At 51.9% G+C, this 57671-nt stretch carries 57 protein-coding genes, 1 other RNA gene and 1 pseudogene; 27 read left to right on the plus strand and 32 right to left on the minus strand.

Translation table 11 applies throughout. From position 1 onward, the window contains the following. Window positions 1-151 precede the first annotated feature (151 nt). Both Q9291_RS06090 and Q9291_RS06095 read left to right on the plus strand, forming a co-directional pair. Window positions 152-1108 (plus strand): hypothetical protein, encoded by a 957-nt coding sequence (locus Q9291_RS06090; protein WP_306389141.1) that lies wholly within the window; start codon window positions 152-154, stop codon window positions 1106-1108. A 439-nt stretch (window positions 1109-1547) separates the two neighbouring features. Next, window positions 1548-2762: an NnrS family protein gene (locus Q9291_RS06095; protein WP_306389142.1), complete on the plus strand. Its 1215-nt coding sequence runs from the start codon at window positions 1548-1550 to the stop codon at window positions 2760-2762. A gap of 45 nt (window positions 2763-2807) precedes the next feature. Here Q9291_RS06095 and Q9291_RS06100 read toward each other — a convergent pair whose 3' ends face one another. Continuing rightward, window positions 2808-3359 (minus strand): thioredoxin family protein, encoded by a 552-nt coding sequence (locus tag Q9291_RS06100; protein ID WP_306389143.1) that lies wholly within the window; start codon window positions 3357-3359, stop codon window positions 2808-2810. Window positions 3360-3474: 115 nt separating this feature from the next. On the opposite strand from Q9291_RS06100, the gene Q9291_RS06105 reads away from it, so the two are divergent. The 11 genes from Q9291_RS06105 to Q9291_RS06155 all read left to right on the plus strand — a co-directional run bounded on the left by Q9291_RS06105 (window position 3475) and on the right by Q9291_RS06155 (window position 13227). Continuing rightward, window positions 3475-4209, plus strand: coding sequence for a 16S rRNA (uracil(1498)-N(3))-methyltransferase (locus tag Q9291_RS06105; RefSeq protein ID WP_306389144.1), 735 nt, complete (start codon window positions 3475-3477; stop codon window positions 4207-4209). A 62-nt stretch (window positions 4210-4271) separates the two neighbouring features. Beyond that, entirely contained in the window at window positions 4272-5201 is a 930-nt protein-coding gene (locus tag Q9291_RS06110) for an AEC family transporter (RefSeq protein WP_306389145.1), read from the plus strand. A gap of 150 nt (window positions 5202-5351) precedes the next feature. Then, entirely contained in the window at window positions 5352-6515 is a 1164-nt protein-coding gene (gene cfa / locus Q9291_RS06115; protein WP_306389146.1) for a cyclopropane fatty acyl phospholipid synthase, read from the plus strand. A 137-nt stretch (window positions 6516-6652) separates the two neighbouring features. Then, window positions 6653-8218 carry an amino-acid N-acetyltransferase gene (argA, locus tag Q9291_RS06120; RefSeq protein ID WP_306389147.1) on the plus strand — a complete coding sequence of 522 codons (1566 nt, stop codon included), beginning with the start codon at window positions 6653-6655 and terminating at the stop codon, window positions 8216-8218. Window positions 8219-8290: 72 nt separating this feature from the next. Further along, entirely contained in the window at window positions 8291-9172 is an 882-nt protein-coding gene (gene argB, locus Q9291_RS06125) for an acetylglutamate kinase (RefSeq protein WP_306389148.1), read from the plus strand. Beyond that, window positions 9173-9814, plus strand: coding sequence for a glutathione S-transferase family protein (locus tag Q9291_RS06130; RefSeq protein ID WP_306389149.1), 642 nt, complete (start codon window positions 9173-9175; stop codon window positions 9812-9814). A gap of 16 nt (window positions 9815-9830) precedes the next feature. Beyond that, the gene (locus Q9291_RS06135; protein ID WP_306389150.1) at window positions 9831-10472 is read left to right on the plus strand and encodes a pyrimidine 5'-nucleotidase; all 642 of its coding nucleotides are present in this window, start codon (window positions 9831-9833) and stop codon (window positions 10470-10472) included. Window positions 10473-10553: 81 nt separating this feature from the next. Further along, window positions 10554-11147: a nucleoid occlusion factor SlmA gene (gene slmA / locus Q9291_RS06140; protein ID WP_306389151.1), complete on the plus strand. Its 594-nt coding sequence runs from the start codon at window positions 10554-10556 to the stop codon at window positions 11145-11147. Between the two features lie 31 nt (window positions 11148-11178). Then, window positions 11179-11403 carry a DUF2788 domain-containing protein gene (locus Q9291_RS06145; protein ID WP_306389152.1) on the plus strand — a complete coding sequence of 75 codons (225 nt, stop codon included), beginning with the start codon at window positions 11179-11181 and terminating at the stop codon, window positions 11401-11403. 64 nt (window positions 11404-11467) lie between these two features. After that, the gene (locus tag Q9291_RS06150) at window positions 11468-12112 is read left to right on the plus strand and encodes an SGNH/GDSL hydrolase family protein (protein ID WP_306389153.1); all 645 of its coding nucleotides are present in this window, start codon (window positions 11468-11470) and stop codon (window positions 12110-12112) included. A 167-nt stretch (window positions 12113-12279) separates the two neighbouring features. Further along, complete coding sequence (locus Q9291_RS06155; protein WP_306389224.1) at window positions 12280-13227, plus strand: GGDEF domain-containing protein; 948 nt, start codon at window positions 12280-12282, stop codon at window positions 13225-13227. Between the two features lie 21 nt (window positions 13228-13248). Here Q9291_RS06155 and Q9291_RS06160 read toward each other — a convergent pair whose 3' ends face one another. The 22 genes from Q9291_RS06160 to mraZ all read right to left on the minus strand — a co-directional run bounded on the left by Q9291_RS06160 (window position 13249) and on the right by mraZ (window position 36369). Then, window positions 13249-14463: a multifunctional CCA addition/repair protein gene (locus tag Q9291_RS06160; protein WP_306389154.1), complete on the minus strand. Its 1215-nt coding sequence runs from the start codon at window positions 14461-14463 to the stop codon at window positions 13249-13251. An 11-nt stretch (window positions 14464-14474) separates the two neighbouring features. Beyond that, complete coding sequence (locus Q9291_RS06165) at window positions 14475-15434, minus strand: complex I NDUFA9 subunit family protein (RefSeq protein ID WP_306389155.1); 960 nt, start codon at window positions 15432-15434, stop codon at window positions 14475-14477. A gap of 63 nt (window positions 15435-15497) precedes the next feature. Continuing rightward, entirely contained in the window at window positions 15498-17498 is a 2001-nt protein-coding gene (locus Q9291_RS06170) for a lytic transglycosylase domain-containing protein (protein WP_306389156.1), read from the minus strand. A 45-nt stretch (window positions 17499-17543) separates the two neighbouring features. Beyond that, entirely contained in the window at window positions 17544-17726 is a 183-nt protein-coding gene (locus Q9291_RS06175) for a hypothetical protein (protein WP_306389157.1), read from the minus strand. Window positions 17727-17738: 12 nt separating this feature from the next. Continuing rightward, window positions 17739-18674: a UDP-3-O-acyl-N-acetylglucosamine deacetylase gene (gene lpxC / locus Q9291_RS06180; RefSeq protein WP_306389158.1), complete on the minus strand. Its 936-nt coding sequence runs from the start codon at window positions 18672-18674 to the stop codon at window positions 17739-17741. 55 nt (window positions 18675-18729) lie between these two features. After that, window positions 18730-19893, minus strand: coding sequence for a cell division protein FtsZ (ftsZ, locus tag Q9291_RS06185; RefSeq protein WP_306389159.1), 1164 nt, complete (start codon window positions 19891-19893; stop codon window positions 18730-18732). A gap of 74 nt (window positions 19894-19967) precedes the next feature. Continuing rightward, on the minus strand, window positions 19968-21206 hold the full coding sequence (gene ftsA / locus Q9291_RS06190) for a cell division protein FtsA (protein ID WP_306389160.1): 1239 nt from the start codon (window positions 21204-21206) through the stop codon (window positions 19968-19970). A gap of 39 nt (window positions 21207-21245) precedes the next feature. Further along, on the minus strand, window positions 21246-21944 hold the full coding sequence (locus Q9291_RS06195) for a cell division protein FtsQ/DivIB (protein WP_306389161.1): 699 nt from the start codon (window positions 21942-21944) through the stop codon (window positions 21246-21248). A gap of 15 nt (window positions 21945-21959) precedes the next feature. Further along, window positions 21960-22883, minus strand: coding sequence for a D-alanine--D-alanine ligase (locus Q9291_RS06200; protein WP_306389162.1), 924 nt, complete (start codon window positions 22881-22883; stop codon window positions 21960-21962). Between the two features lie 6 nt (window positions 22884-22889). Then, window positions 22890-23768, minus strand: coding sequence for a UDP-N-acetylmuramate dehydrogenase (gene murB / locus Q9291_RS06205; RefSeq protein ID WP_306389163.1), 879 nt, complete (start codon window positions 23766-23768; stop codon window positions 22890-22892). Continuing rightward, window positions 23765-25159, minus strand: a complete 1395-nt coding sequence (murC, locus tag Q9291_RS06210; protein WP_306389164.1) for a UDP-N-acetylmuramate--L-alanine ligase — start codon at window positions 25157-25159, stop codon at window positions 23765-23767. Before murC ends, murB begins: the two co-directional genes overlap by 4 nt. Next, window positions 25156-26241, minus strand: coding sequence for an undecaprenyldiphospho-muramoylpentapeptide beta-N-acetylglucosaminyltransferase (gene murG / locus Q9291_RS06215; protein ID WP_306389165.1), 1086 nt, complete (start codon window positions 26239-26241; stop codon window positions 25156-25158). Before murG ends, murC begins: the two co-directional genes overlap by 4 nt. Beyond that, the gene (ftsW, locus tag Q9291_RS06220; RefSeq protein ID WP_306389166.1) at window positions 26238-27404 is read right to left on the minus strand and encodes a putative lipid II flippase FtsW; all 1167 of its coding nucleotides are present in this window, start codon (window positions 27402-27404) and stop codon (window positions 26238-26240) included. Before ftsW ends, murG begins: the two co-directional genes overlap by 4 nt. After that, on the minus strand, window positions 27389-28759 hold the full coding sequence (murD, locus tag Q9291_RS06225; RefSeq protein WP_306389167.1) for a UDP-N-acetylmuramoyl-L-alanine--D-glutamate ligase: 1371 nt from the start codon (window positions 28757-28759) through the stop codon (window positions 27389-27391). Before murD ends, ftsW begins: the two co-directional genes overlap by 16 nt. An 18-nt stretch (window positions 28760-28777) precedes the next feature. Further along, window positions 28778-28900, minus strand: a complete 123-nt coding sequence (locus Q9291_RS06230; protein WP_306389168.1) for a hypothetical protein — start codon at window positions 28898-28900, stop codon at window positions 28778-28780. A gap of 43 nt (window positions 28901-28943) precedes the next feature. Beyond that, window positions 28944-30047 (minus strand): phospho-N-acetylmuramoyl-pentapeptide-transferase, encoded by a 1104-nt coding sequence (mraY, locus tag Q9291_RS06235; RefSeq protein ID WP_306389169.1) that lies wholly within the window; start codon window positions 30045-30047, stop codon window positions 28944-28946. Window positions 30048-30125: 78 nt separating this feature from the next. After that, complete coding sequence (locus tag Q9291_RS06240) at window positions 30126-31478, minus strand: UDP-N-acetylmuramoyl-tripeptide--D-alanyl-D-alanine ligase (protein ID WP_306389170.1); 1353 nt, start codon at window positions 31476-31478, stop codon at window positions 30126-30128. Then, window positions 31475-32902: a UDP-N-acetylmuramoyl-L-alanyl-D-glutamate--2,6-diaminopimelate ligase gene (locus tag Q9291_RS06245; protein ID WP_306389171.1), complete on the minus strand. Its 1428-nt coding sequence runs from the start codon at window positions 32900-32902 to the stop codon at window positions 31475-31477. Before Q9291_RS06245 ends, Q9291_RS06240 begins: the two co-directional genes overlap by 4 nt. Continuing rightward, window positions 32899-34626 (minus strand): peptidoglycan D,D-transpeptidase FtsI family protein, encoded by a 1728-nt coding sequence (locus Q9291_RS06250; RefSeq protein ID WP_306389172.1) that lies wholly within the window; start codon window positions 34624-34626, stop codon window positions 32899-32901. Before Q9291_RS06250 ends, Q9291_RS06245 begins: the two co-directional genes overlap by 4 nt. 10 nt (window positions 34627-34636) lie before the next feature. Then, window positions 34637-34915, minus strand: coding sequence for a cell division protein FtsL (ftsL, locus tag Q9291_RS06255; RefSeq protein ID WP_306389173.1), 279 nt, complete (start codon window positions 34913-34915; stop codon window positions 34637-34639). A 21-nt stretch (window positions 34916-34936) separates the two neighbouring features. Beyond that, window positions 34937-35926, minus strand: a complete 990-nt coding sequence (rsmH, locus tag Q9291_RS06260; RefSeq protein ID WP_306389174.1) for a 16S rRNA (cytosine(1402)-N(4))-methyltransferase RsmH — start codon at window positions 35924-35926, stop codon at window positions 34937-34939. Then, on the minus strand, window positions 35923-36369 hold the full coding sequence (gene mraZ, locus Q9291_RS06265) for a division/cell wall cluster transcriptional repressor MraZ (RefSeq protein WP_306389175.1): 447 nt from the start codon (window positions 36367-36369) through the stop codon (window positions 35923-35925). Before mraZ ends, rsmH begins: the two co-directional genes overlap by 4 nt. A 433-nt stretch (window positions 36370-36802) precedes the next feature. On the opposite strand from mraZ, the pseudogene Q9291_RS06270 reads away from it, so the two are divergent. Beyond that, window positions 36803-37039, plus strand: a pseudogene (locus tag Q9291_RS06270) (glutaredoxin family protein); the annotation flags it as partial. A gap of 83 nt (window positions 37040-37122) precedes the next feature. On the opposite strand, the gene rnpB reads toward Q9291_RS06270, so the two are convergent. Next, an RNA gene (gene rnpB, locus Q9291_RS06275) (RNase P RNA component class A) lies at window positions 37123-37457 on the minus strand. Window positions 37458-37524: 67 nt separating this feature from the next. On the opposite strand from rnpB, the gene ung reads away from it, so the two are divergent. After that, window positions 37525-38211: a uracil-DNA glycosylase gene (gene ung, locus Q9291_RS06280; RefSeq protein WP_306389176.1), complete on the plus strand. Its 687-nt coding sequence runs from the start codon at window positions 37525-37527 to the stop codon at window positions 38209-38211. Here the strand turns inward: ung and pyrC are convergent. Together pyrC and rsmI are read right to left on the minus strand one after the other, a co-directional pair. Next, window positions 38208-39242 carry a dihydroorotase gene (gene pyrC, locus Q9291_RS06285; RefSeq protein ID WP_306389177.1) on the minus strand — a complete coding sequence of 345 codons (1035 nt, stop codon included), beginning with the start codon at window positions 39240-39242 and terminating at the stop codon, window positions 38208-38210. The genes ung and pyrC overlap by 4 nt on opposite strands. Before the next feature lie 18 nt (window positions 39243-39260). Further along, the gene (gene rsmI / locus Q9291_RS06290; protein WP_306389178.1) at window positions 39261-40124 is read right to left on the minus strand and encodes a 16S rRNA (cytidine(1402)-2'-O)-methyltransferase; all 864 of its coding nucleotides are present in this window, start codon (window positions 40122-40124) and stop codon (window positions 39261-39263) included. An 85-nt stretch (window positions 40125-40209) separates the two neighbouring features. Between rsmI and Q9291_RS06295 the strand changes: the two genes are divergently transcribed. The 3 genes from Q9291_RS06295 (at window position 40210) to Q9291_RS06305 (ending at window position 41553) form a co-directional block, all read left to right on the plus strand. Further along, complete coding sequence (locus tag Q9291_RS06295) at window positions 40210-40566, plus strand: YraN family protein (protein WP_306389179.1); 357 nt, start codon at window positions 40210-40212, stop codon at window positions 40564-40566. A 106-nt stretch (window positions 40567-40672) separates the two neighbouring features. After that, window positions 40673-41242 carry a BON domain-containing protein gene (locus Q9291_RS06300; RefSeq protein ID WP_306389180.1) on the plus strand — a complete coding sequence of 190 codons (570 nt, stop codon included), beginning with the start codon at window positions 40673-40675 and terminating at the stop codon, window positions 41240-41242. A 23-nt stretch (window positions 41243-41265) separates the two neighbouring features. Further along, complete coding sequence (locus Q9291_RS06305) at window positions 41266-41553, plus strand: DUF3579 domain-containing protein (RefSeq protein WP_306389181.1); 288 nt, start codon at window positions 41266-41268, stop codon at window positions 41551-41553. Window positions 41554-41596: 43 nt separating this feature from the next. Here the strand turns inward: Q9291_RS06305 and Q9291_RS06310 are convergent, their stop codons facing one another. Continuing rightward, window positions 41597-42139: a TlpA disulfide reductase family protein gene (locus Q9291_RS06310; protein ID WP_306389182.1), complete on the minus strand. Its 543-nt coding sequence runs from the start codon at window positions 42137-42139 to the stop codon at window positions 41597-41599. Between the two features lie 164 nt (window positions 42140-42303). Between Q9291_RS06310 and trxA the strand changes: the two genes are divergently transcribed. The 4 genes from trxA to Q9291_RS06330 all read left to right on the plus strand — a co-directional run bounded on the left by trxA (window position 42304) and on the right by Q9291_RS06330 (window position 46075). Then, window positions 42304-42630, plus strand: coding sequence for a thioredoxin TrxA (gene trxA, locus Q9291_RS06315; RefSeq protein WP_018987391.1), 327 nt, complete (start codon window positions 42304-42306; stop codon window positions 42628-42630). Window positions 42631-42712: 82 nt separating this feature from the next. Continuing rightward, window positions 42713-43972: a transcription termination factor Rho gene (gene rho / locus Q9291_RS06320; protein WP_306389183.1), complete on the plus strand. Its 1260-nt coding sequence runs from the start codon at window positions 42713-42715 to the stop codon at window positions 43970-43972. 103 nt (window positions 43973-44075) lie between these two features. Beyond that, window positions 44076-44276, plus strand: coding sequence for a 50S ribosomal protein L31 (gene rpmE / locus Q9291_RS06325; protein ID WP_306389184.1), 201 nt, complete (start codon window positions 44076-44078; stop codon window positions 44274-44276). Between the two features lie 119 nt (window positions 44277-44395). Further along, a complete protein-coding gene (locus Q9291_RS06330; protein ID WP_306389185.1) occupies window positions 44396-46075 on the plus strand; it encodes an ArnT family glycosyltransferase in 1680 nt (559 codons plus the stop codon). A 72-nt stretch (window positions 46076-46147) separates the two neighbouring features. Here Q9291_RS06330 and Q9291_RS06335 read toward each other — a convergent pair whose 3' ends face one another. The 5 genes from Q9291_RS06335 to Q9291_RS06355 are packed head-to-tail and all read right to left on the minus strand — an operon-like array spanning window position 46148 to window position 52263. Then, a complete protein-coding gene (locus Q9291_RS06335) occupies window positions 46148-46366 on the minus strand; it encodes a formate dehydrogenase subunit delta (protein ID WP_306389186.1) in 219 nt (72 codons plus the stop codon). Window positions 46367-46411: 45 nt separating this feature from the next. Beyond that, complete coding sequence (fdhD, locus tag Q9291_RS06340; RefSeq protein WP_306389187.1) at window positions 46412-47314, minus strand: formate dehydrogenase accessory sulfurtransferase FdhD; 903 nt, start codon at window positions 47312-47314, stop codon at window positions 46412-46414. Beyond that, window positions 47314-50205: a formate dehydrogenase subunit alpha gene (gene fdhF / locus Q9291_RS06345; RefSeq protein WP_306389188.1), complete on the minus strand. Its 2892-nt coding sequence runs from the start codon at window positions 50203-50205 to the stop codon at window positions 47314-47316. The genes fdhD and fdhF overlap by 1 nt, the downstream gene beginning before the upstream one ends. A gap of 20 nt (window positions 50206-50225) precedes the next feature. Continuing rightward, window positions 50226-51791 (minus strand): formate dehydrogenase beta subunit, encoded by a 1566-nt coding sequence (locus Q9291_RS06350; RefSeq protein ID WP_306389189.1) that lies wholly within the window; start codon window positions 51789-51791, stop codon window positions 50226-50228. Continuing rightward, window positions 51784-52263 carry a formate dehydrogenase subunit gamma gene (locus Q9291_RS06355; protein ID WP_306389190.1) on the minus strand — a complete coding sequence of 160 codons (480 nt, stop codon included), beginning with the start codon at window positions 52261-52263 and terminating at the stop codon, window positions 51784-51786. The genes Q9291_RS06350 and Q9291_RS06355 overlap by 8 nt, the downstream gene beginning before the upstream one ends. A 130-nt stretch (window positions 52264-52393) precedes the next feature. On the opposite strand from Q9291_RS06355, the gene moaA reads away from it, so the two are divergent. The 5 genes from moaA (at window position 52394) to Q9291_RS06380 (ending at window position 57605) form a co-directional block, all read left to right on the plus strand. Continuing rightward, the gene (gene moaA, locus Q9291_RS06360) at window positions 52394-53404 is read left to right on the plus strand and encodes a GTP 3',8-cyclase MoaA (RefSeq protein ID WP_306389191.1); all 1011 of its coding nucleotides are present in this window, start codon (window positions 52394-52396) and stop codon (window positions 53402-53404) included. Window positions 53405-53406: 2 nt separating this feature from the next. After that, window positions 53407-53997 (plus strand): molybdenum cofactor guanylyltransferase MobA, encoded by a 591-nt coding sequence (mobA, locus tag Q9291_RS06365; RefSeq protein ID WP_306389192.1) that lies wholly within the window; start codon window positions 53407-53409, stop codon window positions 53995-53997. Further along, window positions 53994-55256, plus strand: coding sequence for a molybdopterin molybdotransferase MoeA (gene moeA, locus Q9291_RS06370; RefSeq protein ID WP_306389193.1), 1263 nt, complete (start codon window positions 53994-53996; stop codon window positions 55254-55256). Before mobA ends, moeA begins: the two co-directional genes overlap by 4 nt. Window positions 55257-55346: 90 nt before the next feature. Further along, a complete protein-coding gene (locus Q9291_RS06375) occupies window positions 55347-56117 on the plus strand; it encodes an energy transducer TonB (RefSeq protein WP_306389194.1) in 771 nt (256 codons plus the stop codon). 3 nt (window positions 56118-56120) lie between these two features. Beyond that, window positions 56121-57605 carry a sensor histidine kinase gene (locus tag Q9291_RS06380; protein ID WP_306389195.1) on the plus strand — a complete coding sequence of 495 codons (1485 nt, stop codon included), beginning with the start codon at window positions 56121-56123 and terminating at the stop codon, window positions 57603-57605. Window positions 57606-57671: the final 66 nt, after the last annotated feature.

Here is a 57671-nt window from a genome sequence, read left to right on the forward strand (position 1 = left end):
AGGCTTTGATATTATTGGCCTAAAGTCTAGCCGATGTCACTCGACTCAGCTGACTCAATCACAGGCAATAGTGTAAGGCTTGTCGGAGATTTTTGTTCAGCAATGACATGATACGAGTATTAACAGTGGTGCACTGTATTTATATGGCAACTTGCAAATCAATGCCACCTTTACGGCAAAAACCACCGCGCACTATATTAACGATGCGCTTTTCGCCACCACAGGCGCAGGCAGTGGCGTGGCGGCCGCCCGCTGGGCAGCGGCAGCGGCAGATGTGCAACTGGTTCGCAATGGCAGCTATACAGACATCGCTGTCAGCAGCCCTCTGCAAGCCAGCAAAACGCCTGAACTGGAAGCCGCACAACGCCTGTTGACGGCGGCGCGTGACAGTGCCACCCTATTGACGAACGGGGCCACAGACACCAGTTACAACTCACGCTTTGCACTGACGCGTCAGCTTTGGGACATGGCGGCCACCGTCGACCCCTCGCTGGGCAAATCATTAGCGGGTTACCCAAGCGACGCGCTGACCAGCACGGACCTCGCGGCAGAAGTGGCCGTGCTCAAAATGGTGTTGAACGGAGTGCAGGATAACGACTTCACCACACAACTGGACAGTCTGCTCGCACAACCGATGGTCACCGGTTCCACGGCCCTGCTCACCCTCGATGGTGCACTGCTGGGCTTGAATAATGCTCTGCTTTCAGTTTACTACCTGGGAAACGCAAGCAGCGGCACCGTCGACATCGACTTGCTGGCTGCTGATCGTTATGCGTTTTTTCGCAATGGCTTTGACAGGGCAAGTTTGCTTGAAGGATCAGCAAATGGCCTGACCGTGATTGGCAATGACAACTATGCTGGCACGCAACTCACGCTGGATAGCGGTGAAACATACATCGGCGAGGTTTTTAACGGCCTGTTACAGCTCAGTGGTGATCAAACAGCTAGCAAACTGCAACTCAACAACTTTTACACCAATCAGCTATTCGTCGTTGCCAGTTTTGGCGTTTTGCCATCGCCCGTGCCTGAGCCAAATGCAGCCTTGTTACTCTCGGGTGGATGGCTCTTACTCAGCAGAATGCGCAAACGTTTTCAACAAAGCCGCTAAGAATCAATCACCCGTCATTCGCGCGTAATGATTTTAGCGGGCACTGCTGATGGCACGTTTGGCGACTCAACAGGCAATGACCACTTTTTCAGCATACAGTTTGCCGGTGGCATCCAGTGCATCACCATCGGCACAGGAGGCATTGCTGGGTCTAGGCTTGACAGGCCTGGCCAGATTGAGAAGAAAAAACTCTTTTTCAATGTAGCCTCATGAACACAGAGGGGCAAATACTGCCCTTCTGTTCTCAAAAACACGCCAACCATTAGGCATGCTTAATCAAAACAACAAGTAAGCCCTCGCTATCCCCCCGCCACCTTCCTGCATGGCTAGTTTTAGATTACGCACATTTGGCGCATCATATGCGTTCGATATGCGTTAGCGCAATACTGCAAGATACTGCCCACGTTATATTCAGCTCAAACCAATCGGAGGGGCCGTTATGCAATCACCTGTTCACATCTCACCACCCGGCAAAAAACTGCCAGACAATCAGTACGCCCTGTTTAACCTCGGCTTCAGGCCATTTTTTCTGCTGGCGGCAGCATTTGCGGTCATTGCAATTGCCTTGTGGAGCTGGAAGTATACGCAGCTCTCGTCACTCAGTCTCAGTACAGTCACGGCGTCACAGTGGCATGCCCATGAAATGCTGTATGGCTTTGCGTTTGCCGTGATTGCCGGATTTTTGCTGACTGCAGTGAAGAACTGGACCGGCATACAAACGCTGCATGGCCGCCCGCTCATGGCACTGGTTGCATGCTGGGCGATGGCACGTTGCGTCATGTTGATCGCACCAGATCAGGTATTGATTGCGGCAGGGTTCGATCTTTGCTTTAACCTGTGGCTGATCGCAGCGGTGGCGCAACCGGTGATCAAGGTTAAACAATGGCGGCAACTCGGCGTGCTCTCAAAAGTGATTCTGCTAACCATCGGCAATGCCGCTTTTTATGCGCAAGCAACAGGTCTGGCAAACAACGGCGCCCATGCCGCCTTATGGATGGGTTTACTGTTGAATGTCAGCCTGATCATGGTCATCAGCCGCCGCATATTGCCGATGTTTATTGAACGCGGTGTGAAAGAAGAAGTCTCCCTCAAAAACGCACACTGGATTGACCGTCTGCTGATGGTCGCCCTCGTCGCCCTGTTGATCAATATATTGACGCTGGATGCCGAAAAGGCAAATGTAGTGTTAGGACTCACTATCGCCTTACTCAGCAGCTTCAGGCTATGGCGCTGGCACACCCCGGGCATTTGGAGAGTCCCTTTACTGTGGAGTTTTTATTGCGGCCTATGGCTGATGAATGCCGGCTTCTTCATCTACGCCCTGAGCTTTCTGAACCCTGGCATGTCACAGATACTCGCCATCCACTGCTGGGCCATTGGCGGTATTGGCGTCATCACACTGGCAATGATGGCACGCGTGTCCCTGGGGCATACTGGCCGAAATATTCATACCCCACCGCGCAGCGTTCACTGGATTTTCGGCCTGATCATGCTCTCTGCATTGTGCAGGGTATTGTTACCACTGATACACCCGGAGATCTACCGACTGTCCGTCATGCTGGCGGCTACCTGCTGGATTGCAGCCTTCGCGCTGTTTTGTGTTACCTATTGGCCTATCCTTAGCCAGCCGCGGACAGACGGCATGGCTGGCTAATTAAAGCCATAGAATACGGTTGGATCCCAAACGCTGCAGGCGGGGCTACTCTTTCCATTTAATCGAGCAGCCAATACTGGCGATCTGTTCTTTCGGCCCCTGACTGGTGGCCGCAACCAGTTTCATTGCATGATACAAATCGCGCGTGCTGTCAGGTGCGGTTTCTTTGCGGCTTTCGTCAAAGCGACCACGGTATTGCAGTTCGAAATGCTGATTAAACCCAAAAAAGTCTGGCGTACACACCGCATCATACGCTTTGGCAACTTGCTGGGTCTCATCCAGCAAATAAGGGAATGGGAATCCCAGTACATCCGCGAGTTTTTTCATATTGGCTGGGCTGTCTTCCGGGTATTCGGTAGGATCATTCGACATGATCGCCACGGTATGCACACCCAGCAACTTCAGCGCCTTCACGTCATCCAGCAAGCGCGGCAGAATGGCCTTGACGTAGGGACAATGGTTGCAGATAAACATCACCAGCAAACCATTCGGCCCCATGCTCTCTTTGAGACTAACTAATTTTCCATTGACATCCGGCAGATTAAATTCAGGGGCTTTCCAGCCAAAGTCACACACGGGGGGGCTAATGCTTGCCATCAAAGTTGCTCCTGCAGATAAAATGTAAACCACTATGGTACGTGATTAATTTGCCAAGGTGAATCTTGGCTAGAGGCCATGCTGACAACGGGGCATTTTGGTTACAATGTCAACCATGAGCAATTTACGATTTCATAGCCCGGCGCCGCTGACTATAGGCGAGCAAGTGCCACTGAGTGATAACGCCATGGCACATGCCGTCAAAGTCATGCGACTGAAAGCAGGGGATACACTCACCCTGTTTTGCGGTGATGGTTTTGACTACCAGTGTGCACTGACCAACATCGAGAAAAAATCTGCATGGGTGACCGTACTTGGCCGTACCCTCGTCAGCAACGAATCCGCACTCAAAATTCGCCTGTTACAAGGCATTTCCAGTGGTGACCGTATGGATTTCACCATCCAGAAAGCCGTGGAGCTAGGAGTGACGGACATTTACCCCATCCATACCGAACGCAGTGTCACCAAGCTCAGTGGTGACCGCGTAGAGAAAAGGGTTGAGCACTGGCAAGGCGTGGCGATTGCCGCGTGCGAGCAAAGTGGGCGCGCACTAGTGCCTGTCGTTCACCCCCCATTGACACTCGTGCAGTGGCTCGTCCAGCATGACACGCAAACCAGCCTGAATATTTTACTCAATCCGGTAGGCGCAAAAAAACTGGCGGAACTGCCTCCGCCAACCGGGCACATACAGTTATTGATTGGCCCGGAGGGTGGCTTGAGTGCAAACGAAATTGCAGCCGCAAGCCAGCATCACTTTCAGTCTATTGTGCTTGGGCCGCGCATCCTGCGTACAGAAACGGCCGCACTGACCGCCCTTGCCAGCATGCAAACCGTATGGGGAGACTTTTAGTCTGTTAATGCGATGTCTGCCACGCGTGCGAGAATGTTTTCCTGAAATGAGAGCCGAGACAAATGTTTAATGTGATGCTGCAAATGGCATTGCTGATTGCTGCGGGCATTGCCTGGCAACGGTTTGCACCTGCCCATATGCCATCACTTTCGCATCGTCGCGCCCTGACCGATCTGGTCTTTTATATCTTGCTGCCGGCGCTGGTGCTTGATGTGCTGTGGCATGCACCCCTGGATGCCGATACCTTCAGTATCCAGCTGACAGCCATTTCACGACTCGGCATTGCAGCTTTCTTGATGTGGGCTTGTTTGCAACTCTTTAAGCGCTATTTGCCCGTCTCTCGCGCACAGCAAGGGGCATTGATGCTGGCGGCGACCTTTCCCAATGCCACCTATCTCGGCTTACCAGTGACCAGCGAGGTGCTCGGTGACTGGTCGCAGGAAGTGGTATTGAAATTTGATTTGTTTGCCTGCACGCCCATTCTGCTGTCTGTCGGCATGCTGATGGCGCAGGCCTACGGCCCTGTGGAAAACCGCTCGAACCCTTTGCGCGCACTGCTACGCGTGCCGCCCCTGTGGGCACTGCTGATTGCTTGCATACTAAACCTGTCACATACACCGCAACCTGAAATGCTGGCGCATGCCCTGCACACACTGGCGGGGGGCGTGGTGCCGCTGATGTTGATTGCATTGGGCATGAGCATCCGTTGGGATACGTTCAATATGGCTTTACTGCCCAAACTATTACCGGTTGCACTGATCGGCCTGCTGATTGCGCCACTGAGTGCGATGATGATTGCAGAATATTGGGGACTGGGCGGCCATACGCTGACGGCAGTGACCTTATTAAGCGCCATGCCGACCATGGTGTTTGGGGTCATTATTTGCGAACGCTATCAGCTGGATGGGGCCCTATACGCAGCCGCCGTGTTTTCTACCACACTGCTCAGCCTGTTCACGCTGACAGCCTGGTTTCACTTTCTTTCGCACTAGCAGCAAGTCACACGCATATCGAACAAATCGCCCCGTGCCTGGTCACACATATCGCATACGTTATATGACGAGTGTTCAGTATGAATGGCGCTCTTTAAGATACTGATGATGCATATTTGATCTACATGCTTTTGGAGGAGTCTGACCACGATGCCAAAAACCAGCCTCAATCATTACATGGAGCGGCACGCAACGCCGCCAGAAACCCTAGTCAATTTACTGGCTAAAGCCGACATCACCATCAACGGCGACGCCCCCTGGGACGTACAGGTGCATGACGAAACGGTGTATCGGGATGTCCTCACGCGCGGCTCACTCGGCTTAGGGCAAGCGTATATTGAAGGCCGCTGGGAGTGCGCCCGCCTGGACGAGTTTTTTCACCGTGTCATGCGCGCCAATCTGGATGAAGCGCTTGGTGGCTGGGGCAAACTGCAACTGCTGGGTGATGTACTGCGTCATGTCCTGTTCAACCTGCAAACACCCCAACGCGCCTATCAGGTCGCCCAGCAACATTACGATATCGGCAATGATGTGTTTGAAGCGATGCTGGATTCCAGCATGAGTTACTCCTGCGGCTACTGGGCGCACGCAGAATCACTCGAACAGGCGCAGCAGCACAAGCTGGATATGATTTGCCGCAAGCTGGATCTGCAACCGGGCGAACGGGTGCTGGAAATTGGCTGTGGCTGGGGTGGGCTGGTCAGGCACATGGCCATGCATTATGGCGTGGAAGTGCTGGGCATTACAGTATCTAAAGAGCAGCAAAAACTGGCGCGCGAACGCTGTGCAGGCTTACCTGTGCGAATTGAGTTGATGGATTATCGCCGCCTGGATGGTCAATTCGACAAAATCGTATCCGTAGGCATGTTTGAACATGTAGGCCCCAAAAACTATGGTATTTATTTTGACACGGCGCACCATCTGCTCAAAGACAATGGTCTGTTCTTGTTGCACACCATAGGTAACCATAAAACCGCACTGCAAACGGATGCATGGATAGACCGTTATATTTTCCCCAATGGCAAGCTGCCGTCTGCCAGTGAAATCACCACGGCCATTGAGAAGAAATTTCTGATTGAAGACTGGCACAACTTTGGCCAGGACTATGACCGCACACTGATGGCGTGGTGGGAGAAATTCAACCGTGCCTGGCCAGAACTGCAATTTCAATATGATGAAAGTTTTTACCGCATGTGGAAATATTACCTGATGTGTTGTGCTGGCTATTTCCGTTCGCGGCAGGGTCAGCTCTGGCAACTCGTGCTCAGCAAACGCGAAAGTACCCGCATGTACCGCTCGATGCGCCCGCTTTAATGATTTCGTAGTCTCTCTCTGCAGTGCATTTCATGACGGCTGATGCCGTCATTTTTTTACGCCTCGCACCTAACATAATTTGCAAATAAAACCAATTTTAAGTATTATTTTGTATAAATAACCGGATAAATAATAAAATGTTGGGATCAAATATCAGAAGTTTGCGTAAATCGCAAAATTTAACCCTGCAACAACTGGCTGCGCGTATGGGCACGGATGCCAGCAATTTATCGCGCATCGAGCGCGGTGAACTCGGCATTTCCGAGGCGCTCCTCAGGGCAGCCGCACAGGCACTCAACACCACACCTGGCCGGTTATACGACGCACATCTGCCCGCCAGCGCGACCCTCACGCCGACCACAGTGCTGTCTGCGACCAACAGCAAAGACTTTGTCCACTGGTTTCGCTCGGCCGCACCGTATATTCACTCCTTTGGTGGCAGCACTTTTGTCATCGCCTTTGGCGGCGAAGTGGTCAGCGAACAACAGTTTATTGCGCTTTCGCATGATCTCAATCTATTGGCCAGTCTGGAAGTCAGACTGGTACTGGTGCACGGCGTCAGACCGCAAATTGAGCAACGACTGAAACGTGACAGTCTGATACCAAAAATGCACAACGGCTTACGGATTACTGATGACGCCGCCATGGAGGCCGTGAAGGAGGCTAACGGAGCCGTACGTGTTGAGATTGAGTCTCTGCTTTCGATGGGCATTGCCAACTCACCGATGGCTGGCAGTGATATCCGGGTGGCCAGTGGCAACTTTGTCACCGCCAAACCGCTGGGCGTACGGGATGGCGTCGATTTACAACACACCGGGGAAGTGCGCAAAATTGATGCGATTGGCATCCAGAAGCGCCTGGATGATGGCGAACTGGTATTGCTCTCCCCTATGGGTTATTCGCCCACTGGCGAGACTTTTAACCTGTCACTGGAAGATGTGGCGGTGAGCGCCGCAATTGCGCTGGATGCCGAAAAACTGATTTTCATGATGGACTCGGCTGGCGTTCAAAACCTGCGCGGCGAATTGTTGCGCGAGATGACCTCGGCCAAAGCTAAAAATCTGTTGCGCAATGTGCAGGAAAGCGACGAGCCCATTCATTATTCCGAAGACGTCAATTACTACCTACCAGCCGCCGTGCGCGCTTGCGAGCATGGCGTGACGCGCACACACCTCATTTCGCGGCATATAGACGGCGCCATTATCCAGGAACTGTTTACACGTCAGGGCATAGGCACCATGGTGACCGAACTGCCGCTGGAAACCATGCGCCAGGCCAGCATTGATGATGTAGGCGCGATTTTATTGCTGATAGAACCACTGGAAAATGAAGGCATCCTGGTGCGGCGTGGGCGCGAACGCATCGAGATGGAAATCAATTATTTTTATGTAATGGAGCACGACAACCGCATCATCGGTTGCGCGGCCCTATACCCTTTTGCCCAGGAAAAAATGGTGGAATTTGCCTGCTTGGCCATAGACCCGGCTTACCGCGGCGGCGGACGTGGCGACAAGCTGTTTAATTACTGCCAGGAACAAGCCAAGGCAAAAGGCCATACCAGACTATTTTGCCTGACCACGCGTACCGAACACTGGTTTATTGAACGCGGATTTATGGCGCAGTCGATTGACGCTTTACCGCATGAAAAACAAAAACTCTACAATTTTCAACGAAAATCGAAAGTTTTCATCAAACCGTTATGATTTTTTCGCTAAAATTCAGGCTGTTGAATGGACTTCATTTTAATCGCCTGAATTCTGACTGAAAGCACCTCTATGCAAACCTCCACAGCCGCCCAAAAGGCGCAAACGCTCTCCGAAGCCCTGCCCTATATCAAGCGTTTTTTTGATAAAACCATTGTGATCAAATACGGCGGTAACGCGATGACTGATGAACATCTGAAACAGTGTTTTGCGCAAGATGTGGTATTGCTCAAACTGGTTGGCATGAACCCGGTGGTGGTGCATGGTGGCGGCCCGCAAATCAACGAAATGCTGGACAGGCTGGGTAAAAAGGGCGAGTTTATTCAGGGCATGCGCGTCACCGATGCAGAAACCATGGACGTGGTAGAAATGGTGCTGGGCGGCCAGGTCAACAAAGAAATCGTCAACCTGATTAACCGCCATGGCGGCAAAGCGGTGGGCCTGACCGGACAGGATGGCAACTTTATTCATGCCCACAAACTGCTGATGGAAGACCTCAAAGACCCGACCAAGACCATTGATGTCGGCCAGGTGGGCGAGATTTCCGGCATTGATCCCAGCATCATCACCTTTCTCGACAGCGGCGATTTTATTCCGGTAGTGGCACCGATTGGCGTAGGCAAAGACGGCGAGACCTATAACATCAATGCAGATGTGGTGGCGGGCAAACTGGCCGAAATTCTCAATGCTGAAAAATTGATTTTACTGACCAATACACCCGGCGTACTGGATAAAAGTGGACAATTGCTGACCGGGCTCACCCCCAAGCAAATTGACGACCTGGTGGAAGACGGCACCCTCAGTGGCGGCATGCTACCCAAAATCAGCTCAGCGCTGGATGCTGCACGTAGCGGCGTCAAGTCGGTGCATATTATTGATGGCCGTGTGGAACATGCCCTGCTGCTGGAAGTGCTGACCGATGAAGGCGTGGGGACGCTGATCAAAGCCAAATAAATGGGCAACTCACACACACCTATCATGGCCGATATCATTCTCTACAGCAACAAACTTTCCCGTGGCCGCATGGTGCACTGGCTGCTGGAGGAGTTGGAGGTGCCTTACCAGGTACATTGGCTGGATTTTGGCCCGGCGATGAAAACTGAAGACTTTTTGGCCATCAACCCCATGGGCAAAGTCCCGGCCTTACAACATGGCCAGGCCATAGTCACCGAAACCGCCGCGATTCTGACTTACCTGGCTGACAGGTTTGCCGACAAAGGCCTGATCCCGGCGGCAGGCAGCCCCGCACGTGCTGCGTTTTATCGCTGGATGTTTTTTATTGCCGGCCCGCTGGAAGCTGCGACCTGCGCTGAATTTCTTGGCTGGAAAGTGCCGGCCACCACGCCAAGAGAAACGCCCGGCCCGGCCTTTTCTGGCTTTGGCAGTTTGTCACTGACGCTGGACACAGTGGAGAGCCATTTACGCCAACAGCCTTATGTGTGCGGGGAACAGTTTTCCGCTGCGGACATCTACATGGCTTCCCATTTGGGCTTCGGCATGTTTTACACCAAAGCGTATGCCCCAAGAGCGGTGTTCAGCGAGTATGTAACGCGTATGCTGCAACGCCCAGCCAGACAACGCGCTGACGTGTTGTAACAAGCGAACGTTTACCATGTCGCAAGCTGTGTGGATTTTTGACCTGGACGACACGCTGCACAATGCTTCGGCACACATTTTCCCGGTGATGAACCGGGCCATGACGCAATACATACAAACCCATTTGCAACTCGAAGAATCTGCCGCCTGTGCCTTGCGTCAACATTACTGGCGCATCTACGGTGCCACGCTGAAAGGGTTGATGCGCCATCACGGCATCAATCCGCAGCATTTTTTATCTGAAACACATGCCTTTTTGACCGACGATATGGTGCAGACCACTAGACGGCTGCGACAACTCCTGCATGACTTGCCGGGCCGGAAATGCGTGTTTACCAACGCACCGCGCCAATATGCCATGCGCGTATTGCAAGTGTTGGGCATCGCCGACTGCTTTGAGCTGGTATTTAGCGTTGAATCGTCGCGTTTTCATGCAAAACCCAGCCTGCGCGGCTTTCGCATGCTGTTGCGGGCACTGCGTTGCAAAGCTGGCGACTGCATCATGTTTGAAGACAGTTTGCCCGCATTGATGACAGCCAGGCGACTTGGCATGCGTACCGTGTGGATTACGCGAAGATTGCACAAACCGGTCTATGTAAATTACCGGCTGCCCCATGTGTTGGCACTTACTCACAGCCCACTCAAAAAAGGGATTTAACGCATTCCAGCCGCCAGCGAATACGGTTAAAATGTGACCTTAAAACAATTATCAGCAATCGACGGGATCACGGATATTTTCATGGCAACCACCAATAAAGAAGTTAGAGCAAACCGAAAGCAGCAAATTCTTGAAACGCTGGCAGCCATGCTGCAAAATCCACGCGGCGAGAAAATAACAACGGCTGCTCTAGCTGCCAAACTGGAAGTTTCAGAAGCCGCGCTTTACCGTCATTTTGCCAACAAGGCCAAAATGTTCGAAGGCCTGATTGAATTTATTGAAAGTGCCCTGTTTGGCGTCATGAATAAAATCACCAGTGACGAAACCGATGGCCTGAAGCAAGTGCAACTGATGCTGAATACTATGCTTAAATTTGCCGAGCGTAATCCTGGCATGTCCAGGGTGTTGATTGGGGATGCGCTGGTGAATGAAGACGACGCCTTGCAAGCGCGCATCAATCAGCTGATTGACCGCCTGGAGGCCAGTATCAAGCAATCCTTACGGATTGCCGAGGCGCAAGGCCACAAAGTGAGTGATGCAGGCGTGGCTGCCAACACCATGATGAGCTTTGTTGTGGGGCGTTGGCACAGTTTTGCCAAGAGCGGGTTTAAACGTAAACCCAGCGACAATCTGGACCAACATTTAACGCAGCTCATTACCGGCTGCCTGCAATAATGCTGGCCGCCTGATCAGAAAGATAAAACCCATGGAAATCACCATTTTTGGCATGAACGAAGCCCAGCTCACCGAGTTTGGGATGACTTGGGGCCTGGCCGGGCTCATGCTGTTCATCGTATTTATTGTTGGCAATCTGGCCTGGAAATCCAAAGCTGGTAAAATCGGTACATTTGCCCTGTTTCTGGCACTCACCCTTGGGCTGGTCGGCTTTTGCGCCAAGTTTGTGATTCAGCATTATCTGAATATTCAGTAAACCGTATTCATTGACCGTACTTCGACGCCGTACCTGCACCTCACATCAGCGCAGAAGCATAAAGATGCAACAGATTCTGGTTTATTCCGACTCACTCAGCTGGGGCATTATTCCCGATACTCGTCAAAGGTTGCCGTTTGCGCAACGCTGGCCAGGCGTGCTGGAAATTGCACTCACTCAATCCGGGCAAGATGCCAGAGTGATTGAGGACTGTCTGAATGGTCGTCGTACCGTATTTGAAGACCCGTTCAAACCTGGCCGTAATGGACTGCACGGGCTCGCGCAATGTATTGAAAGCCACTCCCCGCTAGCCCTGGTCATCTTAATGCTCGGGACGAATGACTTTCAGTCTATGCATCCACACACAGCCTGGCATGCGACACAAGGGATGGCAACCCTCATCCAGACGGTGCGCTGCGCTCCGATTGAGCCGGGTATGCCAGTACCTCCAATTCTCGTGATTGCACCACCGGCAGTGACCACCCCTCGAGGCAGTATTGCCCCAAAATTTGCAGGTGCCGAAGAAAAGTGTAAAGGGCTGGCAGATGCTTATCAACAGGTCTGCGAACAACTGCGTTGCGCATTTTTTGATGCTGGCAGCATCGTAACCAGTAGCCGGATTGATGGCATCCATCTGGACGCCGATCAGCACCTCAGGTTAGGCATTGCGCTCGCGCCTGTTTGTCACGCGCTCCTGCATCAAGCCTGAAAACCACACACTCGCACCAGCGGACTACAGTATCTTTTGTGAATACTGCCAATTCATCAACCTCTTTTGTCTGTAAACTTCATTAAACTCCGGCCAAAAGCGACATTCTGACCATACACAGCCCTATAATAATGTCATTACTGATTTATGATGCAGAACAGGACTTTATGCAAGCCTCCTCCGTCGATGAATTCGACAGTACTACCTACAAAACACTGCTGGAGTCGACTAAAGCCATTCCATGGAAAATTGACTGGGCGTCCAAGCAGTTTAGCTATATCGGGCCCCAAATAGAGCGCTTGCTGGGATGGCCGCAGGCGAGTTGGAAGAGTGTTGAGGACTGGGCTATGCGCATGCATCCCGATGACCGTGAAAACATCGTGAACTTTTGTGTGGAACGCTCATTGCTGGGTGAAGACCATGAAGCTGACTATCGTGCCATGACGGCTACAGGCGATTATGTATGGATCCGGGATGTCGTGCACGTGATCCGCTTGCCAGATGGGAGCCCGGAGGCCCTGGTTGGTTTTATGTTTGATATCAGCGAACGCAAGCGTACCGAACAGCAACTGCTTGAGATGCAGAAAAAGCTCGAAGTACTGTCTTATCAGGATGGGCTGACTGGCGTTGCTAACCGGCGCATGTTTGACAGCATGCTGGAAGCGGAATGGATGGAAGCAAAGCGCAGCCAACAACCCTTGTCACTGATCATGATTGATATTGATTATTTCAAGCAGTACAACGATTACTACGGCCATTTGCAGGGTGATGAAATACTCAAATGCGTGGCTCGGCTCCTGAATAATGCATGCCTGCGCGCAAAAGACTTTTTTGCACGTTTTGGCGGGGAAGAGTTCGCCTTGATTCTGCCAGAAACCAATGAAAGCTCTGCCAAGAAAATTGCTGAACGCTGCCGCAACCTGATATTCAAGGAACAAATCCCGCATGCCCAGTCCGGAGTCAGCCAGATATTAACCATCAGCATGGGGATAGGCACCATCGTGCCCACCATGCATGATGAGCGCAATACTTTTTTGGAAATGGTCGACACCTTGATGTATCAGGCAAAAAATGAGGGTAGAAACCGTATTGTGCAAGCCCAAACCCGGACCTAGCACCGCCCTGATATACAATATTTAGCGCAATAAAGCTGCTTCGATTGCCTGTATCCGTGCCTCGGCAACCGCCTGTTTGATGTGGGCCGGTGTTGCACAGCGCTGGGCAATTGCACCGGCATCTACCCCTTGCGCCGCCCGTAAAGCGGTCAGCAGATGCTCGGCATCTTCCAGCGGACAGTTTTCCAAGCCCAACCTTCCACGACTGTCGCATTCGCAAGCCTTGAGGAAATACTCAAATCGGGCGCCCTGACGGAACGCATCCAGCTCCTCCAGAAAGTGCAGTAAGGTGGTCGCTTTCATTTGTCGCGCTGCATGCAGTTTGCCATGAAACTTGGCAACGACCAGCGCGAGATCTTTACAATCATTGGGCACTCTCAGGCGCGCTACCACAGCCCTGATCAAGTCGACACTACGCATTTCATGCCCGATATGGCGTGGCAACATGTCCGCCGGGGTCGTCCCTTTGCCAAGATCATGCGTCAATGCAGCAAAACGCACGGGCAGGCTAAAGCCTTGTTTAGCCGCATAGTCAATCACCATCATGACGTGAATGCCGGTATCCACCTCCGGATGATAAGTTGCAGTTTGCGGCACGCCCCATAACTTGTCGAGTTCAGGCAAAATCGCCTTGAGTGCGCCGCAGGCGCGCAGCATTTCAAACATGCGACTGGGCTGGGCCTCCATCAGGCCCTTGGCAATTTCCTGCCAGACACGCTCCGGCACCAGTGCATCCACCTCACCTGCGGCAACCATGGTTTGCATCAGCGCCAGCGTTTCAGGGGCCAGCGTAAAATCAGTGAAGCGTGCCAGAAAGCGCCCTGCGCGTAAAATACGCACCGGGTCCTCACTAAAAGCGTCCGTCACATGACGCAGTACTTTCGCGGTGACATCCTGCTGTCCATGGTACGGGTCTATCAGGCTACCATCTTCGGCCTGTGCAATGGCATTGATGGTAAAGTCCCGCCTGGCAAGGTCTTGTTCCAGGGTCACTTCGGCAGAGGCATGCACATCAAAGCCTTTATAGCCTTTGGCAGTTTTGCGCTCGGTGCGTGCCAGCGCATATTCCTGATGGGTGTCGGGATGCAAAAACACGGGAAAATCCTTGCCCACTGGACGATAACCCAAAGTGACCATCTGTTCAGGCGTTGCACCAACCACTACGTAGTCGCGGTCTTTGACGGGCAAGCCAAGCAGGCTGTCTCTGACTGCGCCACCTACCTGATAAATCTGCATTTTCTCAAGGCTTAGCGTCTGGCATTAATTGCACGCCCAGCCGCTGCGCGGAAATGATCATAAGCGCCGCGCGGGTTATTTTGAACCAGATACCCTGAAATTACCGCACCCATGTCAGTGGGCAGCACACACAGTTCATTAGCCAAGGGTTGTTGGCACACATTGTCGACCATCATGGATTTGATATTGTCACGCGACAACAGCTTGATTGGCATATATTGCATGAAGGTGCCCTGCAACAAGGATAAATTGCGGCTGAGGCCCATAATGGGACGGTGAATGCCCATGGTGGCCATGACCAGTTCAATGATGTGCTGTAAGGTCATAATCGCGGGGCCGCCCAACTCATAGACCTTGCCGAATGTTGAAGATGAGGGCAGTGCATTTACAAAAGCGGCGGCCACATCTTCTACCCAGATCGGCTGGAATTTCGCCTGCGGCATGGCCAGCGCCAATACCGGAATAAAACGAATCAGCTTGGCAAACAGGTTCACAAATTGGTCATGCGTGCCAAAAATGACCGATGGCCTGAAAATGCTGACCTGCAACTTTTTACTGTACTCCATCACCGCCTGCTCACCTGCGGCTTTACTGCGCAAGTATTCGCTGGGGGCGCTGGCTGAGGCCTGCAAGGCGCTCATATGCAACAAACGCGGAATACCCAGTTCTACGCATAATTGCGCCAAACGGCGGGGAAGCTGATGATGCATTTTTTCAAAACCATTGTCGCGCGTCTGGTGCAAAATACCAATCAGGTTAATCACGGCATCACTGCCAGCAAGCGCCGCTTTCAATGCAGCCTGGTCGTTGATGTCACACTCGACCACATTGACATGCGGCAACAGAATCAAGTGTTTGGCCTTTTCCCTGCGACGCGTCAGCACTTTGACGCAATAGCGCGCCTGATCGAGCCTGGCGACCATACTGCTACCCACAAAACCACTCCCACCCAATACTGTAATCGTCTTCATAGTTGATTCCTGATGTAATACTCATTAAACCATTTAATACCTGACAGACCGGAACGAAAAACCTTATTCATCTTCCGCTGTATTTGCTGAAACCGTTAACGCAACATCGGCCATGGCGCGGGCAGGCACAGTGCCCAAGCGCTTTTTAAGGGTCACCACAGGCAAACCCAACCTGGGCGCATACATGTGTGCGTTGGCCAACACCTTTTTCACATAACCACGGGTTTCACCAAAAGGAATGGTTTCTGCATAAATTGCGCCTTCCAGCGGTGTCGTTGCCGCCCATTTTCTGGCGCGACTGGGTCCTGCATTATACGCTGCTGTCGCCATCGCCTCCTGACCATTAAAGGTGTCTAGCGTATAGCGCATGTAATAAGTGCCGAGATTTACGTTGGACTCAATATCGTGTAGCAAACCATCATGGTAACTACTCCAACCCAGTTTCTTAGCAATCCATTTAGCGGTCGCAGGCATCACCTGCATGAGACCACCTGCACCGACCATCGATTTTGCATAATGCATAAACCGGCTTTCCTGGCGAATGATGCCATAGACCCACGCCTCGTCAATATCACGGGCACGCGAGGCTTTTTGCAAATACTCGCGATACGGTGTTGGATAACGCAATTCAAAATTATGCGTACGGCTGGTTTTATCAGCGGCGAGCACGGCAAGATCAAACCACCCCTTGCGCATGGCATATTGGGCAGCCACCAGACGTGACGAATCATCCAGCCCCTCGATCAGATATTGCCACTCAAGTCTGGCCTCATAGCGCGCTTCGGCTTCAAACAAGGCTTCGATACGTTTGATGGTCATTTGCCGTGAAAATTGCTTGACCTCTTCATCCAGCGGTTGATAGGTCGCCATCGGCTCACCGGCTACCGGCCCTAAATCCTCGGCCGCCAGCCAGCCATAGAAATGACGCTCTTGCGAAAGCTTGGCTAATATGGCGTTGGCTTCAGGCTCTTGTCCCTTTACTTTCAGCGCACGTGCCTTCCAATAACGCCAAGTCGCATCTTCTGCCAACTGCGCAGGCATGGTATTAATGACCTTGAGCAGCAAGGTCCAGTCTTCCTGACGCAAAGCGCTACGCGCGTACCATTCCCATTGTTCATTGTTCAGGATACCGGCATCCACTTTGGCAAACCACTTATTTGCATCAGCCTCATGTTTACGCGCAGCTTCAAATGCCAGCGCAGCCAGTGCAAGTTGCTTTTCTTCCGGATTTAGCAAAGGGCTCACTTTTTGATAACTGGTTTGTGCCAGCTGTGTATCGGCCCGGGCCTGGCGCTGCAAGGCATACAACAACACTCCCTTGCCATAAACGCTTCTGTCTATTTGATTGCTTTTTTTCAAGGTCAGCGCCGGGCTCTGCGCGGCCTCATCGATTTGCTTGATCAACGCAATGTCTGCATTGACACTGCGTTTTGCCAGACTTTTGGCCAGACTCACTTTATTATTGAATAATGCATCGCGATACAACCGCACAAGCAGGCGTTCATCCAATATACCCACCTGTTGCAAGGCTTCCAGCATGCCTTGACAATCCGCTGGCAACTCCTTGCCCGAAGCTAGCAACACTTTGCCATCATCATAGGCGGCAGGCTCATCCAGCGCAATTTCGGCTTGCACCTGATAGCATTGGTTCACAGGATCAGACATGGTGTAGTAAACTGGCATTTGCGCACGCATTTCTGCAAACTGATCCCAGGTTTGGGTTTTACCCAACCGCTTGAGCCACAACTCACGCACCCGTTGCGCCAGCAAGGTTTCATTGTTCTCCTGCAAATAGCCTTGTACTTGTGAAAGTGTGACCTGATCCATGGTCAGTATCATTTGCCAGTATTGCAGATAAGGCAGTAAAGGGGAGCGATGTTGCTTCAGAGTTTCACTGGCATCGGACAGCGCAAGCAGATTTTTAGTTTGATAGGCTTGCTTGGCTTGCAGATACAACTCGGCATCCCCGGCGTGTGCAGCCGATGCAGGGAGCACCCACAGGATGCATAGGCCAAGTTTCAACAAATAATCAAACGTGTACTTCATGGTTGTAAGTGTGGCCATCTGCCAGACGTGTTTAATCCCGGACAGTGATAAGTTCAAACAAAACTAGATTCTGACCAGCCTGCTCAGAAAGAAAAATAACAACAGCAACAGCAAGACTACAAACCCTGCGCGCCAGACCTGTTTCAACCACTGCCAGTAACGCGGGTTGCCACTTTGCCAGCCGAGCAGCGCCAGTATCAACGTACTCAAGACCAGTACTGTAAATAAAATGCGTATCCACCACATAATGCCTGATCCTTAGGCTGGCAAATAAGGCGCGGGTGAAAAATAGTCGCGCTGCCTGAGAAAGCCAACCGGTGCCTGCGCATCATTATCAAACGTGCAGTATTCCCATGCACTGTGATCGGCGAGCAAGGCGCGTAATAACTGATTGTTAAGGGCATGACCAGATTTGAATGCAGTAAACTGACCGATGATCGGATAGCCCAGAATATACAGGTCGCCAATCGCATCCAGCACTTTATGCTTGGCGAACTCGTCATCGTAACGCAAGCCACCGCCATTCAGCACTTTATACTCGTCCAGTACAATCGCGTTATCGAGGCTGCCGCCCTTGGCCAAGCCATTGGCACGCAAATATTCAACCTCATGCATAAAACCGAAGGTACGGGCACGGCTGATCTCATCGACATAACTCTGACTGTCGTAATCGATGGTCACTGTTTTGCCAGAAAATTCAAATACAGGATGGGCAAAGTCTATGGTGAACTCTGCCTTGAATCCATGATGCGGCGTAAATTTTGCCCATTTATCACCATCGTTGACCTCTACCGGCTTGAGAATGCGCACAAATTTCTTCGGCACTTCCAGTTCTTCCAAGCCAGCCGTTTGCAACAGATAGATAAACGGCCCCGAACTGCCATCCATGATGGGGACTTCAGCAGCCGTTAACTCTATCAATACATTGTCTACCCCAAGCCCGGCAAGGGCAGACATTAAATGTTCCACGGTCGCAACGCGCGCACCTGAAAACTCTAGGGCGGAGCTCAGGCGGGTGTCGTTGACTGCCATAGGATTGACCTTTAAGGCAGGCGTATCGGGCAAATCGATACGCTTGAACACAACACCATGATCAGCAGGCGCCGGATTGAGTGTCAGGGTGACCTTTTCACCGCTGTGCAGCCCAACGCCGGTGGCACTGATACGTTGTTTAAGCGTGCGTTGCTTTAACATGGAACTCTCTTTATTCACTGATGACTTCTATTATAAGCCAATCAGTGTTCGACCACTAATCAGCCTGTTTACGCAAAAACGCCGGAATATCATATTCTTCAATCCCGGAATTTTTCATGGCTTCGACCTGCGCACGGCGGCTATTGCTGGTAAAGACTGCCGGTTCATCCTCTTCAGCCACTTGACTAAAAATTGGCTGGTTGGTTGTACCATCACGCAGCGTGGTCATCACTTTCAGCTCAGGTTTGGCCTGGCGCTTGCCCAGTGAACCGTTCAAACCAGTCGCGACCATGGTCACACGCAGATTGTCGCCCATGCTTTCATCCATGACGTTACCAACAATAACAGTCGCATCTTCAGCGGTGAATTCCTTGATGGTATTCATCACGTCATAGTATTCACGCATTTTGAAGCTGCTGCTGGCGCTGATGTTAACCAGTACGCCGCGCGCATTGGCCAGATTCACATCTTCCAACAATGGGCTGGCGACGGCCTGTTCGGCGGCAATGCGTGCACGGTCTTGTCCACTGGCTTCGGCGGAACCCATCATTGCCATGCCCATTTCCGACATCACGGTGCGCACATCAGCAAAGTCGACGTTGACCAAACCAGGGCAGTTGATGATTTCGGCAATGCCGGAAACTGCGTTGTGCAACACATCGTTGGCTGCACGGTAAGCGTCTACCACGGTCACGTCTTCACCCAGTACTTCCATCAACTTTTCATTGGGAATGACAATCAGAGAGTCTACATACTGGGAAAGTTCTTCCAGGCCTTCCTGTGCCACTTTGGTACGCTTGCCTTCAAACGCAAATGGCTTGGTCACCACCGCCACGGTCAGGATACCCATTTCACGTGCCACTTCGGCAATAATCGGTGCCGCACCAGTACCGGTACCGCCGCCCATGCCTGCCGTAATGAAGAGCATATCTGCGCCATCAATGGTTTCAGCGATGCTGTCACGGTCTTCAAGGGCTGATTCGCGGCCAATTTGTGGTTTGGCACCCGCGCCCAGACCTTTGGTAATATCCGCACCAATTTGCAGGACGACCTTGGCATTACTCTTTTTCAAGGCCTGCATGTCCGTGTTGGCACAAATAAACTCTACACCAGTCACATGCTTGGTCATCATGTGTTCAACGGCGTTTCCACCGCAACCACCGACACCAATCACTTTAATGACCGCACCGTCATTGTCTTTATCAAATATTTCAATCATATAGCCTCCATTTGCCTTATCTCTGAGCACTCGGCTTGCGCCTCATACTCGCCCTAAACTACTTAATCACAACACTAAAAATTACCTGTAAACCAGCTCTTCATTCTTTCCAGCAGCCGGCCCAGCGAGCCGGACTGCAGGTTATTCACCATTTGTTTTTCCACTTGCTGCTTGGCCATCAATAACAAGCCTATGCCGGTGGCATACCGCGGATTGCCCACCACTTCGGACAAGCCTTCCACCCCCCTCGGCACGCCCAGGCGTACGGGGGTATGAAAAATCTCTTCGCCCAACTCGACCATGCCGCGCATCTGTGCCGCACCGCCGGTAATCACAATGCCGGATGCGATCATGGATTCCATGCCACTGCGGCGCAGTTCTTGCTGCACAAACTCATAAATTTCCTCGACGCGGTCTTCAATCACCTCGGTCAAAGCCTGGCACGAAAGCTGGCGTGGCTCGCGCCCATCGACGGCAGGCACTTCCACCACTTCCCGCGGATCGGCCAGCTGCCGCAAGGCACAGCCATGCTTCACCTTGATTTCCTCAGCCGACTGGGTCGGCGTACGCAGGGCCACTGCAATGTCATTGGTGATCTGGTCACCCGCAATCGGGATCACCGCGGTATGGCGGATAGCGCCGCTCTTGAACACTGCAATATCGGTGGTACCGCCGCCGATATCCACCAGGCACACGCCCAGCTCTTTTTCGTCGTCAGTCAGCACTGACTCACTGGAGGCCAGTGGCTGCAAAATCAGATCACTGACTTCCAGCCCGCAGCGCTTGATGCACTTGACAATATTTTGTGCGGCCGCTACGGCGCCGGTGACGATATGCACGCGCACCTCGAGACGGATCCCGCTCATGCCCATGGGTTCACGTACATCCTCCTGGCCATCAATAATGAATTCCTGGGTCAAGATATGCAGAATCTGCTGGTCGGCTGGCAGCGCAATCGCACGCGCCGTTTCCACTACCCGGTCAATATCCATTTGCGAGACTTCGCTTTCCTTGATCTTGACCATGCCGTGCGAATTCAGGCTTTTGATATGGCTGCCGGCGATGCCGGAATACACAGTATTGATCTTGCAGTCTGCCATCAGCTCGACCTCTTCAATCGCGCGCTGGATGGCCTGCATGGTGGAGTCAATATTCACCACCACGCCTTTTTTCAGGCCACGCGAGGCATGCTGGCCAACACCAATCACCTTCAAGGTGCCTTCCGGCAGGATCTCGGCGGCTATCGCCACGATTTTCGAAGTGCCGATATCCAGCCCCACGATTAAATTTTTATCTTCTCTTACTCTGCTCATTGTGTTTCCTTGCGAATTCGCTGTTCACCGGTGTCGTCGTCAAATACGAACGCCACGCAGTGCAAAACCATTGGGATAGCGCAAATCGGCGTCATGCCAGTCACTGTCCGCAATCTGACTATTTTGCTGATAGGCCAGCACAAACTGCTGTAAACGCTGTTTGGCCGACTCCCTTCCCAACATCATCTGCTTGCCATCTCTGGTTTTAATTTCCCATGCCCGACGCGAGGACAAACTCAGTTGCTGTATCTGCATTGGCGTACCCTGCAACAACTGCGCAAAAGTGCTATAGCCTTGCGCCACTTCTTTAATCGCATCCCCCGGACCATAAAACGTCGGGAGCTGTGCATCGGAAGCCGCCTGAAACAGCTCGCCATGGCGATTCACCAGTGCAATCCCGCCCCAGCGCCCCAGCGCCTGATGCTCTTCAATTTGTACTACTATCGTGTCTGGCCACTGGCGCCGCACGCTGACCTTGCGTGCCCACGGCAGCTTTTCAAAAGCACTGCGGGTGCGCCGCAAATCCAGCGTGTAAAAATTGCCTTTTAAGTACTTGCTCACAATCAGCTGTATCTGTTCATGATTCACATGGTCCAGATTGCCTTCCACCTGCACATGCTTGACCGGAAACAGCGGCAAATGCAGGATCACAAACAAGACCGCATACATCAGCAATACCACTGCCAGTGAAAACAGCAGGTTGGCAATCCAGTTCAGCAATGTCGGTCTATCCCACATGGCTATGTCCCGTCCCTAGCCTTGCACCGGTAAGGTTTGTTGCAAAATGCGTATAACCAGCGCATCAAAATCCAGCCCGGCGGCCTTGGCGGCCATCGGCACCAGGCTATGGTCTGTCATGCCCGGACTGGTGTTCACTTCCAGAAAGTAATGCTTGCCCGCTTCATCCATCAAAAAGTCCACGCGTCCCCAGCCGTGACACCCCACCACCTTGAATGCCTGCAGCGCTTCGGCCTGAATCTGTTTTTCCTGCGCGGCAGACAAGCCACTCGGGCAGCGATATTCGGTGTCATCGCGCAGGTATTTTGCCTCGTAATCGTAATATTCGTTTTTAGGCACAATGCGCACCACCGGCAATGCGGTTTCACCCAAAATGCCCACTGTATATTCGCCTCCACCGACAAACTGTTCTGCGATCACCAGCGGGTCTGACTGCTTGGCCAGTGCATAAGCCGCCGCCAGTGCGGCCTGCGTTTTAACCTTGCTTACCCCAATGCTGGAGCCCTCATTGGCAGGTTTCACAAACAGTGGCAGACCTAATGCAGCGACTACATCCTCAGCAGATGTCTGGTCATCCATCAATACAAAATTAGGGGTCACCACCCCGGCAGCAGTCCATAGCAATTTGGTGCGCCATTTATCCATGCCTATCGCCGAGGCCATCACGCCGCTACCGGTGTAGGGAATGCCCATGAGTTCGAGTACACCCTGGATGGTGCCGTCTTCGCCATAGCGTCCATGCAAGGCAATCACTGCACGGTCAAACTGCGCCAGTTCTGATAAATCACGGTCTGCCGGGTCAAAGGCATGCGCATCTACGCCTTGCCGCAGCAAGGCAGCCAATACCGCCGAGCCACTTTTCAGCGAGACTTCGCGTTCACCAGAGCGTCCGCCGAATAACACGGCGACCTTGCCAAATTGTGTCTGTGTTGCTTGCATACTTAACTATCTCTCACCAATGACTTTGACTTCTTGTACCAGCGTCACACCTTGCTGCTGCTTGACAGTGGTTTTAATATGTTCGATCAGGGCCTCAATTTCTGCCGCGGAGGCATGCCCGGTATTCACAATAAAGTTGGCATGCTTTTCTGATACCTGCGCGCCCCCTATGCTGTACCCTTTGAGACCGCTCACTTCTATCAGCCTTGCAGCAAAATCGCCCTCCGGATTACGGAAGGTTGATCCTGCGCTGGGCATATTCAGTGGCTGGCTGGCCAAACGTTTGGAAAGCAGCGTTTTAATATTTTCGGCAGCCTGCTTGCCGTCGCCTGACGGCACCTGAAACCAACCACCCAGAAACCACTCATCTTCCACCGGATGGGTCACATGACGATATGCAGGCTCGTACTCTATCTTGTTACGTATCTGTATCGTGCCGGTGCGATGGATGGTTTTCACCTGATCGACCCACTGCCAGGTTTCGCCGCCATAACATCCTGCATTCATGGCCAGTGCACCGCCTACCGTACCGGGAATACCGGCCATAAATTCGGCCCCCTCACGGTCATGGCTGGCAGAAAAACGGGCCAGTTTGGCGCAGGTCACACCAGCCTCGGCATAAATACGTTCACCTTGCATTTCCAGTTGCTGCAAGGCCTGATGCATCACGACGACCGTGCCACGCACGCCACCATCTCGCACCAGCAAATTGCTGCCCAGACCGATAAAAGTAATCGGCTCATCCGCTGGCAGCTGTTGCAGGCACTGCTGCAAACTTTCTACACTGTCAGCCAGCACCAGGCGATCCGCCTGACCGCCTACACGCCAGCTGGTATAGCGTGCCAGCGGCTCGTTCAGCAACACCTGTTTTGACTGCTTTTTCATGGCGCGGCCTGCTCCCGTGTTTTAGCCGCCACATGTCCAATGCTGCCTGCGCCCATCACCACCACCACATCATTCGGCTGCACACTCTCGAGAATGGCCTGCGGCAACGCATCTGTGGTTTCCACAAACCGTGGCTCGACTTTGCCATTGACGCGAATGGCACGAATCAGGCTGCGCGTATCGGCAGCAACGAGCGGCGCTTCACCTGCTGCATAGACTTCGGTGAGCAGCAGGGCATCGACTGTTGAGAGCACGTTGACAAAGTCTTCAAAGCAATCGCGGGTCCGCGTGTAACGATGCGGCTGGAAAGCCAGCACCAGACGACGCCCGGGAAATGCGCCGCGCGCCGCTGCAATCACCGCCTGCATTTCTACCGGGTGGTGTCCGTAATCATCAATCAGCGTAAAATGCCCGCCCTGGGTTGCGACTTCGCCATAGCGTTCAAAGCGACGCCCTACGCCGCGGAACTCTGCCAGCGCTTTGAGAATGGCGGCATCCGGCACGTTGAGTTCGGTGGCAATCGCAATCGCCGCCAGTGCATTCAGCACATAGTGATGGCCTGGCAGATTCAAGGTCACTGCATTACGCAAGGTCACCCCATTTTTACGCACCAGGGTGAAATGCATTTTGCCGCCATCAGCCACAATATTTTCTGCACGGATGCTGGCGTCCGCATGGGTGCCATAGGTGGTGACCGGACGCGTCACGCGCGGCAGAATTTCACGCACATTGGCATCGTCGATACACATGACCGCCATGCCCCAAAACGGAATCTGCTGCAAAAACTCGACAAACGCTGTTTTTAACTTGTCGAAACTGTGCTCGTAGGTATCCATGTGGTCCTGATCGATATTGGTCACGACGGCCAGTACCGGGGTCAGGTGCAGAAACGATGCATCTGACTCATCAGCTTCCACCACAATCCATTCGCCAGTGCCCAAGCGCGCATTCGCACTGGCGGCTTCCAGCTTGCCCCCAATCACAAAGGTTGGATCCATGTCAGCTTCTGCCAGGATGCTGGCAATCAGGCTGGTCGTGGTGGTTTTGCCATGGGTGCCCGCGATGGCAATCCCCTGTTTAAAACGCATCAGCTCAGCCAGCATCACTGCACGCGGAATCACCGGCACCTTGCGCGCACGTGCTTCGATAATTTCAGGGTTAGCTTCGTTAATCGCACTGGACACCACCACAACATCGGCAGCCCGCAGATGTTCGCTGGCATGGCCCTGATAGACCGTTGCACCAAAACCCTGCAAACGCTGGGTGGTCGCATTGCTGGCCAGGTCAGAACCGCTGACCTCAAAACCGAGATTCAGCAGCACTTCGGCGATGCCACTCATGCCTGAGCCGCCAATGCCGATAAAGTGAATATTCTTGACCTTATGTTTCATGCTGTACTTTCTTTGATTGCCAACTGCCGGCAGATATCTGCCACTTGCTGTGTGGCTTGCGGACGGGCCAGCGTGCGGGCTTTATTCGCCATGTCATGACAGGTGGCGCGGGTCAGCGACTGCAGCATCTGCGCAAACGCCTTCACCTCAAGGTCACGTTGCTGTACCAGCACTGCTGCGCCCGCCTGCTGTAAATACGCCGCATTGGTTGTCTGGTGGTCATCCACAGCAAACGGGAACGGCACCAGAATGCTGGCCGCGCCAACATTCGCCAGTTCGGCCACCGTCAGTGCGCCTGCGCGACAAATCACCAGATCCGCCCAGGTATAGACCTCTGCCATATCGTGAATAAAGGCGCGACAATCGGCGGCCACGCCGGCATCGGCATAGGCTGTTTTCAACACTTCATATTGCTTTTCACCCGCCTGGTGAATAATTTGCGGACGCGCACTCAGTGGCAGTTGGGCAAAAGCTTTGGGTAACAGGGTATTCAAGGCGACCGCGCCCAGACTGCCGCCCACCACCAGCACGCGCAATACGCCATGATGTTCAGCAAAGCGCTGATCCGGTGTGGGCAATAAGGTAATCTCTTCACGCACAGGATTACCCACCATTTCGCCCTGTGCACCTAACGCATTCGGGAAGCCGGTCAAGACACGATTGGCTATGTTGGCCAGTACTTTATTGGTCAAGCCGGCAATCGAATTCTGCTCGTGAATCACCAGCGGTACACCCGCAAACTTGGCCATCACCCCGCCTGGGAACGCTGCAAATCCGCCCATACCGAGCACGACATCAGGCTGATGTTGCTTGATTGCATGGCGCGCCTGGGTAAAGGCACGCAGCAGTTTCAATGGCAAAGTCAGCCAGCCTAGCAGGCCTTTGCCACGCACACCCTGCATGGTCATCATGGCTTTCTCATAGGGCTTGTTGGCAATCAGGCGGTTTTCCATGCCCCCTTCAGTCGCTAGCCACACAATACGCCAGCCTTGTGCATGCAGCGCATCGGCCACTGCCATGGCTGGATAGACATGCCCGCCAGTGCCACCGGCCATCACCATTAATGTGCTTGGCCGACTCATGAGTTCAAGCCTTTCTGCAAGCGCCTGTTTTCAAAGTCAATCCGCAGCAACACCGACAACGCAATACAATTGGCAAGGATGCCGCTGCCACCGTAAGACAGCAATGGCAATGTCAGGCCTTTTGTCGGCAACAGGCCCATGTTCACGCCCATATTGATAAAGCCCTGCACGCCCATCCATACCCCGATGCCTTGCGCCAGCAGAGCGCCATAATAGCGCTCGTTGGCCACAGCTTCTTTGGCGATGCTGAATGCGCGGATCACCAGCCAGGCAAACAGCAGCACAACCACCAGCACACCGACAAACCCTAGCTCTTCAGCCACCACCGCCAGTAAAAAGTCAGTATGGGCCTCTGGCAAATACAGTAATTTTTCTACGCTGCCGCCCAGGCCCACCCCCCAGAACTCACCCCGACCGAAGGCAATCAATGCGTGTGACAGTTGGTAACCGGTATCAAATGGATCATCAAACGGATTCAGGAAGCCTTTCATGCGCTCAAGGCGATAGGGCTCCATCACCACCAGGCCAACCACTGCCAATGGAAGAGCGGCCAGCATGCCCAGGAATATTTTGATGTGCACGCCACCCAGCCACATAATGGAAAAAGCGATAGAAGCTGTCACGGCAAAGGCGCCAAAGTCTGGTTCACGCAACAGCAACACGCCGACAAACACCATCACGCCTAGCATCGGTAAAAAACCCTTGGTAAAACTATGCATATTCGTGGCTTTTCGCACCGCATAATCTGAAGCGTACATGGCAATAAACAGCTTCATGAGCTCTGAGGGTTGCAGGTTCATCACCAGCAGTGAAATCCAGCGACGACTGCCGTTTACCACCTTGCCGATACCAGGGATCAGCACCAGAATCAGCAAGACAATGCCGCCAATAAACAAGTAAGGAGACATTTTTTGCCACCAGGCCATCGGCACCTGAAATACGATGGTCGCAGCCACCAGGCCAACGACGATATACAGGGCCTGACGCATCAGGAAATAGGTGCTGTTATGTCCAAACATCTTGCTGGCATCTGCATAGGCAATCGATGCCGAATACACCATGACCATGCCGAAAGCGAGCAGACTCAATACCACCCAGATCAGCGAGATGTCGTAACTCGGCGAGTTGTAACGCTCACGCGTCATCATTAGAGGACCAAGCATGCGGCCTCCAATGCCTTGACGGCTTCCACAAATACCTGTGCGCGATGCTCATAATTTCTGAACATGTCAAAACTGGCACAAGCCGGAGACAACAACACAGCATCACCCGGTTCGGCAAGGGTTTTAGCGACGCTCACGGCGGCAGTCAGATCCACCGCATCGACAACCGGCAATTGGCAATCTTGCAAAATGTGCTGAATTTTCGGGCCATCACGACCAATCAGCACCACGGCTCTCGCATTTTGCAAAATCGCGGTACGCAGCGGTGCAAAATCCTGTCCTTTGCCGTCACCGCCTGCAATCAGCACCACTTTTTGTGGTTTTCCCTGTTTAAGCATCCCTTGTATGGCAGCGCAGGTTGCCCCGACATTGGTGCCTTTGGAGTCATCATAGAAATCAATGCCATCGATACAGGCCACCCATTCCACGCGGTGTGGCAAGCCCTTGAAGGACTGCACAGTATGCAAGATGGACACCTTGTCCACACCGATGGCCTGACACAAAGCGATGGCAGCCAGGGTGTTGGCAATATTGTGCTTGCCGCGGATATGTAAAGTGTCGCCGTCTATATATTGCCTGCGTCCTGCGCATAACCAGCCAGCCTCATCCAAACCATAATCATTGATGGTCGGTGCTGGATTTGCGCCAAATGATATCTGCGGCAGTTGCGCGGCCAAGGCTGCACTGTCAGGATCATCACGATTTACCACAGCGATTCTTGTCTGTTTGTAAATACGGGCCTTGGCACGGGCATAATCCTGCATGTTCCGATAACGATCCAGATGGTCTTCAGACAAATTCAGGACAGTTGCAGCATCCGACTGCAGGCTGTGTGTGGTTTCCAGTTGAAAACTGGACAATTCAAGCACATACACATCCGGTGCAGTCATTTGCAGTGTATCTAACACCGGCAGCCCGATATTGCCTGCTACGATAGTGTTCAAGCCCGCCTGCTTGCAGATTTCCCCCACCAGGCTAGTCACTGTGGTTTTGCCATTAGAGCCAGTAATTGCGATCAATTTGGCATACGGGGCACGATATTGCGCAAACAACTCAACATCGCCTACAACACTCACACCACGTGCAATAGCCTGTTGCACAGCTGGCTCCTGCAATGGCACACCGGGACTAATGACGATCATATCCACCGCACAAAGCAATTCGGCATCAAAAGGCCCTGTATGACATTCCATATCAACGTCATATTCGTGTAGTTTATCCATGCCCGCCGGATGTAACCTGGAATCGAACATCACAACTTCTGCACCCTGGCTCCGCAACCAGCGCATGGCAGAAAAGCCGGTGTCACCCAACCCCAGTACTGCAATACGTTGTTGTTCAAAGTGCTTTTTCATATTGTTGCCTGTGTGCCTTTACTTGTTTCTTATCTCAACTGCAGGGTGGATAATCCCACCAGTACCAGCATCATGGTGATGATCCAGAATCGCTTGTTTGCGTTTGGTGTCGGCATAACATGCGCGAAGACCCATGCGCATGTGTCCCTCCCCCAACGCAACCATGATGCGATTCATACGCCGCTTACCTCAACTTCAGGGTAGATAATCCCACCAGTACCAGCATCATGGTGATGATCCAGAATCGCACCACCACCTGCGTTTCTTTCCAGCCTTTTTGTTCGTAGTGATGGTGCAAAGGCGCCATCAGGAAAATGCGTTTGCCGGTGCCGGTCATTTTTTTGGTGTATTTGAAATACAACACCTGTGCGGCCACAGAGAAAGTCTCGATCACAAACACGCCGCCCATGATGAACAACGCGATTTCCTGACGCACAATCACGGCCACGACACCCAATGCAGCCCCTAATGCCAGCGCGCCCACATCGCCCATAAACACTTCCGCCGGATAAGCGTTAAACCACAAAAAGCCGAGGCCAGCACCGGCCATGGCGGCACAAAACACCATCAGTTCACTGGCACCCGCGACGTAAGGAATGCCAAGATACTTGGAAAACACAGCATGACCAGCCACATAGGAAAATACTGCCAGCGCACTGCCGACCATCACGGTAGGCAGAATCGCCAAACCATCCAGGCCATCGGTCAGGTTGACAGCATTACTGCTGCCTACCACCACCAGATAGGTCAGTACAATAAAACCGGCCGCGCCCAGCGGAAAAGCAAGGTGTTTGAAAAACGGCACAATCAGCGTTGTTTCAACCGGGGTTGTGGAAGTCGCGTACAAGAAGCCGGCCACACCAAAACCAATTAGGCTCTGCCAGAAGTATTTCTCCTTGGCAGACAAGCCTTTTGGATTTTTGTAGACGACCTTGCGATAGTCATCGACCCAGCCGACGGCGCCAAAACCCAATGTTGTCATCAGCACGACCCAGATAAAGCGGTTATGCAGATTGCCCCACAGCAAGGTCGAAATGGCGATGGCTACCAGAATCAGGGCCCCGCCCATCGTCGGGGTGCCTGCTTTGACCAAATGTGTTTGCGGGCCATCATCACGCACTGCCTGGCCGACTTTGTACTCGGTCAGCTTACGTATCATAGCGGGCCCCACCATAAAGGAAATCGTCAGCGCGGTGAGCGTTGCCAGCACAGCACGTAAAGTGATGTAATCAAATACATGAAATCCACGTATATCCATCGCCAACCATTGAGCAAGTTCAAGTAACATTTTGCTTTTCCTATTTTCCCAAGTTGCTTGTGCGTTTATCTTTTCAAAGTCGCTTGCGCGACAAACTTCAACAGCCGCTTATGCGGCTACCAATCGATTGACCACACGTTCCATTTGCATAAAGCGTGAACCCTTAACCAGCACGACTGCATTGACTGGTAGCGTTGTTTGCAATGCCGCCACCAACGCATCCAGCTCTTCAAAGTGTTGAGCACCTGCACCGAATGCCTGCACTGCACTGCGGGTAAGTTTTCCAAAACCATACAAGTGCCGGACGCCTTGTGCGCGAGCGTACTCACCTACCATGGCGTGCATGGCCTCAGCCTCTGGCCCCAGCTCGCCCATGTCTCCCATCACAAACCAGACAGACGATGGGTAACCATGTAACACATCCAGCGCAGCTTTCATGGAGTCAGGATTAGCGTTGTAAGTGTCATCAATCAGCGTTGCCCCATTGCTGGCAGTTTTAACTTGCAATCGGCCTTTAACCCCAGAAAACTGTGTCAGCCCCAGTGCGACTTCTTGCAAGCTGGCACCCGCTGCCAAACTACTCGCAGCTGCGGCGAGTGCATTCATACCATTGTGCACACCTGGAACCAATAACCTTACATTGACGGTCTGCCCCTGATAATGAATCGCTAACACTACCTGCCCGGCAAGTTCTGTCACTTCACCTCTGACATCTGCACCATGTTCGACACCGAAGGTCAGCACGTGCCGTTCGCCATTTAAGGAACGCCAATACTCAACAAACGGACTATCAGCATTAATCACCGCCACGCCGCTGGCTGGCAATCCGGCAAAGATTTCGCCTTTAGCCTTGGCAATATTTTCACGTGAACCCAGTTCGCCTATATGCGCAGTACCGGCGTTGTTAATCACTGCCACATCTGGGACGGCCAAGCGGGTCAGATAGTCAATTTCGCCCAAGTGGTTCATGCCCATTTCAATCACTGCACAACGGTGCTCTGGTTGCAAACGCAGCAAGGTCAGCGGCATGCCAATGTCATTATTAAAATTTCCAGCCGTCGCGAGCACGTGCTCCATGCCGCCGACGTGCACTTGCATGATGGCAGCAATCATTTCTTTGGTTGTGGTTTTACCATTGCTGCCAGTCACAGCAATCATCGGTGTCGCCATTTTTTGCCGCCAGTAGGCTGCCAGCTGCCCCATTGCCAAGCGTGTATCTGCCACTTGTACGCTAGCAAGGTCCGTGACAACCGGGCGGGACACCAAGGCGGCAACAGCCCCTTGGGCAGCCACTTGCGACAAGAAATCATGCCCATCAAATTTTTCGCCTGGTAATGCCACGAACAATTGTCCTGGCTGCACACGGCGGCTATCGGTATCCACCGAAGTCACCACCACCTCTGCATTGCCTTGCAACTTACCATGCAATACCAGTGCGATTTCATGCAGCTGCATCCTCATGATTGACTGGCTTTCTTCAGCGCACTCAGTACCCACTCTGCGTCACTGAATGGGTAACGCACGCCTTGTACTTCCTGATAGTCCTCGTGGCCTTTCCCTGCAACCAGTACTACGTCACCTTTATCCGCCTGCGTAATCGCCAGCGCAATCGCTTTGGCTCTATCCGTTTCAACCACGTAGCCACCAACGATGCCTTCAGTGACAGTGGCAATAATGACGTAGGGATTTTCATTGCGCGGATTATCATTCGTGACCACCACCGTATCGGCCAGCTGACTGGCAATCCGACCCATTTCCGGACGCTTGCCTGCATCGCGGTCGCCGCCACAGCCAAAGACACAAGTCAGTTTGCCATGCGTTTGTGTTCGCAAAGTGTGCAATGCTTTTTCCAGGGCATCCGGGGTGTGCGCATAATCGACCACCACTAGCGGCAAATCGCCACCGCCAAACATTTGCATACGCCCGGCTACAGGTACCATGCCTGAAACCGCTTGCAGAGCCGCAGGCAATGCCACCTCGTCGGCCAGCAAGCATGCCAGTACCGCCAGTGCGTTATAGACATTAAACAGGCCTAATGCATGCACCTGCATTTTCCCCTCGCCTTGCCATGTTTTCACCGTGACCTCAAACCCGGTTGCATGCATATCAATAGCGCTTGCAAACACATCACCTTGCTGCATTCCATACGCAATCACACGCTGATTTTTTTCACGCAGCTGCGCAATCAGCGCAGCGCCAAATGTGTCGTCCGCATTAATCACCGAGGCTTTCAGCGTTTCCCAGGCAAACAATTGCGCTTTGGCCGACTGGTACGCTTCCATTGTCAGATGGTAATCAAGATGATCACGCGTGACATTGGTCAGCACCGCGATATCAAATGCCACACCATTGACGCGGCCTTGGTCCAGGCCATGCGAAGAAACCTCCATGGCAGCCACCTTCACATCCCCTGCCACAAACTGCGCCAGCAGTTTATGCAGATCCACCGGACCAGGGGTCGTGTTATTGGTCGCCTGCAAATCATCCAGTGTGCCGTTACCCAACGTGCCAATCACTGCCGATTTGCACTGTAAAAAGCGATAAGCCTGTGCCAGCCAATGGGCCACCGTGGTTTTACCATTGGTGCCAGTCACGCCAATGCACCATAGTTGCTCTGACGGATTTTTGTAGAACTGGCCGGCAATATGCCCTACCTGATGCTGCAAATTGGGAATTGCAATCTGATTAACCGTCCACTCAGGGTTCCAGTCAAAATCCACACTGTCCCAAATGACCGTGTTGGCGCCTCTGGCAATCGCATCTGCGATATACATGCGGCCATCGCTATGCTGGCCTGGATAGGCCAGGAACAAGCCATGCTTTTCCACCTGGCGGCTGTCAGTCGTAATGCCATGCACCGGCGCCGGAATCACATATTTGCTCACATAGCCTCCTTCACTTCCGGCATTTCTGCCGGATTGACTGTTGGCATGGCATTGCCGTCTTGCGGGATCACCAGCATGCGCAATACATCGTTCATCACCGCGCTGAATACCGGTGCAGCAATAGTGCCACCGTAATATTCACCGTTATTGGGTTCATCAATCATCACCGCCATAATCAGACGCGGATTGGAAGCTGGTACCATGCCGACAAACGAGCCGACATATTTATCATGCTCGTAGCCTTGCGGGCCGAGCTTGTGCGCTGTACCGGTTTTACCTGCAACCCGGTAACCGGTGACTTGTGCTTTCAAGGCGGTGCCGCCTGGCTGTACTACCAGTTCCAGCATACCTTTAACCGCATTCGCCACTTTGGCCGAAAACACCTGGCGCCCAACCGGCGGTTCAGAGAGCTTGTTCAGGGTGACAGGCAGCAATTCGCCCTCGTTGGCAAACACGGTGTAAGCGCGCGCCAGTTGTAGCAAGGTCACGCTGATACCATGACCATAGGACATGGTGGCCTGCTCAATGGGCCGCCAGGTTTTGTAATTCCGCACCTTGCCAGCCGCCTCACCTGGAAAGCCAATTTTGGTTTGTGCACCAAAGCCCAATTGCAAATAGGTGTTCCATAACTGCTCACGGTCCAGATCGAGGGCCATCTTGGCCGAACCCACATTGGAAGACTTTTGAATGACCTGCGACACAGTCAACACCTGATTCGGATGCGCATCATGAATCGTCGCCGTGCCTATGCGCAAATAGCCTGGCGCAGTCTGGATTTTGGTTTCAGGGGTATAGTTGCCGAACTCCATGGCCGCCGCCGCCGTGACCGGCTTCATGGTTGACCCTGGCTCAAAAATATTCACAATTGCCGAATTTCGGGTTTTACCAGCGATATTGACCGGATTATTCGGGTTATAGGTGGGAATATTCACCATTGCAAGCACTTCGCCGGTTTTAGCATCCAGCACCACTGCAGCAGCAGCCTTGGCCTGGTGCTTATCCACCGCCTTGAGCAACTCACGGTGCACAATGTACTGTACGGTGCGGTCTATGCTCAACACCAGATCTTGTCCATCGTGCGGCAATTTCACTGCAACCAGATCTTCCACCACATGGCCTTTGCGATCGCGCACAAAATCACGCTTGCCGGTGGTACCGGAAAGCACACCATTGCGAAACAGTTCGATACCCTCGACCCCCGTGTCATCCACACCGGTAAAGCCCACCACATGGGCGGCCACATCCGCCGCCGGGTAAAAGCGTTTGTATTCTTTTTGACTGAATACGCCGGGAATCTTCATTGCCATCACCTGCTTTGCCACATCGGGCGCCACTCTCCGCTTGATAAATACAAATTCTTTTTTCTTTTGCTGCAGTTTTTGCTGCAACTCTTTGGGCCGCATTTCCAGCAATGTAGCCACCTGCTTTAACTGGGGCACCGACATACGCACATCTGTCGGGTTCATCCACAGTGACTCCACCGGCAAGCTGATCGCCAATGGCTTAAAGTTACGGTCATAAATCTTGCCGCGATGTGGCATCAGCACCACTTTGCGCCGGGAAAAGGCCTCACCTTTTTTAATCAAATATTCTTTATGCAAGGTCTGCAGGTAAAACCCGCGCCCCAACAGCAACATAAAGCTCAGCAACAGCAACACCAGCAGTGTTCTGCGACGCCAGGCCGGTAACTTGACCAGCTTATGTTGACTTTCCTTGAGCAGCATAAAGTCCTACTCAGGGCGCGCCCGGCGTATCCACGTAAATCACCTGCGTTTGCTGCATGGTCGGACTATGCATATGCAACCGTACTGTCGCAAACTCTTCCAGCCTCGAATGCATTGCCCAGGTGCTTTGCTCAATCTGCAACTGGTCATACTCGGTCATGTACTGCTTGGTCAGTTGTGACTGCTGATCCAGCTCAAAATACAATTTTCGCGCCTTGTACTGCGCAGTCACCACACCGAGTGCCAAGGCCACTGTCAGTGCAAACAAAATCAGATTCAGTCGTATCATGGCCTGGCTACCCCTACGCTACTACTGCACAGCCGTTCGTGCAGCCACGCGCAACACTGCGCTGCGCGAGCGTACGTTCGCAGCCACTTCGGCAGCACTTGGCTTGACCGCCTTGCCAACTGCCATCAACCGTGGTTGCGGCAATTCACTGGCGCGGATCGGCAATCCGGCAGGCAAGTTATCCCGGTCCTGCTCGGAGTGAATAAAGCGTTTCACTATGCGATCTTCCAGCGAATGAAAACTGATGATGGCAAGACGCCCGTCCTGCCGCAACAGACGCAAGCAGTCAGGCAGCACTAGCGACAATTCCTCAAGCTCTTGATTGACGAAAATCCGTAAAGCCTGAAATGTGCGCGTTGCAGGGTTCTGGCCCGGCTCAATCTTTGGGATGGCGCCTGCCACGATCTTGGCAAGTTGCCCTGTAGTGGTGATGGCATGCCCATCTTCGCGCTCTTTAACAATCGCCCTTGCAACCTGCTTAGCAAACCGTTCTTCACCATAATCTTTGATCACCTCAACCAATTGTTTTTCTGAAATCACCGCCAGCCACTCGGCAGCCGTCTTGCCCCGGCTCTGATCCATACGCATATCCAGCGGACCATCAAACCTGAAACTAAACCCGCGGTCGCCCTGATCAATTTGCGGGGATGAAATCCCCAAGTCCAGCAGCACACCATCCACCGCATGCACGCCAATGTCTGCCAACACCTCTGCCATTTCAGAAAAATGGGCGTGCACCATAGTAAAACGCGCATCCGCAATAGTTTGCGCATGCGCGACTGCCGTCAGATCGCGGTCCAGCGCAATCAAACGACCCTGAGTACCCAGTTTAGAAAGAATGAGACGGCTGTGCCCGCCACGTCCAAATGTGCCATCCACATAGACGCCATCTTCGCGCACATTCAGCGCGCCTACAGCCTCATGCAATAACACCGTGACATGACTGGCAGCGGCTGGCGAAACAGACACTTCCGTCAAAGACGCGGGCGCTGACTTCGCGCCCGCCATCATAATGAGAATCCCTCGAGCTCTTGTGGAATCTGCAACTGATCTGCAGCCATCAAACTTTCCAGCTGCTGATCCCAGCTTGCCATATCCCACAATTCAAAATGACTGCCTTGCCCAACCATCATGACTTCCTTATCGAGCCGGGCAAATTTTCGCAACACTGCATTTACCAGTAAACGACCGGCAGAATCCAGGTGCATGACGTCGGCCTGGCCCACAATCATGCGCTGAATACCACTGGTTTGCGGATTAAAACTGGACAAACTGGTGAGCTTGGTTTCAATGGGCTCCCAAGCGGCTTTAGGATACAGAATAAGGCAACGGTGCGGATGCGCGGTTAATACCACCTCACCCTGACCACCTGCAGTGAGCACGTCTCTATGCTTGGCCGGCACACTGAGCCGTCCTTTCGCATCCAAACTGAGCTGTACCGCACCGCGAAACATTCTATATTTTCCTGATCCTGATCTGTTTTCAGCCAAATAGGGATAAATTTCCCACAATTCAACACAATTTCACCCTTTTGCACACTATAGATAAAACAAAAGCGCTTTGCAAGCACTTTTCATGAAGTTTTTCTTTAAAGACAAAGACTTACGTTAAAATAACAATCCAATTCAAATCAAGCCATTGGAGCAAAAAACAAACAAAGTTGTTTAATAAAAAACCGTATCCCATTGAAAACATTGGATAATTAAAAAATTGTATTTTTTACCCCCTTTTTCTGCACAAAAAATGCGTTTTAAGGATCAAAATTGCTGAGCGGCAAGACTTCAGCAAAAGCAGAAAGGCATTGCGCACATACATGACTTTTTCAGGAAACGACCCATGGGCCCCAGATTGAAGTTTTTAGTGATAGGCATCGCCGCCCTATGCACCATGGAATGGCGTACACTGCTCTTTCACCTTTCGCCAGCACCCAATTACAGTCAGGGGAAAGTTGTGCTGTATGCCACCTCATGGTGTCCATATTGCGAAAAAACCAGAGCACTACTTACACAGCAGCAGATCCCCTACAAGGAGTTTGACATTGAGCAATCAGAAGAAGGCAAAGCACAGTACCTGCGGCTCGCAGGCAAGGGCGTGCCCGTATTGTTGATAGACCGGGAAGTGATCAGGGGATTTAACGAAAGAAAAATAATTCAAGCGCTGACAATCTGGCAGACACAGCAGACCGCAAAGAAGGGCCCGCTAGAAAAAATTGAAGCCAACCGGTAAGCCGGGTTCTGTATCCACTTGCGTGGCGACAGTCATTCATCTAGGCGTGTAATTGCTCACACGCTCAAGCTATCTACCCGCTGGCAGCGCGAGCCACGCCTTATGTCTTGCGACAAATGCCAGCCTATTTGATATTGCTGCGAATGGAGGTTACCGCGTTTCACCGTAACTTAATACGCTCGTCTCTGTGGCCCTATTCCTCACCTTATACTGTTTCCAGCTTTCAGCGTACGGCCGTTAGCCGTCATCCCGCTCTGTGCAGCCCGGACTTTCCTCCCCTTAACTTGCGCTAAGCGGCGACTGTCTGGTTGGCTTCACTTGTATTTTACCACGGTCGCATTGAGACCCTATAATAGAGTGCAAACAATCACGCATTAGCTACCATGACAACACAAGAAAAAACAGGCCAATTGCACCCCTCCTGGCAAGCCCAAATAGGCGCAGAGTTTGACAAGCCCTACATGCAGACACTCAAAGCATTCTTGCAACAGGAAAAAACTGCGGGCAAAACAATTTTCCCGCCCGGGCCACTGATTTTTAATGCATTCAACCACACGCCTTTTGAACAGGTTCGGGTGGTGATTATTGGTCAAGACCCCTATCACGGCCTCGGGCAAGCCCACGGCCTGAGCTTTTCGGTGCCCTCCGGCGTGGCTTTACCACCTTCTTTGATGAATATCTTTAAGGAAATAGAGTCGGACTTAGGTATCCACATGAGCGGCCGTGGTGATTTGACTCCGTGGGCGGACCAGGGCGTGCTATTACTCAACGCCACGTTGACCGTGCAAATGGCCAATGCGGGCTCCCATCAAAACCGCGGCTGGGAACAGTTTACAGATGCAGCCATTACGGCCTTGAACCACCATCGCGAAGGCTTGGTGTTTGTATTGTGGGGAAGTTATGCGCAAAAAAAAGGGGCTGTGATCGACCCAAGCAAACATCTGATTCTAAAATCAGTGCATCCATCACCTTTATCGGCGCATCGCGGCTTTTTTGGCAATCACCAGTTTTCGCAGATTAACCAATATTTGATTAAAAAAGGGCAAACACCCGTCCACTGGCAAATTTAAGCCAGCTTCCAAGTGACCTCTTGCCCGGCCCGCAAAGGTACCAGCACATCACCTGCAAACGGAATAGTTTCTGGCACCTGCCAGCTTTGTTTGCGCAGGGTGACTTTTTCTGTATTACGCGGCAAGTTGTAGAAATCCGGCCCATAAAAACTGGCAAATGCCTCCAGCTGATCGAGCGCCCCGGCCTCTTCAAAAGCCTCGGCATAGAGCTCAATCGCAGCATGCGCGGTATACATGCCGGCACAACCACAACTGGCTTCTTTGGCCGACTTTGGATGCGGCGCACTGTCCGTGCCCAGAAAAAACTTGCCTGACCCGGAGATTGCCGCTTGCACCAGTGCCTGTCTGTGCGTTTCACGTTTAAGCACAGGCAAACAATAGTGATGTGGACGGATGCCTCCAGTGAACATGGCGTTACGGTTCATCAGCAGGTGGTGAGCAGTGATGGTGGCGGCCAGCGTGTCCGGGCCTGAAGCAACAAACTCGACAGCCTCTTGTGTGGTGATATGTTCAAACACGACTTTCAAGCCAGGAAAATCTTTAAGTAACGGCTGCAAATGCCGCTCGATAAATACCTTTTCGCGATCAAATACATCCACATCGCCGTCGGTCACTTCACCATGAATCAGCAAGGGCATGCCCTGCTTTTCCATCTCGGCCAATACATGCGCGCACTTGGCGAGGCTGGTGACGCCAGAATCGCTGTTCGTAGTGGCTCCCGCAGGATACAGTTTTACCGCGTGTACCACACCGCTTTGGCGCGCACGCACGATCTCGCCTGCAGCCATGTTATCGGTCAGGTACAAGGTCATTAAGGGTTCAAAACCAGCCCCGGCAGGCAGTGCCTGCCGGATGTGATGGTAGTACGCTAGCGCAGCCTCAGCAGTGGTCACCGGTGGACGCAGGTTAGGCATGACAATGGCCCGTGCAAACTGTCTGGCGGTATCTGGCAGCACTGCTTTCAGCGTTTCGCCGTCACGCAAATGCAAATGCCAGTCATCGGGGCGAATAATGGAGAGTTCTGTGGTCATAAGAGTCTTTTTTCAAATTCAATCTTGTTTTAAAGAATCACCAGATTTAATTGCCAGCGCAGCTTCATAGAGTTCGTTTTTTTTGTGCCCGGTAATATCGGTAGCCAGTGACACAGCCTGTTTAAGCGGCAATTCCTGCAACAACCGCTGCAATATCCGTAACGCACCTGCTTCCAAGCCCACTTGCTTTTGTACGACAGGTGGATGAATCAACACCACAAACTCACCACGCTGCTGATTTAAATCCGATTGCAACCAGTCTACTGCATCGACCAAGAGGCAGGTGTGTATGGTCTCGAATGTCTTGGTCAACTCACGGGCAATCGTGACCTGCCGGACAGCATCAAGCACCATTTGCATATCCGCCATGCACTCCACAATACGATGCGGCGCCTCATAAAGGACAACGGTGCCTGCCAGCAATTTAAGCTGTTCAAGCCGTTTGCGACGCTGCGCCCCGCTCGCTGGTAGAAAACCTTCAAACCAAAACCCCGGCTGCACAATACCGGCTGCAGATAAAGCCGTAATCACTGCACTTGCCCCAGGCACTGGCACCACAATCAACCCAGCTTCACGCACGGCCTGCACCACCACAGCGCCTGGGTCACTCACCGCGGGCGTCCCGGCATCCGTAACCAAGGCAATCGAATTACCTGCTTGCAGCCGATTTAATAAATGTTCGGCAGATTGCTGCTCATTATGCTCATGCACAGCAATCAAGGGCTTGCTGATGCCAAAATGACGCAGCAAACCAACGGTATGCCTCGTATCCTCTGCAGCAATAGCATCGACCTGTTTCAGCGTTTCCAATGCACGCAAGGTGATATCACCGAGATTGCCGATTGGTGTAGCGACCACATATAATGTACCCATTCCATTCATACGGGCATTTTAAGGTATCAGGGCAAATTCACTAAGCACTATTAGCCCGCATACGCTGATAAACAACACAACATGCACCTTGCCCATGAAACTCAACAAGAATAACAAAGGGCTGGCTGCCGAAGCCGCAGCTGTTGTTTTTTTAAAGCAACAAGGCATGGAACTGCTTACGCAAAACTACAGTTGCCGCTTTGGTGAAATTGACCTGATTATGCGCGACAAGCGTACGCTGGTATTTGTTGAGGTCAGGTTACGCAGCAATCCACACTTCACCAGTGCGGCAGAAAGCATCCATCACCACAAACAGCAAAAACTGATCCGCGCTGCGCAACATTACTTACAAACACACGCGCCCGATACAGCTTGCCGCTTTGATGTGGTGCTGTTTCATGACACACAGATGCGTGCACCCGATTGGATTCGTAATGCAATCGACACATAAAAGGCGTAGAATTTTAATTGTTATTGATTGTCACACTGATGAACTGCTAAATATGCAGTTTTGCACTTTTCTCGCACATTCAATCTTCTAATGCTTAGGAAACTCCATGATTAAGAACTTTTCCGCCATCACCCTATTACTGTTAAGTACTCAGTTAGCAGGCTGCTTTCCTGCCGTTGTGGGCGGCGCCACTGCGGGCGGCATCATGGCCGCTGACCGCCGCACTTCAGGTATTTTCGTAGAAGACCAAGGCATTGAACTCAAAGTCAGTAAACGCTTGCTAAGCTATATGGATAACGCAGCGCATGTGAATGTCACCAGCTACAACCGCGTCGTCCTACTCACTGGTGAAGTACCATCTGAAGCTCAGCGAACTGAAGCAGAAAATCTGTCTCGCGAAATCACCAATGTACGAGAAATCCATAATGCACTCGTTGTAGGTGCAGCTTCTTCCATCGGCGACCGCAGCAATGACGCCTACACAACTACCAAAGTCAAAACTCGCTTCATCAGTGAGAATCTGTTCCCAGCCAACATTGTCAAGGTAGTGACCGAAGCGAACACCGTCTACCTGATGGGGATCGTCTCAGAAAAAGAAGCCAACGACGCCGTTGAAATCGCCAGAAATACAGAAGGCGTGAGCAAGGTTGTCAAAGTATTCGAATACATTAAATAATAAAAGAAACGTTAGGAAACTTAATGGAAAATCAGGAAATTATTATTCAAGGCATCACTCTGACAGGCAAACAATTCCGTCCGAGTGACTGGGTTGACCGTATGTGCAGCACTTACGCCACCTTTGGCGATGATAAAAAACTTCGCTACTCGCCTTATTTGAAACCAAAGCTGGTGAATAATGTTCGCAGCTTGTCAGTAGATATGAAACTGAAAGAGGTCAATCCAGAAGGGTTTGAACAGCTGATACAATTTGCCAAAGAAAACCAGCTCAGCGTGATCAACACGGCGGGCGAGGCAGTGACAATTTAGGATAGCGCCAATTATTTACTGAAGTTCACCTGATCACGCCCTGTCACGGCACTTTGAGCAACTGTTCTAACAGCTGTTTACTTATGGTGCCGTGCCTTATCAGGTATAAATTGCCATCGGGCTTATAAATGTAGGTTGTAGGCAAGACTGCCTGCCGTAAAACTTGCTTAGGTTGCGCCTCACCTAGCACAATCGGATAAGAAACCAGCATATCATCAACATAGCGCTTAACTGATTTCTCCGTATCATACTGTACAGCCACGCCAATCACCATTACCTTATGGTGCAAATGGGCATCATAAAACGCTACTAACTCAGGCATTTCCTCAAGACAAGGTGGGCACCAGGGCGCCCAATAGTTCACCACCACCCATCGCCCCTTGTACTGAGACAAAGTGTGCGTATTGCCGACCATATCCTGCAAAACCCATGCCGTCTCGGACTGAGCGGCCGCAGTACCCGCCAGCAAGATCACAAGCAGTACTGCCAACCCAACACGGATGCAAGTATTGATAGTTATTATGTAACGACAAAACACCATGAACAGATTGTACAAAGAATTGGCGCGACAAGGCACATGATTCATTTAAAAATGACTTGATTATGCCCGAATTCTATTGTTATACTTTCCAAAGTCTTAAATTAATACGTGCACACGTACCGCAAACAAGTCATACAGTTCTGGAATTTTTTCAATTGATATCCAGTCTATTCTTACTTTAGACCCATCACCATTCTTAAGAGGCAACAATGAGCGACAACATTACCCATTTAAGCGACGCCAGCTTTGAACAGGAAGTCTTGCAATCTACGATTCCGGTATTGGTTGACTACTGGGCTGAATGGTGTGGTCCTTGCAAAATGATTGCCCCGATTCTGGATGACATCAGCAAAGAGTATGCCGGTCGCCTGAAAGTGGCCAAGCTCAACATCGATGATAACCAGAACACGCCTCCTAAATATGGTATCCGCGGCATTCCAACCCTAATGCTGTTCAAAAACGGCAATGTGGAAGCCACCAAAGTGGGCGCACTGTCCAAGTCTCAACTCAGCGCATTCATTGACAGCAATATTTAAGTAAACTCCACCCGGTTTCAAACAACGTCGAAACCGGGCTTCTCTTCCAATCTCTAAAGCCTCTCCATCTAGCGAGTCACTCATGCATTTATCTGACCTCAAACACCTGCCTGTCACCGAACTGGTAGAAATGGCTATTTCCAATGAAATAGAAAACGCCAGCCGCATGCGAAAACAGGACTTGATTTTCGCCATTCTGAAAAACAAGGCCAAAAAGGGTGACAGCATTTTTGGAGATGGCACATTGGAAGTCTTGCCTGATGGCTTTGGCTTTTTACGGTCGCCAGATACATCTTATCTGGCCGGTCCTGATGATATTTATGTTTCGCCCTCACAAATCCGCCGCTTCAACCTGCATACCGGCGATACCATTCAGGGGGAAATTCGCACGCCCAAGGATGGTGAACGTTATTTCGCCCTGGTCAAAGTCGATAGCGTGAATGGCGAAGCCCCGGAAAACACTAAACACAAGATTCTGTTTGAAAACCTGACACCGCTGTTCCCGACTGTGCCACTCAAGCTGGAGCGCGACATCAAAGGGGAAGAAAACACAACCAGCCGCGTGATTGACATGATTGCGCCGATTGGTAAAGGACAGCGCGCCTTGCTGGTGGCCAGCCCGAAAAGCGGTAAAACCGTGATGTTGCAGAATGTGGCACATGCCATTACTGCCAACCACCCTGACTGTATTCTGATCGTGTTACTGATTGACGAGCGCCCGGAAGAAGTGACCGAAATGACACGCTCTGTGCGCGGCGAAGTCGTGGCTTCTACCTTTGATGAACCAGCCACTCGCCATGTGCAGGTCGCCGAGATGGTGCTTGAAAAAGCCAAACGACTGGTAGAGCATAAAAAGGATGTCGTGATTCTGCTCGACTCCATCACACGTCTGGCGCGTGCTTACAACACGGTCATCCCCTCTTCAGGCAAAGTACTGACCGGTGGTGTCGATGCCAACGCCCTGCAAAAACCAAAACGTTTTTTTGGTGCGGCACGTAACGTCGAAGAAGGCGGCTCACTCACCATTATTGCCACCGCACTGGTCGATACCGGCTCACGCATGGATGATGTAATTTACGAAGAATTCAAGGGCACCGGCAACATGGAAATCCATCTGGATAGACGTATGGCCGAGAAACGTACTTACCCGGCGATTAACGTCAATAAATCCGGCACACGCCGCGAAGAGTTGCTGCTGGAAAAAGATGTATTGCAAAAAATCTGGGTCTTGCGCAAGTTGCTATACCCGATGGACGACCTCGAAGCGATGGAATTCTTGCTGGATAAAATCAAGGCCACCAAAAATAACAACGACTTCTTCGACAGCATGCGTCGCGGTTAAAATGGCCAACTTGCGGGTTTTTTACAAGCGCGCTCTTGTTAAAAACAAAAAATTGGTAGATAATTGCCGGTTTACTGCAACTGCTTAAGATTAGAGAGAAAGCATGAAAGCTGAAATTCACCCAAATTACGTTGAAATTAATGTCACCTGTAGCTGTGGCAACAAGTTCAAAACCCGTTCTACAAACAGCAAAGACCTGAACATTGAAGTATGTTCACAATGCCATCCGTTCTATACTGGTAAACAGAAAATTTTAGACACTGCTGGTCGCGTTGAAAAATTCCGTCAGAAATACGGTATGTAACTGGGTGGAATACTCGAAAAAAGGCAGCTTGGCTGCCTTTTTTATTATGTTTCAACCACGCGCATGGTTTGCGCTAATATGTGGACTGTTCACTCTCAAGAGATTATCCAGTATTCGACATGCAGTTTTTCATTGATCACGACTGGCAAGAAAATATGGCCACCCCCCGCGCCAAAGTGGGGGAAAGGGCAAAAACGCATTTGCTCATTTTACTATGTGCAATCTGGCTATGTGTCGGCCTGATTGGCCACTCTCCCTGGAAACCATTCGAATCTCAATCGATCAGCATTATCAAGACACTGATGGATCAGCCATTCTGGTCCATGGAAAGCTGGCAGCATGGCGCCTGGATAGCACCAACCTCTGCCGGCCACCCGAACCTGGAAACGCCGCCACTATTCTACTGGGTAGCTGCCGGATTCGCAGACTTGCTTTCACCCTGGCTCCCGGCGCATGATGCTGCCAGACTGAGCGTAGGCATCTGGATGCTGGTCACGCTGTTGATGATGGGGCTCAGTGGTCGCGAACTATGGAACCTTGGTATTGGCCGCCAAACCAATTTTATTTTTATTGGCTGCCTTGGCCTGGTAGTGAGCGCGCATACCTTAATGCCCGCAGTTGCTGCACTGACCGGCATGAGTATGGCTTTTTATGCGCTGGCGCTGGTACTACGCAAACCGTGGCGGGCGACATGGCTACTGGCAGCCGGCCTGACCATCGCATTCCTTGCTGAAGGCGTACTGCCTGCAACAACTATCGTGATTACCACACTCAGCTTAATGCTGTTGCCAACCCTATGGAGAAATCCACCAGTACAGCGGGCATTACTCACTGGGGTGCTACTTGCCCTGCCCTCTATCTGGTTATGGTGCGCCCTGTGCGCACACTGGGCGCCAGACTTGTGGCAAGCCTGGTGGCAATCGCAGTGGAGTATCAACCAGCCCAGCAAGCACTTTTATTTCCTGAGAACACTGGCCTGGTATGCCTGGCCTGCATTGCCATTTGCGCTGTGGGGAATCTGGAGATTCAGACACAGCTTTTTGCACACCTACCGTTTTCAATTATGCCTGGCGTTCTTTATTGCCTCTTTTGTACTGATTGGCTTTTACAGTGACCGCAGTGAGGTGCATGCATTACCTTTACTGATCCCGCTCACCGTTCTGGCGGCTGGCAGCATCGAGACACTTAAACGTGGGGCCGCGGGCGCATTGAACTGGTTTGGGCTAATTTTATTTGGCTTGCTGATGGGTATTGCCTGGGTAGGTTGGTGGGCCATGTTGAATGGCAGTCCGGCACGGCTCTATCAGCGCCTCAGTTATTTATCAGGACTGTCTACCATCAACTTCAACCTGTTTTATGGCGCAATTGCAGTGGCCGTGACATTGATATGGCTTTCCAGTGTATTACGTTCAAAACACTCCAATCGCTCAAGTGCAACCAATTGGGCCATCGGCATGACCTGCGCGTGGACTGTATTTATGAGTTTGTGGCTACCGATGATAGAAGCTGCGCGCACCTACCAGCCTATTTTTGAAGACCTGCGCAAGCATTTGCCTTCCAAATACACTTGTATTTACAGCAAGAATATCGGCGCGTCACAAATTGATTTGCTGCATTATCATACTGGCATCCATGTGGTTCCTGCGGAGGACATGCAAATACGACATTGCGATTTGTATTTGATTGGGGATGAGCCGGGCAAGCGGCATGCTTTGCCTGGAAAGGACTGGCAACAGATTTGGGAAGGTGAGCAACGCCGCCAGACTAAAGAGTCATTCCGGCTGTTTCAACGGCAATAATGGCTACAGGCCCCACCTAAAAGACTACCCACCGAAAATACCAGCGACCGCCAGCAGCATTTGCCTGTCAGTTTAAACGCTGACATGTTGCTGAATAGCCGCAACCACTCTTGGGTGTAATCCTGCGCCCTGTTGCTGCTGCACATGTGCAACAATCGCTTTAATCATTACAGAATTCCAAAACTTTTTTAAATGGCCGGCGATTTCAAGCTTGGCGTCTTCAGCGTCTGGATTAGCTTCAAAGAAATCACCAATCTGATTAGCCATTTTTATGAGTTTTTCAATATCCATTACAAACACTTTCAATGATCTTGTATATATGCTGTTCAGTTCAAGTTACGCTTCAGCGAGGCTACCATGGTAGACCACGCAGCGCCCCGGCTTGGCAAACCCCACCAGTAGCAAATCATACTGTTTAGCCAAATTCACTGCCAAGGCAGTGGGTGCTGACATCGCAATTAACCCTTTTCCTCCGGCCATGGCTACCTTCTGCACCATTTCGTAACTGGCCCGGCTGGTGGTCAGGATATATTGCGACTGCTGTAATGCCTGCAACTGCTGCTTGCGCAACAAACTTCCGATCAACTTATCCAGCGCATTATGACGGCCAACATCTTCACGCACAGCCAGCACCACACCTGAACGATCCATCACGGCACACGCATGCGTCGCCCCCGTTAACTGTTGCAGAGGTTGCTGCGCCTGCAATCGTGAAACTGCTTCATCGATTGCCCGCACCGAAAGCGCCGCAGTGGCTTCATGATGAACACACTGCGGCTGCTTGAACACCTGCTGCAAGCTCTCTGCACCACATAAACCGCAACCAGTACGCCCGGTCAGATTGCGCCGCTGCTGCTTTAGCCCGGCAAACTGTGCCGAGGCCAAGGCAACCTGCACCTCTATGCCCTGATATTGCCCAGCATCGCTATAGCGTGCTTGCAGCTCCACACTGTAGATCTGCTCGGCATGACTGATAATGCCTTCGGTAAACGAGAATCCGTAAGCAAAATCCACCAGATCGGCCGGACTGCATAACATCACCACGTGCGAAAGCCCATTATAGACCAGGGCCACAGGCACCTCTTGCGCCAGCGCATCGTTCAGCGCCGATGGCTGACCAGACTGCCAGCGCACGACCTGCTGTGCATCGACGGTCGCAACCGCATCGACCTCTTCAAGATCGACTGCCTGCTGCACTTCAAACAGGCACGCGGCCTGTTCAGGCACTGAAACAGCCATCAGGAAACAACCGTGTGTGGATCCATGCCAGTCAACTCGATCTGCGTGTCACTGAATGTACGATATTCTTTCTGCCAATCCGACAATTGGTTCACACGAGATACCTGCACCGCGGTGACTTTGTATTCCGGGCAATTGGTCGCCCAGTCCGAGTTATCCGTGGTAATCACATTGGCACCAGACTCGGGGTGGTGGAAAGTGGTATAGACCACACCAGGCTGCACACGCTCTGTGATTTTTGCACGTAGCACGGTTTGCCCTGCACGACTGCTAATGCCTACCCAGTCACCTTCCTGGATGCCACGCTCCTCCGCATCGTGCGGATGAATTTCAATCAAATCTTCAGCATGCCAGACCACGTTTTGTGTACGACGTGTCTGCGCCCCCACGTTGTATTGCGACAAGATACGTCCTGTGGTCAGAATCAGCGGGAATTTAGCATTGACTCGCTCAGTGGTGGCAACATACTGCGTAATAAAGAATTTGCCTTTACCACGCACGAATTCATCTACGTGCATGGTGGGTGTCCCTTCGGGTGCCTCATCATTGCATGGCCACTGGATACTGCCTAATTCATCCAGTTTTTTGAAGCTGACCCCTTTGAATGTCGGGGTCAAAGCTGCGATTTCATCCATGATTTCGCTGGCATGGGTGTAGTGCATGGGGTAACCGAGTGCAGTCGAAAATTTGGCAGTAATTTCCCAGTCTTCCATGCCGTTTTTAGGCGTCATGACTTTACGCACAGGCGAGATACGTCGCTCAGCGTTGGTAAATGTGCCATTTTTCTCCAGGAAAGAAGCCCCCGGGAAAAATACATGCGCAAATTTGGCCGTTTCATTGAGGAACAGGTCCTGCACAATCACGCACTCCATACTTTCCAATGCATGTGTTACATGCTGGGTATCAGGGTCGGATTGTGCAATATCTTCACCCACGCAGTAGACGGCCTTGAAGCTGCCCTCGGCTGCCAGATCCAGCATATTGGGAATACGCAAGCCGGGATCAGCACTCAGCTTGACGCCCCAGGCCTGTTCAAACAGGGCACGCGTTTCATCATCTGCCACATGTCGATAACCAGGGAACTCATGGGGCATGGAGCCCATATCACATGAGCCCTGCACATTATTCTGACCACGAAGGGGATTAACACCCACGCCCTCTCGGCCAACATTACCGGTCGCCATGGCAAGGTTTGCAATACCCATCACAGTGGTAGAGCCTTGACTGTGCTCGGTCACACCCAGACCGTAGTAAATCGCTGCATTACCGCCAGTCGCGAACAGGCGTGCGGCCTCGCGCACCAGTTCAGCATCCAGCCCCAGTTCTTTGGCCAGTGCTTCAGGCGAATTTTCGGGCTTGGCCACAAAATCTCGCCAGGTGACGAATGAATCCCACTCGCAACGTGCCTTCACAAACGCTTCTTGCACCAGACCCTCAGTGACAACCACATGGGCCAGCGCGGTGATTAACGCAACATTGGTGCCCGGACGCAAATTCAAATGAAAGTCGGCACGCACGTGGGGTGAGTTTTCCACCAGATCAATCGCACGCGGATCCGCCACAATCAATTTGGCACCTTCACGCAGACGGCGCTTCATCAGGGAGCCAAATACCGGGTGACCATCGGTCGGGTTCGCACCCATCACAAAAATCACATCGGATTTCATCACCGAATCAAATGTCTGCGTACCCGCCGATTCTCCCAGTGTTTGTTTCAGGCCATAGCCGGTCGGGCTGTGGCAAACACGCGCGCAGGTATCGACGTTATTACTGCCGAAAACCGCCCGGATCAGCTTTTGGGTGACATAGACTTCTTCATTGGTACAGCGACTGGAGGTAATCCCGCCCACCGCATCCTTGCCATACCTGGCCTGGATACGCTGGATTTCACTGGCAGCATAACTGATCGCTTCCTCCCAGCTGACTTTTTGCCAGGGATCATGAATACTTTTGCGTATCATCGGCGTAGTGATGCGGTCCGCGTGGGTAGCATAGCCCCAGGCAAAACGGCCTTTCACACAACTATGCCCATGGTTTGCCCCCCCCTCTTTGCTCGGGGTCATGCGCACCACCTCTTCGCCTTTCATTTCGGCATCAAAGCTGCAACCCACACCACAGTAAGCACAAGTAGTGGTCACCTTGTGTTCAGGCGTCCCCGCTTCAATCACGGTTTTCTCCATCAAAGTCGCTGTTGGACAGGCTTGTACACATGCGCCACAAGACACACATTCTGAATCGAGAAAATCTTTATTGCCGGCAGAGACTTTACTGTCAAAGCCACGACCCTGAATCGTCAATGCAAATGTACCCTGTGTTTCTTCACATGCGCGCACGCAACGTGAACAGACGATGCACTTGGACGCATCAAACGTAAAATAAGGATTGGATTCATCTTTGGCCTGACCGAGGTGATTTTCACCTTCATAGCCATAACGCACTTCGCGCAAGCCCACCGCACCAGCCATGTCCTGCAACTCGCAATCGCCATTCGCAGCACAGGTGAGGCAATCCAGCGGATGATCAGAGATATAGAGTTCCATCACACCACGGCGAATATCTGCCAGCTTGGAGGTTTGCGTTTTCACTTTAAGGCCAGGTGCCACAGGAGTGGTACAGGACGCTGGATAGCCACGACGCCCTTCAATTTCTACCAGGCACAAGCGGCAGGAGCCAAAGGGGTCCAGCGAATCGGTGGCGCACAGCTTGGGCACGGTCACGCCACCCAGCTGCGCAGCATGCATGATGGAAGTACCCTCCGGCACCGTCACATCTACGCCATCAATATTAAGTGTCACCAGCGTTGTGCTCTCAGACTTGGGCGTACCATAATCCTTGTCTGGATCGTACTTGCGCACATTGGGTTGGGAAGGGGTGTATTTAATGTCATCCATGATTCACATCCTTTGCGCCATCAGGCAGCCGCTTCTTTACTGCTCACACCAAAATCTTCAGGGAAATGGTTAATTGCACTTAACACAGGGTAAGGTGTCATCCCGCCCAGCGCGCACAAGGACCCATTCAGCATAGTATCGGACAAATCACGTAATACCTGAACGTTCTTTGTATGGTTTTTACCCGCCACAATCTTGTCCATCACTTCTACCCCACGGGTAGAGCCAATCCGGCAAGGTGTGCATTTGCCACAGCTTTCAACCGCACAAAATTCAAATGCATACCGCGCCATTTTGGCCATGTCTACCGTGTCATCAAAGGCCACAATGCCACCATGGCCAAGTACTGCCCATATCTTGGTAAACGCTTCATAGTCCAGCGGTGTATCAAACTGGCTTTCCGGTAAATAGGCACCTAACGGGCCACCTACCTGCACCGCACGAATCGGACGACCGGTGGCTGAACCGCCACCGTAGTCGTACAACAGCGCACGCAGGGTCGCACCAAACGCCAGCTCCACCAGCCCAGTCTGTTTGAGATTACCAGCCAACTGAATGGGCAAAGTGCCGCGCGAGCGCCCCATGCCATAGTCAGCGTAAAACTGAGCACCCTTATCGAGAATAATGGGTACGGTGGCCAGTGAAATCACATTGTTGACGATGGTCGGCTTGCCAAACAAGCCTTCAATCGCTGGCAGTGGCGGCTTGAAGCGCACGAGCCCGCGCTTGCCTTCCAGGCTTTCCAGCAAGGAAGTTTCTTCACCGCAGACATATGCACCGGCCGCCCGGCGTACTTCCAGATGGAAGGTCTTGCCAGAGCCAAGAATGTCCTCACCCAAATATCCAGCCAAATTGGCTTTGCGGATGGCTTCGTTCAGCGTTTTTAAGGCATGCGGATATTCACTGCGCAAATAGATATACCCCTGGGTGGCGCCCACTGCAATGCCTGCAATCGTCATCCCTTCAATCAGCACGAAGGGATCATCTTCCATCACCATGCGGTCGGAATAGGTCCCGGAATCGCCTTCATCGGCATTACAGACGACATATTTCTGCTCGGCAGGCGCGTTAAGCACAGTGTTCCATTTAATACCGGTTGGGAAAGCGGCACCGCCACGCCCGCGCAAGCCAGAGTCTGTTACGGTTTTGACGATGTCTGCACCTGTCATCGCCAACGCATTTTTGAGGCCTTTGTAGCCATCATGGGCCAGATAATCATCCAGCGAAACCGGGTCAATCACCCCTACTCTTGCAAAAGTCAGTCGCTGTTGCTTTTTGAGCCAGGCAAGTTCTTCGGTCAACCCTAAATATAGTGGATGTGCTTTTGCACTGTCAGACAAGGCATTCAGAAAATCGGCATCAAACAAGCCCGGTACATCCTTGGGTTGTACCGGCGCAAACGCAACACGCCCTTGTGCAGTCGCCACTTCTACCATGGGCTCTAGCCAGAACAGCCCGCGAGAACCGTTACGCACCAGCTCAATCGGAATCGCCCGCTTTTGCGCTTCTGCAACAATAGCTTGTGCCGTGCGCTCAGCCCCTAGTGACAATGCTGTTGAATCAACAGGTACATACACCTTAACCATGGCACACCTCACCAATTAATTCGGAGACTTTTTCAGCGGTCATGCGTCCATACACCTCGTCATCCAGCATCACCGCTGGCGAACAGGCACAATTACCCAGGCAATACACCGGTAACACCGTGAGGCTGCCATCAGCCGTGGTCTGGTGATAGTCCACACCCAAGCGGGCTTTTACCTCGGACTCCAGCTTCTCTGACCCCATGGCCTGACAAGATTCGGCACGACAAATTTGCAGAATATGTTTACCAACCGGATGCGTTCGGAAATGATGATAAAAAGTGACCACCCCATGCACTTCAGCCACGGACAAAGCCAAGGCTTTAGATATGTCAGGATAGATGGACTCAGGTACATAGCCGATATCATCCTGAATCGCATGTAACAATGGCATTAATCCGCCTGGCACATGCTGGTGTGCGTGAATATGCGCCTGTATTTGTACAAGCTGCTCATGGCTCAATGTGTTATCCAAACCGACCTCACATTTTATCTGTTTACAATTTAGTTACATTCTATCACCATCAAATCATAACCTCTATTTATGCCTTGTTAAAGCATGAAAAGGGCATAAAATACTGATTACTTTAGAATTCATGAGCACAATGCAACCTACAACCACCTTCCCTGACACCCTCATCGACCAGTTTGGTCGGCGCGTGGACTACATCAGACTGTCGATTACTGACCGTTGCGATTTTCGCTGCCATTACTGCATGGCAGAGGAGATGACTTTTTTACCGCGTGACGAAGTACTGACGCTCGAGGAATGCGCACGACTGGTTAAATTGTTTGTCCGTCTTGGAGTCAGTAAAGTTCGCATTACCGGCGGTGAGCCGCTGGTACGTAAAAATGCAATGTGGTTATTCGAAGAGATTGGCCAACTTGATGGATTGCGAGAGTGTGTGCTCACAACCAATGGCAGCCAGCTTGATAAATTCGCTCCGCAACTGAAAGCGGCAGGCGTCAAGCGTATCAATATTTCGCTGGACAGCCTAGATGCCGACCACTTCCAGCAAATCACGCGGGTGGGCGATGTGCACAAAGTACTCGCCGGACTGGATGCCGCCCTCTCGGCCGGATTTGAAAATATCAAACTCAACACGGTGCTGATGCGTGGCATCAACGAGGATGAAGCAGAAGCACTGGTTAACTTTGCCATTCAAAAACGGGTGGATGTCAGCTTTATCGAAGAGATGCCACTCGGTGAAGTCAACCATACCCGCGAGAATAGCTGTGTCAGTAATGCAGACACCCTCGCCCTGTTAAAAGATAAATTCTCGCTCACCCCGAGCACCCATCAAACAGGCGGTCCCGCACGTTATTGGCAAGTCAACGGCCAGCTCACCAAAATCGGCTTTATTTCACCGCACAGCCATAATTTCTGTGAAAGCTGTAACCGGGTACGCATTACCTGTAAAGGTGAACTGTTTCTCTGCCTGGGGCAGGAGGACAAAATAGAGTTAATGCCATTGCTTCGCGCACATCCTCACGATGATGCGCCACTGGTTCAGGCTATTTTGCACGGCATGCGCATCAAACCCAAGGGGCACGATTTTGACCTGCGCCGCGCACAACCGGCGGTGGTTAGATTCATGTCGCATACAGGCGGCTAACCATGCAAGTCACTGCACTCATACTGGCAGGTGGCCGCGGCACCCGCATGGGAGGCGCGGACAAAGGCTTGGTGACCTATCAAGGCGTGCGGATGATAGAGCGCGTACTGGCACGGATCATACCCCAGGTAGATCAGGTAATCATCAACGCCAACCGCAATCTGGACACTTACCAAACACTGGGCTATCCGGTCTTTACTGACGCCAGCCCGCACTTTGATGGTCCGCTGGCAGGCATGCAGGCAGGGTTGCACCATACAGAAACCGACTGGATTGTCAGCGTACCCTGTGACTCACCCTTGCTGCCACTGGATCTTGTGCAGCTTCTCGGCGCGGCCATCGTCAAAGAAAAAAGCTTGATGGCTATCGCCCGCAGCACCAGTGGCAACCACCCGGTTTTTTGCCTGATGCACCGAAGCTTGCTGGCCAGTCTGACATCATTTCTTGACTGTGGTCAGCGCAAAGTCAGTACCTGGCAAATGCAGCATCAGCCTGCCTATGTTTTCTTTGAAGCAGATCAAGCATTCACCAACATCAACAGTATCGATGTCTCCCAACCCAACACATCGCATTCAACCAGCCACGCATCATGAACCCATCATTACTTTCTCAACTCGCACACGATCCTTCCTGCATGGAAGACTATGACCCCAATGCCATGTCGGTTACGCAAGCAAGACAATTTATTACGCAGTTCCTGAGCCCGGTAGCCGAAACTGAAATGGTTGCCATCAAAGACGGCTTGCACAGGGTATTGGCGCAGCCGGTAGTTTCCGCCTCCAACGTACCCGGCCACAACAACTCGGCAATGGACGGCTTTGCATTTCGCCATGTTGAAGGTCAGGCACCGCTGAAAGTGGTCGGCACGGCATTGGCTGGCAAGCCATTCAACGCAGCCATTCCAGCCAACACCTGCATCAAGATCATGACTGGCGCCGTCATGCCTGCCGATGTGGATACCGTGGTCATGCAGGAGCACACCACGATGGCACCAGAGGCGATATTGATTGATAAACTCCCACCGCTGGGCGCGAATGTGCGCTTGGCCGGTGAAGACTTGAAAGTTGGCCAAACCGTATTGCAGGCGGGCCATCGTTTGCAGGCTGCAGATCTTGGGCTACTGGCATCGCTGGGCACTGCCAGCATCAGCGTTTATCGCCGCCTGAAAGTGGCCTTTTTTAGCACAGGCGATGAACTGGTCTCGGTCGGTACACCGCTGCAAGCAGGGCAGATTTATGACAGCAACCGTTACAGTCTGTGGGGCATGCTGCACGCCTTAGACGTTGAAGTTTTCGATCTGGGCAATGTGGCAGATGACCCGTCAATGCTGGAAAAAACCCTACTAGAAGCCGCAAGCAGCCATGATGCAGTACTGACCAGTGGAGGCGTATCGGTAGGTGAAGCAGACTATATGAAGCAACTGCTGGCCAAACATGGGCAGGTATTGTTCTGGAAAATCAATATGAAACCCGGCAGACCGCTCGCCTATGGAAAAATCGGCCATGCGCATTATTTCGGCCTGCCCGGAAACCCAGTGTCCACCGTAGTGACCTTTTACCAGTTCGTGCAGACAGCCCTGAAAGTCCTATCGGGTGAGTCGGCAGCCCCTCAACCACAATTCCAGGTGGAATGCGTGGCAGCCATTAAAAAAGCGGCGGGCCGTACCGAATTTCAACGCGGAATATTATTTGACGATCTGGGCGTATGGAAAGTCAAACCTACTGGTGGCCAAGGTTCGGGCATGTTAAGCAGTATGAGTCAGGCAAATTGTTTTATTGTTCTGGATGAAAAGACAGGTGCATTAGCAGCGGGCAGCATGGTCTTCGTACAACCATTTCACGGGATATATTAATGCGCACCAGCGAGATCATTGCTGGCAAGGACTGTCAAAAATCGCTTATAGTGTCGGTTTGCGACGGAGGCTTTCAGTAAGGATTTGGGCGTGCAAGCCGTTTTACAACCATCTAAAAAATTCAAACATTTACTCTTGTGGTGCCTGATTGGTTCCGTATTGGCACACATTGTCATGATGTTTGCAATCTCCAAGCCCGCCTACGAGGTAAAACACGCCCCAAAACAGGAAATCAGAATTGAACTGGTTAAACAAGAGGTGCCGCAACCTGAAGCCATTCAACAGGAAGCACCGCCGCCGCCAAAACCTGTACCGGTTAAACCACGCCCCACTCCGACAGAACTCAAACCTGCTGTACCACGAAAGCCCTCCCCCTTGCCGGAGCTGCCTGCTGAACATCGCCCTCAGCCAACCGTTGAACCACCAACACTGCCCTCCCCAGTCATAGCTGTCAAACCAACGGTCAGTGACAGCAAACCTGAAACCGTCACTGCCCCAGCTCCGCCAGCGCCTCCCCCGGCACCAGAACCTGTTAAGGTCTCTGGACCCAGCGAAGGGGATATTGAGGCAGCGCGAAATGCATTCCGGAATGCTGCACACCGGGAATTGAAAAAAAATCAGCGCTATCCAAGAATTTCGCAAGATCGCGGCATTGAAGGCGAAGTTAAATTAAGTATCAACCTTGATGATCACGGCAGCATTACCAGCATCGAAGTGCTTGAATCCAGCGGAAATAAGCCGATTGATGAAGCAGCCATCTCTGCGGCACAGAAAGCACAATTAAAACAATACTTCAATGAAATTCTGCGCGGTAGAATTAACAATATCATTGTGACTGTCAGCTTCAAATTGACCAGCTAACACATGCCCAAACCTGACAACATCAAAACATTGAGCACCGCACAGAAAGTATTTGGCAAACCATTAAGATTTCTGCTGCTTCTGCACGACTTGTATTTTATTGCGCTGATTATATTTGCAGTTGGTAGTGGCGCATATGGTATTTATTTGTGGGATCAGGCCTCCAAACAGTCTCAACGCATTAACATTCTGGTTCAGGAAATTTATCTGGTTCGCGGTGACCTCTACCGGCAAATGAAAGAACTGTTTGATGCTTTTTTTCTGCAGGAAGGTTCAGCCCTGGCCGAATACAACCAATATACAACTTCAATTCTGATGCACTTGGAACAACTACAGAAAATCGCGGTAGACGCTGAAGAGCGTGAAGCGCTGAATGAAATTGAAGAAAAATACCGCAAGTTTGTGAATGAAGCACCGGCCCTGTTCTATCGCTATCAGAGCAATCCCGATCATCAAGCACAAAAATCAATTTATCAGGACATCGAAACCGGCATTTTTACGCATTATGAAGAAGTATCAAAGCGCGCAGAGCGTTTGCTGATGATTAAGCAAAGCGAGATTAAACAACGCCTGGACGAAGCCAAGCGGCATTCAATCGCTGTGCTGTCCTTGCCGATCATACTGGCTTGCATTCTTCTGCTGTTTTCGCGTCGCATTTTAAACAATACGATTGTCAAACCGATTAAAGACATTATGCTGGCCACCAATGCAATCAGTGCGGGCAACCTGACACACCAGGTCCCTGAAGCAGGGGCAGAGGAACTGGCTACGCTTTCACGTGAAATTAATAAAATGGCCGAAGATCTGGCAGCCAGCCGGAATGCCTTGGTCAAAAGCGAAAAGCAAGCAGCATTGGGTTTACTGGTGCCTATGCTGGCGCATAACATACGGAACCCGTTAGCCAGTATTCGTGCAACTGCACAAGTGATTGATGCACCAGACATGGACAAAGATACGCAAGACTCTATCCAAGGCATTATCCACACCGTAGATCGTTTAGAACGCTGGACTGGCGGATTACTATCCTACTTGCACCCAATAAAACCAATGCTAAACAAACTTTCATTGGCTTCTATCGTACAGGGCGCCATCACGACATTGCAGCCCAAGCTCATAGAGAAATCAATCAAAATCACTGAAAACAGCAGTCAAATCAAACGCCCCATACTGACAGATGAGCATCTGTTGGAACAAATGCTCTACAACCTGCTTTTAAATGCGCTGGAAGCATCTCCAAAAAATTCTGAGATTACAATCGAGTGCTCATTAGCGAATCAGGAGCTCATGCTTTCTATCACTGACCAAGGGCCAGGCATGCCTTTCACACCCGACCCGCATGCCATTACGCCGGGCCCAACTACCAAACGTTTTGGTACTGGACTAGGTATCCCATTCGCATTCAAAGTCTGCGAAGAATTAGGAGGGGCACTGCGCTTTGAGCCTGCACCAATGCAAGGGACGCGGGTGTCGATTCTACTCCCGCAATAACTTTTCAAGTGCTTGGATCATTCAAGCACTTGTACGGTCTCACCACTGAGTAAGCAATCCATTTAA

Source organism: Methylophilus aquaticus (assembly GCF_030769565.1).
Taxonomy (GTDB): Bacteria; Pseudomonadota; Gammaproteobacteria; order Burkholderiales; family Methylophilaceae; genus Methylophilus; species Methylophilus aquaticus.

Bases quoted from the DNA above. Each gene is read 5' to 3' on its own strand.
- Q9291_RS06095 (WP_306389142.1), top strand. From the start codon at position 1,548: ATGCAATCACCTGTTCACATCTCACCACCCGGCAAAAAACTGCCAGAC.
- Q9291_RS06100 (WP_306389143.1), bottom strand. From the start codon at position 3,359: ATGGCAAGCATTAGCCCCCCCGTGTGTGACTTTGGCTGGAAAGCCCCT.
- Q9291_RS06105 (WP_306389144.1), top strand. From the start codon at position 3,475: ATGAGCAATTTACGATTTCATAGCCCGGCGCCGCTGACTATAGGCGAG.
- Q9291_RS06110 (WP_306389145.1), top strand. From the start codon at position 4,272: ATGTTTAATGTGATGCTGCAAATGGCATTGCTGATTGCTGCGGGCATT.
- cfa (WP_306389146.1), top strand. From the start codon at position 5,352: ATGCCAAAAACCAGCCTCAATCATTACATGGAGCGGCACGCAACGCCG.
- argA (WP_306389147.1), top strand. From the start codon at position 6,653: ATGTTGGGATCAAATATCAGAAGTTTGCGTAAATCGCAAAATTTAACC.
- argB (WP_306389148.1), top strand. From the start codon at position 8,291: ATGCAAACCTCCACAGCCGCCCAAAAGGCGCAAACGCTCTCCGAAGCC.
- Q9291_RS06130 (WP_306389149.1), top strand. From the start codon at position 9,173: ATGGGCAACTCACACACACCTATCATGGCCGATATCATTCTCTACAGC.
- Q9291_RS06135 (WP_306389150.1), top strand. From the start codon at position 9,831: ATGTCGCAAGCTGTGTGGATTTTTGACCTGGACGACACGCTGCACAAT.
- slmA (WP_306389151.1), top strand. From the start codon at position 10,554: ATGGCAACCACCAATAAAGAAGTTAGAGCAAACCGAAAGCAGCAAATT.
- Q9291_RS06145 (WP_306389152.1), top strand. From the start codon at position 11,179: ATGGAAATCACCATTTTTGGCATGAACGAAGCCCAGCTCACCGAGTTT.
- Q9291_RS06150 (WP_306389153.1), top strand. From the start codon at position 11,468: ATGCAACAGATTCTGGTTTATTCCGACTCACTCAGCTGGGGCATTATT.
- Q9291_RS06155 (WP_306389224.1), top strand. From the start codon at position 12,280: ATGCAAGCCTCCTCCGTCGATGAATTCGACAGTACTACCTACAAAACA.
- Q9291_RS06160 (WP_306389154.1), bottom strand. From the start codon at position 14,463: ATGCAGATTTATCAGGTAGGTGGCGCAGTCAGAGACAGCCTGCTTGGC.
- Q9291_RS06165 (WP_306389155.1), bottom strand. From the start codon at position 15,434: ATGAAGACGATTACAGTATTGGGTGGGAGTGGTTTTGTGGGTAGCAGT.
- Q9291_RS06170 (WP_306389156.1), bottom strand. From the start codon at position 17,498: ATGGCCACACTTACAACCATGAAGTACACGTTTGATTATTTGTTGAAA.
- Q9291_RS06175 (WP_306389157.1), bottom strand. From the start codon at position 17,726: ATGTGGTGGATACGCATTTTATTTACAGTACTGGTCTTGAGTACGTTG.
- lpxC (WP_306389158.1), bottom strand. From the start codon at position 18,674: ATGTTAAAGCAACGCACGCTTAAACAACGTATCAGTGCCACCGGCGTT.
- ftsZ (WP_306389159.1), bottom strand. From the start codon at position 19,893: ATGATTGAAATATTTGATAAAGACAATGACGGTGCGGTCATTAAAGTG.
- ftsA (WP_306389160.1), bottom strand. From the start codon at position 21,206: ATGAGCAGAGTAAGAGAAGATAAAAATTTAATCGTGGGGCTGGATATC.
- Q9291_RS06195 (WP_306389161.1), bottom strand. From the start codon at position 21,944: ATGTGGGATAGACCGACATTGCTGAACTGGATTGCCAACCTGCTGTTT.
- Q9291_RS06200 (WP_306389162.1), bottom strand. From the start codon at position 22,883: ATGCAAGCAACACAGACACAATTTGGCAAGGTCGCCGTGTTATTCGGC.
- murB (WP_306389163.1), bottom strand. From the start codon at position 23,768: ATGAAAAAGCAGTCAAAACAGGTGTTGCTGAACGAGCCGCTGGCACGC.
- murC (WP_306389164.1), bottom strand. From the start codon at position 25,159: ATGAAACATAAGGTCAAGAATATTCACTTTATCGGCATTGGCGGCTCA.
- murG (WP_306389165.1), bottom strand. From the start codon at position 26,241: ATGAGTCGGCCAAGCACATTAATGGTGATGGCCGGTGGCACTGGCGGG.
- ftsW (WP_306389166.1), bottom strand. From the start codon at position 27,404: ATGCTTGGTCCTCTAATGATGACGCGTGAGCGTTACAACTCGCCGAGT.
- murD (WP_306389167.1), bottom strand. From the start codon at position 28,759: ATGAAAAAGCACTTTGAACAACAACGTATTGCAGTACTGGGGTTGGGT.
- Q9291_RS06230 (WP_306389168.1), bottom strand. From the start codon at position 28,900: ATGCGCATGGGTCTTCGCGCATGTTATGCCGACACCAAACGCAAACAA.
- mraY (WP_306389169.1), bottom strand. From the start codon at position 30,047: ATGTTACTTGAACTTGCTCAATGGTTGGCGATGGATATACGTGGATTT.
- Q9291_RS06240 (WP_306389170.1), bottom strand. From the start codon at position 31,478: ATGAGGATGCAGCTGCATGAAATCGCACTGGTATTGCATGGTAAGTTG.
- Q9291_RS06250 (WP_306389172.1), bottom strand. From the start codon at position 34,626: ATGCTGCTCAAGGAAAGTCAACATAAGCTGGTCAAGTTACCGGCCTGG.
- ftsL (WP_306389173.1), bottom strand. From the start codon at position 34,915: ATGATACGACTGAATCTGATTTTGTTTGCACTGACAGTGGCCTTGGCA.
- rsmH (WP_306389174.1), bottom strand. From the start codon at position 35,926: ATGATGGCGGGCGCGAAGTCAGCGCCCGCGTCTTTGACGGAAGTGTCT.
- mraZ (WP_306389175.1), bottom strand. From the start codon at position 36,369: ATGTTTCGCGGTGCGGTACAGCTCAGTTTGGATGCGAAAGGACGGCTC.
- ung (WP_306389176.1), top strand. From the start codon at position 37,525: ATGACAACACAAGAAAAAACAGGCCAATTGCACCCCTCCTGGCAAGCC.
- pyrC (WP_306389177.1), bottom strand. From the start codon at position 39,242: ATGACCACAGAACTCTCCATTATTCGCCCCGATGACTGGCATTTGCAT.
- rsmI (WP_306389178.1), bottom strand. From the start codon at position 40,124: ATGAATGGAATGGGTACATTATATGTGGTCGCTACACCAATCGGCAAT.
- Q9291_RS06295 (WP_306389179.1), top strand. From the start codon at position 40,210: ATGAAACTCAACAAGAATAACAAAGGGCTGGCTGCCGAAGCCGCAGCT.
- Q9291_RS06300 (WP_306389180.1), top strand. From the start codon at position 40,673: ATGATTAAGAACTTTTCCGCCATCACCCTATTACTGTTAAGTACTCAG.
- Q9291_RS06305 (WP_306389181.1), top strand. From the start codon at position 41,266: ATGGAAAATCAGGAAATTATTATTCAAGGCATCACTCTGACAGGCAAA.
- Q9291_RS06310 (WP_306389182.1), bottom strand. From the start codon at position 42,139: ATGAATCATGTGCCTTGTCGCGCCAATTCTTTGTACAATCTGTTCATG.
- trxA (WP_018987391.1), top strand. From the start codon at position 42,304: ATGAGCGACAACATTACCCATTTAAGCGACGCCAGCTTTGAACAGGAA.
- rho (WP_306389183.1), top strand. From the start codon at position 42,713: ATGCATTTATCTGACCTCAAACACCTGCCTGTCACCGAACTGGTAGAA.
- rpmE (WP_306389184.1), top strand. From the start codon at position 44,076: ATGAAAGCTGAAATTCACCCAAATTACGTTGAAATTAATGTCACCTGT.
- Q9291_RS06330 (WP_306389185.1), top strand. From the start codon at position 44,396: ATGCAGTTTTTCATTGATCACGACTGGCAAGAAAATATGGCCACCCCC.
- Q9291_RS06335 (WP_306389186.1), bottom strand. From the start codon at position 46,366: ATGGATATTGAAAAACTCATAAAAATGGCTAATCAGATTGGTGATTTC.
- fdhD (WP_306389187.1), bottom strand. From the start codon at position 47,314: ATGGCTGTTTCAGTGCCTGAACAGGCCGCGTGCCTGTTTGAAGTGCAG.
- fdhF (WP_306389188.1), bottom strand. From the start codon at position 50,205: ATGGATGACATTAAATACACCCCTTCCCAACCCAATGTGCGCAAGTAC.
- Q9291_RS06350 (WP_306389189.1), bottom strand. From the start codon at position 51,791: ATGGTTAAGGTGTATGTACCTGTTGATTCAACAGCATTGTCACTAGGG.
- moaA (WP_306389191.1), top strand. From the start codon at position 52,394: ATGCAACCTACAACCACCTTCCCTGACACCCTCATCGACCAGTTTGGT.
- mobA (WP_306389192.1), top strand. From the start codon at position 53,407: ATGCAAGTCACTGCACTCATACTGGCAGGTGGCCGCGGCACCCGCATG.
- moeA (WP_306389193.1), top strand. From the start codon at position 53,994: ATGAACCCATCATTACTTTCTCAACTCGCACACGATCCTTCCTGCATG.
- Q9291_RS06380 (WP_306389195.1), top strand. From the start codon at position 56,121: ATGCCCAAACCTGACAACATCAAAACATTGAGCACCGCACAGAAAGTA.